This window comes from Serratia sp. Ae19-1, assembly GCF_059801225.1.
On sequence record NZ_JBCHWD010000014.1, the window covers coordinates 1 to 43,281 of the forward strand.

Here is a 43,281-nt window from a genome sequence, read left to right on the forward strand (position 1 = left end):
CCAAAAACGGCGCCTGAAGGCGCCGTTTTTTTTAGGGTATTGCTGTCAAATTCAGAGATAACCCCATTTCAGGTATGTGTGAGGAAATAAACGAGCACGATCAGCGCTCCAGCCACGGCAAACAGACGAACCATTTTCATTGTTATGCTCTCGAACTTGCGGGAGAGCGGCCAAATTACCCAACTTATCGCTTAAAAAGAAGCATCCTGGCTCGATTACGCGCGTAATTTACATAACATTAAACTTCTGTGATACCGGCAGGCAAAAACAGGCGATGTCGGCGCAATCCTCTCGGCTTTCAGGCGACAATAAATTACCGTTATTTATGAACGACTGCGCCTTTGTCACATTCAGAGCACAATATTTTGGTGAACTTTGCCCATAAAATCCTTATAGTATCGGCAAAGTGAGTACTACCGATTTCCCTGGTGTTGTTGTGTGTCTTGCCCCTCATCTATGTAGGGGCTTTTTTCCCCCTTCCCCCTGACTTGCAAAAATTCTCCCTTATCCCGCAATGCTGATAGCGCGCATCGAGTCTCGACTCACCGTTCGCGCACTAATGATTAAAATCGTTCCTGATTCTTTACCTATGCTGATGACGTTTGGATTTCCACACTTTTTCTCTAGTAAGCCGGGCCCAGTCTTTGGCTGACTACAGCAAATGATATCAAGGACACGATCTATGCCGGATACCGCATTGCCTCCCTCGTCTCAGCGCCCGTTCCTGCGTCGCCTGCTGCTTAAAGCAGGGAAAAGATTCCTGCGCTGGAACGGCGAGTTTCAGACTCGCCATTCGCTAATCTCCACCACGCCGCAGATCGGTAATCATGAATTTAATTGGGTGACGTCGCTGGAAGCCCGTTGGCCCGCCATTCGGGAGGAGTTGGATCGCCTGTTGGAGCATCCTGAAGATATTCCCGCATTCCACCAAATATCACCGGATCAGAAACGCATCTCCAAAGGGGATAACTGGAAAACCTTCGGGCTGTTTGTCTATGGGCAACGCGTTGATGAAAACTGCGCCATTTGCCCGCGTACCGCGCAAGCGGTCAGCGAGATCCCCGGCATGCGCACCGCCATGTTCTCTATCCTTAAGCCGCACTATCATATCGTGCCGCACAAAGGCCCGACGCGTGCCGTGGTACGCGCTCATCTGGGATTAATCGTGCCAAAGGATCGGGAAAAGCTGTGGATCCGCGTTGACGATCAAATCCTGCACTGGGATGAAGGCAAAGTGATTTTGTTTGACGACTCTTATGAGCACGAAGTGCGTAATGATACCGACGAGCTGCGCGCGGTGTTGTTTCTCGATATCGACCGGCCGATGGACAAGGTGGGTACGGCGGTGAATAAGCTGCTGTTCAGCCTGATCAAAGCCAGCCCTTATGTGAAACAACCGCTAAAAAACCTGGCGAACTGGCACCGGCGCGATAAAAAAGAGTGAAATGACGGCTTATGCCATGAGCCTCACGCCAGCGGGTTAGCTCAACAACGCAAAGGGGGAGTGCCCAACCACTCCGCCCTCTTGCATCGCGCCCCGCCTTGATCCGCAAGGGTTCCGATTTTACCTGGCCCAGTCCGGCTTGTTGAGGATATGGTCCTGCCAGTCCACCACTTCGCTCTCACGCACCGCGATATGCCGCACCGTGATGCGCTCACCGTGCATCGCCGCCTTGGAGCCGCTCAGCAACGGGTGCCAGGGGAACAGCGGTTTACCTTCGCCAATCAGACGGTAGGCGCAGGTAGGTGGCAGCCAATCGAAGGTGGTGAGGTTCTCGCGCGTCAGTTTGATGCAGTCTTCTTCCAGCTCGAAGCGCCGCTCGTAGTTGCGGCATTGGCAGGATTTGATGTTGAGCTGGTTGCAGGCTACGTTGGTAAAATAAATCTCGTCGGTATCTTCGTCGATCAGCTTATTCAAACAGCATTGCCCGCACCCGTCGCACAACGACTCCCACTCTTGTTCTGACATTTCCGCCAGCGTTTTCTGTTGCCAAAAAGCGAGTTGTGACATGTTAGCGTCCGGTTTAGGTAAAGGGAAAAGTCACCTGCGCACAGGTTCGAGGGGGGACTATATAGACATTTTAGCCGCGAGATGCAAGTTTTGCCGCCGACGATGCCGGCGGCGAGGAGAAATCAGATCACCCGGGTGCTGAGGGTTTTGCCGTTCAGGCTGATTTTCAGCATGTCGCCGGAAGCCATCGGGCCCACGCCCTGCGGCGTGCCGGTCAGAATGATGTCGCCGGCGCGCAGCGTGAAGAAACGGCTCATGTAGCTGATAAGCGGCAGGATCGGCGTGATCATGTCACGCGTATTGCCCTGCTGGCGCAGCTGGTCGTTAACGGTCAACGACAGCTCGGCGTTTTGCGGATCGCCGAACTCGGCTACCGGGATAAATCCCGACATCGGGCAGGAACCGTCGAAGGCCTTGGCCTTTTCCCACGGCTGACCGGCTTTTTTAAAGCCCGCCTGCAGATCGCGCAGCGTCAGATCGAGCGCCACGCCGTAACCGGCGATCGCCCGCGCCACGCGGTCTTCGTTGGCCTGTTTCAGCGGCGTGCCGATCAGCACCGCCAGCTCGACCTCATGGTGCACTGAACCGAACTCTTTAGGGATGGCCACCGGCTGGCGGATATCGCACAGCGCCGTTTCCGGTTTGATAAACACCACCGGCTCGACGGAAACCGCGCTGCCCATTTCCTTGATGTGATCGGCGTAGTTGCTGCCGACGCAAACCACCTTGTTCACCGGGAAATCGAGCAACGAACCCTGCCAGTCTCTATGTTGATACATACCGCTTCTCCCAAACTGTAGAGGCTTGGCGCGCCAAGCCGATTATTGGTGTGTCGAATCAATGTCCGATCGCGTCCGCCATCATACCCACGGCGATAGCGAAATAGTAAGAGCGATTCCAGTGCATCAGGGTGCGGAAATTATCATAGACCAGGAACGTCCGCCCCTGCAGATCGTCCGGCGCAATGATCCAGCCGCGCTGAACGGCGTGCGGCAACGCACTGCCATCCGCACGCCGCACGCCGCGTTGTTGCCAGGCGTTGACGCTGCGCGCCTGCGCGTCCTTCAGCCCCAGTTCGGCCCGGTTGAAACCGGCGGGCAGCTTGACCTCGCGCCCCCAACCGATGCCGGGCTGCCAGCCCTCTTTGGATAAATAGCTGGCGGTAGAGGCAAATACGTCATCGATGTTATTCCAGATATCGATGCGCCCGTCACCATCGCCATCCGCCGCATAGCGCGGGAAGGAACTCGGCATAAACTGGCATTGCCCCATCGCGCCGGCCCAGGACCCTTTCAGCGACGCATCGCCAACGTGTCCCTGCTCGATTATCTGCAGCGCCGCCAGCAGCTCCTGACTGAAAAAGGCCTCGCGGCGCCCTTCGAACGCCAGCGTCGCCAGCGCAGACACCACGTCTTCCCGCCCCTGAATCTTGCCATAGGCACTCTCCATGCCCCACAGCGCGATGATATAGCGCCCCGGCACCCGATAGCGCTCGCTGGCCCGCGACAATTGCGCATGGCGCTGCCGGTACAGTTCGCGCCCCTGGCGCACCTTGACGGGCGACATCACCCGCCGCAGGTAGTCGTCCAGGGTTACCTTCTGCTCCGGCTGATTGCGATCGGCCTTGATCACCCGATCGACGAAATGGATTTGCGCAAAAGCGCGGTCGAGCGTGCCCTGACTGATGCCCTGCTCCCTCGCCCGCCGCTTAAGCTGCTCGACATATGCCGGAAACTGCGCCGGATCGCGGCCGCTCGCCGCCAGCGTCGTCTCCTGCGCCGCGTGTGACGAGCCCGGTATCAGCGCACCGCCCAGCGCCAGCCAAACGGCCAGCGCGGTTGTTCTCACTGAACGTGTCATCGGGCCTCCCCTGGCCGCAGCGCCTGCCTCAGGACTTGTCGCCCGCCAGATGCTGGTTGAGCAGATTTTCAACCGGCGGCGGGAACTGCAGGTAATAGCCTTCGTCTTTCAGCGCCTGCTTCACCTTTTCGATATCCGCCGAAGCCAATTTCTTGCGTTCATCGAGCGAAAGCATCATGGCGAATTGCGGCACGCCGAAACTTTTCATCAGCTCTTCCGGCACACGAGAGAAATCGTCTTTTTTTTCGACATAAAGATAAGTTTGATCGCGTTTCGGGCTTCTATAGATCACACAAAGCATTTTTTTAACTCTATTTAATTGAGGGAGCGTCTTGCCTGGATATAACTCTGACTATAACATGCTTATAGTACATCGGAATATCGCACCCCGAGTGGTATTCCGGGGATTTAAAGTTGCTGAGACTGAGTCAGGATAGATGTCACAATCGCCAATTGAGCTAAAAGGCAGCAGTTTTACCCTATCGGTTGTTCATTTGCATAATTCGCAGCCCGAGGTAATACGTCAGGCGTTACAAGAAAAAGTTGAGCAAGCGCCCGCTTTTCTGAAAAACGCCCCTGTTGTTATCAACGTCGCAACGCTGGATGGCGATGCGAACTGGAAAGAACTTCAACAGGCTGTCGCGGCGGCAGGTCTGCGCGTTGTGGGTATCAGCGGTTGCAGAGATGAGCGACAAAAGCGCGCGATAGCCCGCGCCGGGCTACCGCTGCTGAGCGAAGGCAAAGGCCAGAAAATGGCGGCGCCGGAGCCTACCCCTGCGCCAGTGGCGGCGGATAACGCCCCCGCCAAAACGCGCATCATCAGCACGCCTGTCCGTTCCGGCCAACAGATTTACGCCCGCAACTGCGATCTTATCGTGACCAGCAGCGTCAGCGCCGGCGCCGAATTGATTGCCGACGGCAATATTCACGTCTATGGCATGATGCGCGGCCGCGCACTGGCAGGCGCGTCAGGCGACACGCAATGTCAGATTTTTTGCACCCACCTGGCGGCTGAGCTAGTCTCTATCGCAGGGCAGTACTGGTTGAGCGATCAAATCCCGTCCGATTACGTCGGGCAGGCCGTACGACTCAGCCTGTTGGATAACGCTTTAACCATACAACCTTTAAACTAAGCCCTTTTGACAAGGAATCCATTTCATGGCACGCATTATTGTTGTTACATCGGGTAAAGGGGGCGTTGGCAAGACCACTTCGAGCGCGGCCATCGCTACCGGCCTGGCCCAGAAAGGCAAGAAAACCGTGGTGATCGATTTCGATATCGGTCTGCGTAATCTTGACCTGATTATGGGCTGCGAACGTCGGGTAGTTTATGATTTCGTGAACGTGATTCAGGGCGACGCCACGCTGAATCAGGCGTTGATCAAAGACAAACGCACTGAAAACCTCTATATCCTGCCTGCTTCGCAGACGCGCGACAAAGACGCGCTGACCCGAGAAGGCGTTGAAAAGGTCCTCAACGATCTCGGTGAGATGGATTTTGACTTCGTAGTGTGCGACTCGCCGGCCGGTATCGAAACCGGTGCGCTGATGGCGCTGTACTTCGCCGACGAAGCTATCATCACCACCAACCCGGAAGTCTCGTCGGTACGTGACTCCGACCGTATTCTGGGGATCCTTTCTTCCAAGTCACGCCGTGCCGAGAAAGGCGAATCGCCTATCAAGGAACACCTGCTGCTGACCCGTTACAACCCGGGCCGCGTCAGCCGTGGCGACATGCTGAGCATGGAAGACGTGCTGGAGATCCTGCGCATTCCGCTGGTGGGTGTGATTCCGGAAGACCAGTCAGTGCTGCGCGCTTCCAACCAGGGTGAGCCTGTCATTCTGGATGCCGAGTCAGACGCCGGTAAGGCGTATGACGATACCGTTTGCCGCTTGTTGGGGGAAGAACGCCCATTCCGCTTCATTGAAGAAGAGAAGAAGGGTTTCCTGAAACGCCTTTTTGGGGGATAAACCATGGCCTTATTAGACTTCTTTCTGTCCCGCAAAAAACAGACAGCCAATATAGCCAAGGAACGGCTGCAGATTATCGTCGCAGAGCGTCGTCGCGGGGACAGTGAGCCCCCGTATCTGCCTGATCTGAAACGCGATATTCTGGCGGTTATTTGCAAATACATTCAGATCGATCCTGAAATGCTGCATGTGCAGTTCGAGCAGAAAGGGGACGATATTTCGGTACTTGAACTTAACGTGACATTACCGGAATCGGAAGAAGCAGCTAAATGATTGCGACGCATTAATTACCCCCTGTATATTTTATGCAGGGGGTAACTGTATGTGCATCCAGTTAATAAGCATCATCGGCAGCAAAAAAGCGATTTTTCCCTTTGGGACAATTCCCAATTAACTTTGCCGCCACCTCGTTTAAAGTAAATTCTGGCCAGATTTACCTTCAACGCATTATTTCCTGCCTATATTCACCCGAGCAGAGTTTCCTTACCCTGCCCTGGTGAGTGCCAGCGATTAATATTCTTTCAGGATCTCCTGCAACGGCGCCATTAATAAATCGCCACGCCAGCCACTGATTAATTCAGGGCGACTCTCGCCGTCCTTCAGTTTCCAATGCCAGTTCAGCAGTTGGTTAATTTGGCGACGGGACGCCAGCAGCTCGCTGCTCAACCCGCTTTGCTCGCTGACGGTGGCGATCGCCGCCTTGATGTCTTTAAACACCTTCTTGTAGCCCGGCTGATCGATAAGGTTGGCCAACGGCGCCGGCAGCTCGCCTTCGTCCAAGGCTTCGGCCTCGGCCACCAGCGCCAGCAGCGTTTTACCGTGATAACGGATCTCCGGCCCGCTCAGACCCAGCGAATCCAGTTCTCCCAGCGAAGAAGGCATATAGCGCGCCACCTGCCACAGGTTTTCCTCCCGCACCACGAAGTTCACCGCCAAATCGCGCTCGCGCGCCTGGCGCAACCGCCACTCCGCCAGCTTCTGCAGACAACCCAGCTGGCGCGGACGCAGCTGCCAGGCATTGCTGATTTCACGATAGGCCAATTCCGGCGCCAGCGTCTCGCTGCGGCGTTGGCACAACAGCAGGCACTCGTTATTGGCCGCCGCGGTCCAACCGGCCTCTTCGGTCTCCTGCACCAGCTGTTTGGCCATCGGCAGCAGATAGAACACGTCGGCCGCCGCGTATACGCACTGTCTTTCGGTCAGCGGGCGCGCCAGCCAGTCGGTGCGCGACTCGCTTTTGTCCAGCTCAACCTTCATGTACTCCGCCACCAGCGTCGCGAAACCGCAGGAGAGCGGCCGACCGGTAAAGGCCGCCAGGATCTGGGTATCGACCATCGGCGTCGGCAGCGTTTTAAAGGCGTTGAGAAACACTTCGAGATCTTCGCTGCCGGCATGCAGGAATTTCACCACGGCGGTATCGGCCAACAGGTCGACAAACGGCTGCCACTGCTTGATCGGCAAAGGATCGATAAGGGAGAGTTGTTCACCGTCGTAGAGCTGGATCAGGCCCAGCTGCGGATAGTAGGTGCGCGTTCTGACAAACTCGGTGTCCAGCGCTATCTGGGCATGCTTTCTCGCCTGCTCGCAGACCTGCTGCAATCCGGCATCGGTAGTGATCAACTGATAATTCAAAACATCATTCTCTTGTAGGATTCAAACACAACAACGCCGGCATTCACCGGCGTTGTCGATAGTCAGGCGCAAAGGCAAAACCTAGGCGGCATCGGCCGGCTTCGGCGTTTTTTGCTCCTCGCGCAGTTCTCGCCGCAATATCTTGCCGACGTTCGACTTCGGCAGCTCATCGCGGAACTCAACAATTTTAGGCACTTTATACCCGGTCAGGTGACGGCGGCAATGGGTCAACAGCTCTTCCTTGGTCAGCGAGGCGTCTTTCTTCACCACGCAGATCTTCACCGTTTCACCGGAAACCTCACTGGGCACGCCGATCGCCGCACATTCCAGCACTTTCGGGTGCTGGCTCACCACATCCTCGATCTCGTTCGGATAGACGTTGAAACCAGAGACCAGGATCATGTCTTTCTTGCGGTCGACGATGCGCACAAACCCCTGCTCGTCTACGGTAACCACATCGCCGGTCGCCAGCCAGCCGTCTTTCAGCACTTCGTCGGTGGCTTCCGGGCGCTGCCAATAGCCTAACATAACTTGCGGCCCTTTGACCCACAGTTCGCCCGGTTCACCCGGCGGCACATCCTGACCGTTGTCATCCACCAGTCGAATATCCGTCGACGGCACCGGCAGACCGATGCTGCCGCTGTAGTGTTTCAGATCGTAAGGGTTGCCGGCCACCAGCGGCGCGCACTCCGTCAGGCCGTAACCTTCCAGCAAATGCTTGCCGGTGGTTTTCTCCCATTTCTCGGCCACCGCCTTTTGCACCGACATACCGCCGCCAACCGAGAAGCGCAGCGTGGAGAAATCGAGCTTGTGGAAATCTTCGTTGTTCAGCAACGCATTGAACAGCGTATTCACCCCGCTCATGGCGGTGAACGGATATTTGCCCAGTTCTTTCACCAGCCCTGGAATGTCGCGTGGGTTGGTGATCAGCAAATTGCGCCCGCCCAGGTCGATAAACAGCAGGCAGTTCACCGTCAGCGCAAAAATGTGATACAGCGGCAACGCCGTCACCACCAGTTCCTGCCCTTCACGGAACAGCGGCGAATAGGCGGCTTTGGCCTGCTCGAGGTTGGCCTGCATGTTGCGGTGCGTCAGCATCGCGCCCTTCGCCACGCCGGTCGTGCCGCCGGTGTATTGCAGGAAGGCCAGATCGGCATTAATGATGTCCGGTTTTACATACTGCAGGCGGCGGCCGCGCTGCAGCGCGCTGCGGAATGAAATGGCATCCGGCAGGTTGTATTTCGGCACCAGACGCTTGACGTATTTGACCACGAAGTTGACCAGCGTGCCTTTGGCGGCCGAAAGCTGATCGCCCATGCGCGTCAGAATCACGTGCTTGACCTGGGTGTTGAACACCACTTTTTCCAGCGTATGGGCGAAGTTGGACACGATGACAATGGCGCTGGCGCCGCTGTCGTTTAGCTGGTGCTCCAGCTCGCGCGGGGTATACAGCGGGTTGACGTTGACCACCACCATACCGGCGCGCAGAATGCCAAACAAGGCGATGGGATATTGCAGCAGGTTAGGCATCATCAGCGCGACGCGGTCGCCCTTCTTGAGGCCCAGTTCATTTTGCAGGTAAGCCGCGAAAGCCCGGCTGCGTTCTTCCAGTTTGCGGAAGGTCATCACCTCACCCATATTGATAAAGGCGGGCTGATCGGCATAGCGCTGCACGGCATGCTCAAACATTTCGATCAACGACGAATAGCGATCGGCATCAATCTCTGCGGGCACATCTGCCGGATACCGTTTTAACCAGACCTTATCCAAGGTATTACTCCTGAAATCATTACTAATTATCATCGCAGCCCTCAAACTCGCAGCCTAACCATAACAATATTTTAACTCAGCAGACCAGTTCGGGTTTTAAACATTATTCAGGTTGCGATGTACGTCACTAATTGTCGGATATTCCTTATCCCAAAAAGCAAAAGGGCGGCCTGAGCCGCCCTGTCAAATTTGTTCACATCAAGCGTATGCTACTCGGTTACGATGGTTTGCACCTGTGCCGGGCCAGGGTTGTACCAGCCATAGCCAGCCCCCCAACCGGGTCCCCACGGACCACCGCGCCAGCCCCAGGGCCCCATCGGTGCCGGCGGCATCACCACCTGCTGCACCAGATGCCAGCGTTTGAAACCGGTGACGTTCATCGTCACGAAGCGATACGGCGTCATGCCGATCCGCCCCTCTTTCAGGCCGGTAATGGGGCCGACAACGGTCACCAGTTGGCCTTTGAAATCAACCGGCTCGAGGAAGCCGTTTACCGTGGCCAGCAAGCGGCCGCGCGAGGGTTCACCCAATATCGGCCGCGCACCGCTGTCGAGCGGCACTGCCGCGATCTCCAGCACCGTACGCCCCTGTTCGTTGGCGACGTTCACCACGGTGCCGCCGAAGCGGGCTTCCGCGCCGGTAAACAGGTTCGGTGCATTTTGTACCGAGGAAAGCTGAGTCACCGGCGAAGGGCTGGAGCCTTTGATCGCATCCGGTACGGTGACGCACCCGGTCAGAACCGGCGCGCCGCAGGCGATGGCCAGCAGCGACAGCTTTTTACTTGCAGTGCGGATTAACATGGTCGCAATCTCCTGAAATGCCTGTAACTTTGACCGCGTTTCATCGTTCAAGTTGCAGGCCTTCATCGCCCGGCATCAACAACAGCACAATACGCCGCGACTACTCACGGCCCGGCAGTTTTTTCCAGGTCACTTCATTGCGCAGGTAGGTCGGCTCGGCATTTTCCACCGCCACCGCCAGCCCCTGTTGCCAGGCGTGCAGCGCCAGCGGCAGCATGTCTTGCGCCTGCGGCAACAGCATCTGGCCGTCACGCACGCTCAGGGCGGAACCCTTGACCAGATCGGGATAGGTTTGCCAGCCGGTGCCGACGTGGGCCCATTCCCCCTGCAGGCGCTGCGCTCGCTCCAACGCCTGAACCGGCGACAGCACCGCCTCGCCTTCGCTTTCCAGCCAGCGGCCGTCAGCCTGACGCTCGAACTGCCCCCAGTAGACCTCGCCCATGCGCGCATCGATCGCCGCCAGCACGCGTTCAGCACCGCTGACGCGCCAGGCGCCCTGCGCCATGGTTTGCAGCGTGGAAACGCCAATCATCGGCAGCTCGGCGCCCAGCGCCAGGCCCTGAGCGATGCCGATGCCGATGCGCACCCCGGTAAAACTGCCGGGGCCGCGACCGAAGGCCAGCGCATCGAGCTGGTTGAGCGCCAGACCGGATTCCGCCAGCACCTGCTGCACCATAGGTAAAATACGTTGCGTATGCTCGCGTGGGCACAGCTCAAACAGGGCGTGGATTTCGCCTTGATTCCAGACGGCGACGGAACAGGCTTCCGTCGCGGTATCGATCGCTAAAATTCGCGTGGACATGCCAACCTCTGGCGGGAATAAAACTGGGTTTTTCATACAGGGCGCGCATTGTAGCACAGCCCCGTAAGCCCTTCATCTTTCACGTAGCCGACGTCTCGGCGGCCTGCAGGAAGGCGATGGCCTGCTTCAGATCGCGGGTGCGCGGCGTGGGCGGCAGGCTGTTGAGGAACACCTCGCCATAAGGACGCATCACCAGACGATTATCGCAAATCACCAGCACGCCGCGATCGTCGGTATCGCGGATCAAACGCCCAACGCCCTGCTTCAGGGTGATGACCGCATCCGGCAACTGCACGTCATTGAACGGATCGCCGCCGCGCAGGCGGCAATCTTCAATGCGTGCCTTCAGCAGCGGATCGTCCGGTGACGTGAACGGCAGCTTATCGATGATGACGCAAGACAGCGCATCACCGCGCACGTCCACCCCTTCCCAAAAACTGCTGGTCGCCACCAACAACGCGTTACCGGCGGCAACGAACTGCGCCAGCAACTGCCCTTTGCTGGTTTCCCCTTGCAATAATACCGGCAGCGTCATCGTGGCGCGGAACTCTTCCGCCAGCTCGCGCATCATCTGATGCGAGGTGCATAAGAAGAAGCAGCGGCCGTTGTTGGCTTCGATTAACGGCCGCAGCATGCGCGCCAGCTGGCGCGCTCCGCCCGGTTGATTCGGCGAAGGCAAAAAGCGTGGCACGCACAGCAACGCCTGTTTGGCATAGTCGAATGGGCTCGGCAGCAGCAACGTTTTAGCCTTGGTCAGCCCCAACCGTTCGGTGAAATGGCCCAACCGATCGTTGACCGACAGCGTGGCCGAGGTAAAGATCCAGCTGCCCGGCTTCTCGTCCAGCATTTCGCGGAACCGATCGGCCACCGTCAGCGGCGTCAGCGCCAACACGAAGTGGCGTGAATTGCATTCATACCAATAGCTGTAGCCCGGCTCCGTCACCGCCTTCAGCCGTTTGAGGCGCGCGCGATACAGCGTGGCGCGCTCAAAAGCGGCATCCAGCAGCGCCGAACGCCCCAGCGACAGTTTCATGACGTCATAACACAGCTCCAGCGCGTCATCGAGCAACAACAGAGCGCGCTGCACGTTCGGTTCGCCCAGCACGTCGCGCAGATTGCCGCGAAAGCCCGGCTCCCCCAGATTCAGGCGGAAATCTTGCGTACTCAGGCTGAGACGGTCGGCGCTTTTTTGCAGTTGGGCGGCGTCGCGCACCTCGGTGCGGTAGGCGATGGTGATGTCCTTCGCCAGATCCAGCAACTGGCGGCTGGTAAGCTGTTGGCCGAAATACTGGCTGGCGATGTCGGGAATTTGGTGCGCTTCATCGAAAATCATCACCTCGGCTTCCGGGATCAGCTCGGCGAAACCGCCCTCTTTCACCACCATATCCGCCAGGAACAGGTGATGGTTCACCACCACCACATCCGCATCCATCGCGCGGCGGCGCGCCTTGACCACGAAGCAATCCTGATACAGCGGGCAGTCGCTGCCCAGACAGTTGTCATTGGTGCTGGTTACCAACGGCCAGACGAAGCTGTCTTCCGCCACTTCGCTGCAGGTGCTGATATCGCCCTCTTTGGTCTGCGACGACCACTTGCGCAGCTGCACCAGGTCGATCAGCGTCTGGCCCGCCAGCTCGCCGCCAGCCATCGACTGCTGCTCCAGTCGCTCCAGGCACAGGTAGTTGGAACGCCCCTTGAGCAGCGCCAGCTTGCCTTTGTACTTCAGCGCCTTGGCGACGGTGGGCAGATCGCGCGCATACAGCTGATCCTGCAACGCTTTCGAACCGGTAGAGATGATCACTTTGCGATCGGCGCGCAATGCCGGCGCCAGATAAGCGAAAGTCTTGCCGGTGCCGGTGCCGGCTTCCACCACCAGTTCCTGCTTGAAATTGATCGCCTCGGTGACGGCTTGCGCCATCTGCCGCTGCGGCTCACGCGGTTTGAATCCCTTGATAGCCTGCGCCAATGCGCCGTCTGTTGCAAAATCGTCTGTCACGCTGTCTCTCTGCCGGTGTCATTCAGCGGTGATTATGCCAAGCCTGCCGCCCGGCTACCACCCACTTTATCGCCGCGCTTTTTCATCACCGGCTGTGCTACCCTTAGCGGGACGATGATATGGAGATAAGCAAATGAATATTGAAAGAATTGATCCCGATAAGCGCTGGTCCGAAGCCGTGGTGCACAACGAGACCGTTTACTACACCAGCGTGCCGGAGAACCTGGACGATGACGCGACCGCGCAGACCGCCAACGCCCTTGCCGCCATTGACGTGCTGCTGGCGCGCGTAGGTTCGGATAAGAGCCGTATTCTTGACGCCACCATTTTCTTGGCCAACACCGCCGACTTCGCTGCGATGAACGCCGCCTGGGACGCCTGGGTGGTCGCCGGCAGCGCGCCGGTGCGCTGCACCGTGCAGGCGCAGCTGATGAATCCGAAGTACAAGGTGGAAATCAAAATCATCGCCGCGCTGTAAGCCTGAGCACAGACGAAAAAAAACCGCAGGCGGCTATGCCTGCGGTTTTTTTATTGCCCGCTATCAGGACAGTTTGAGGATCACCATCCCCGCCAGCAACAGCGCCAGGCCGACCCAGCCTTTGGCGTTTAACCGCTGACCGAACATGATCCAGCCCGCAGCGATAGTGGCGGCGATACCGAAACCGCCCCACAGCGCATAAGCGATCGACAGATCGATGCCCTTTACCGCCTGCGCCAGCGCGCTGAACGCGCCGAGTACCGACAGCAGCGACAACAGCCCCAACCAAATTTTACGGAAGCCGTCCGACATCTTCAGGAAGATGTTGGCGACGATTTCCAACACGATCGCCAGACCCAGGAACCCGATGTGGTACAACTCAAACTGTTGCATGGTTGTCACCTCGCGGGCTGACCTGTTTTCGCTCTTTGCGGGTGCCGGATTTCACCAACATGATGCCGGCGATCAGCGTCGCCAGACCCAGCACCTTCAGCACAGAGATTGGCTCGTCGAACCACAGCACGCTGAACAGGGTGATGAACAGAATGCCGATCCCTTCCCACAGCGCATAGGCCACGCCCAGCGCTACGCGTTTTACCGCGACAGACAGCAACACGTAAGACGCGGTAATCATCACATACATCACGATATGCCCGCTCATGCCGCCATTGACGCTGGCGTATTTCATCGACAAGGTGCCGATGATTTCGGTCATGATGGCCAAACCTAAAAAGATCCAATAAATCATAATTTTTCTCCCAAACGGCGAATAACGCGCGCCAAGGCATATTTATCCCGATTTATCTCGTCAAACGGCCGCCGTGCGGCGCGCAAGACGCAGAGATCCCTGGGGATAAACTGACCCAAACGCAAAAAGAATGTTTGCCCGGCTGAACGATAGCGTGAAGGCGTAAGCCCGCTACCTGCACCGGTTAAGGGAGAAAGACGCTATAGCTCGCTGCACCAGTGATGCTCACTGGCAAGAATCGCAGACAGGAAGAGTTGGCAAGTAGAGGTTCTGAGGGTAGTTCCGTTAATAGTCATCATAATAGTTCTCTATTATCAGCCGCACACCGTGCGATTTGCCCAATATCCTCATAAAAGTAAAATTTTCAACTGAGATATTTTTACCACAGCCAAAATAAGAAAGCAAACTGCCGTTTTCATAAAAAAGCAGAAAAAAACGGGTTAAAAATAATAAAGTTAATTGCAATGAAAATTAAAAAAGGCCCAACGGAGCGTTGAGCCTTGTGATAATCCAGGATGTGCAAATAAGCGCCAACCTCAGGCGCGGCGCGGGTTACGACGCGGCGCCGCTGACGGCGTTGCGCGCCAGTTCGGTGATGCGCGCGTAGTCGCCGCTGTCGAGCGCGTCCGCCGGCACCAGCCAGGAGCCGCCGATGCAGAACACGCTTTTCAGCGCCAGATAATCGCGATAATTGTTCGGCGTAATGCCGCCGGTCGGGCAGAAACGCACCTGCGGGAACGGACCGCCGATCGCCTGCAGCGCCTTCACACCGCCGTTGGCTTCCGCCGGGAAGAATTTGAACTCGCGCAGGCCGTAATCCATCCCCTGCATCAGTTCAGAAACGGTGCTGATGCCCGGAATAAGCGGGATCGTCCCCGCCGTCGCCGCCTGCAGCAAGGCTTCGGTCAACCCCGGGCTGATGGCGAACTGCGCCCCCGCCTCGGTCACCTCCCGCAGCTGCTGCGGATTGATCACCGTACCGGCGCCGATAATCGCCTCCGGTACCTCTTTAGCGATAGCGCGAATCGCCTCCAGCGCACAGGCGGTGCGCAGCGTCACCTCCAGCACCCGCACGCCCCCGGCAACCAGCGCTTTCGCCAGCGGAACCGCCTGTTCCAGCTTGTTGATCACGATAACCGGCACCACCGGTCCCGCCGTCAGGATCTGTTCGGCGCTGGTTTTCCAGTTTTTCATCGTTATTTCTCCATTACTCGCGGTTAACAATGGCACGCCCCTGCCACAGGGTTCCGCGCAAACGCGCGGACGCCAGCCGTACCGTAAGTGATGTGGCCCACGCGCAGATCGCAGGCAAAAAAAAGCCGGCAGACAGGCTGCCGGCATTGCGCATTACTCGAACTCGTTCCAGGAACGGCCGTCGCGGGTGATCATCGCCACCGAGGCCACCGGCCCCCAGGTGCCCGCCTGATAAGGCTTAGGCGCTTCGTTGTCGGCTTTCCACGCGTCCATGATGGAGTCGACCCACTTCCAGGCCTCTTCCACTTCATCACGGCGCACGAACAGCGCCTGGATGCCGCGCATGGTCTCCAGCAACAGGCGCTCATAGGCGTCCGCCACGTGCTCCTGGTTGAAGGTTTCCGAGAAGCTCAGATCCAGCTTGGTGGTCTGCAAGCGGTGCTTGTGATCCAGCCCCGGCACCTTGTTCAGCACCTGAATTTCGATGCCTTCGTCCGGTTGCAGACGGATGGTCAGCTTGTTCTGCGGCAGCTGCTGATACGAGTCGCTGAACAGGTTAAGCGGCGGGTTTTTGAAGTACACCACCACTTCCGAACATTTGGTCGGCAGACGTTTACCGGTGCGCAGGTAGAACGGCACCCCGGCCCACTGCCAGTTGTCGATATCCACGCGGATGGAGACGAAGGTTTCGGTGCTACTGCTCTTGTTCGCCCCCTCTTCTTCCAGATAACCCGGCACTTTCTTGCCCTGGACGAAGCCGGCGGTGTACTGACCGCGCACGGTGGTTTCCCGGACATTGGTCTGATCGATGCGGCGCAGCGAACGCAGTACCTTGACCTTCTCGTCGCGGATGCGGTCGGTGGTCAGATCCGCCGGCGGCGACATGGCGATCATGGTCAGGATCTGCAGCAGGTGGTTCTGGATCATGTCGCGCATCTGGCCGGCCTGGTCGAAGTAACCCCAGCGCCCTTCGATGCCCACCTCTTCCGCTACGGTGATCTGCACCGAGTCGATGGTGCGGTTATCCCAGTTGGACGCGAACAGCGAGTTGGCGAAGCGCAGCGCCAACAGGTTCAACACCGTCTCTTTACCGAGATAGTGATCGATACGGTAAACCTGGGACTCATTGAAGTACTCAGCCACCTGATCGTTGATCACGCGGGAGGACGCCAGATCGGTGCCCAGCGGTTTCTCCATCACCACACGCGCCGGCTCGTGGTTCAGCTTGGCTTCGCCCAACCCTTTGCAGATGGCGCCGAAGGTGCTTGGCGGCATAGCGAAGTAGTTGATGGTGGTGCGGTGCTTCTGATCCAGCATTTTACCCAGTTTGGTAAAGTTCTTGCTGTCGTTGACGTCCAGGTTGCAGAAGTCCAGGCGCGCGCTCAGCGTGGCCCAGAGTTCGTCATCCAGTTTTTCCTTCATGAAGGTGCCAAGCGCTTCCTTGACCACTTCGGTATAAGCTTTTTTATCCCACTCCGCGCGGCCGACGCCGATGATCCGCGTATCCGGGTGGATGTGTCCGGCTTTCTCTAACTGGTACAGGGAAGGCAGCAGTTTACGGCGCGCCAAATCACCTTTCGCGCCGAAAATAACCAGGTCACACGCCTGGGCTGTAGAGGTTACCGCCATGTTCATCTCCTCGTTGCAGGATATTTGTAATTTTCTTACATTACTAATGTACTCTGTTTGACTACGGCCAGCAAACCCGGTGCAAAAGCAGAAAAAAAGCCCCAAAGATTCCAGTGGTGAACGCCACTGCGCGGCAGAGCCGTTGCAGGTGGACAAAACTGTAATTTTTCGTCTTTTTTGACGCTCTGTTACCATTATGAAAGTTAGACACAGGTCATATTCTGGTGAAAAAAGCCTGCATACGCCCTGTCGAGACTGCCAACGGTTACCAGCACGTAGTATATTTTCACTAAACCGGCATTGATTTCTCCTTTATTTGAAATCGACATACCCTATCGATTTCAGGTTACAGCCGCTCGTTTGGCGTCTGCTTGCACGGCGTACACGGACGAAATTCGACGCTGTCGCTTGAAAGCCACAGGGATAAAACCATGAGTGACTCTCGTTATATGAATACGCTGGACAAAATCCAGAGCCATCTGGAACTCCTGAGCAAATCTGAAAGGAAAGTCGCCGAGGTGATCCTGGCCTCCCCGCAGACCGCCATTCACTCCAGCATCGCTACGCTGGCGCGCATGGCCGACGTCAGCGAACCCACCGTCAACCGTTTTTGCCGCCGCCTTGATACTAAAGGCTTTCCCGACTTCAAACTGCATCTCGCCCAGAGCCTGGCCAACGGCACGCCTTACGTAAACCGTAACGTCGAGGAAGATGACAGCGTCGATGCCTATACCAGCAAGATCTTCGAGTCGGTGATGGCCAGCCTGGATACAGTAAAGGCAAATTTGGATATTGCCGCAATCAATCGTGCGGTTGACCTGCTCACCCAGGCAAAAAAGATCTCTTTCTTCGGCCTGGGCGCCTCTGCGGCGGTGGCGCACGACGCGATGAACAAATTTTTCCGCTTCAACATCCCGGTGGTCTACTTCGATGACATCGTCATGCAGCGCATGAGCTGCATGAACTCCGGCGAAGGCGACGTGGTGGTGTTGATCTCGCACACCGGTCGCACCAAGAATCTGGTGGAGATGGCCCAATTGGCGCGCGAAAACGACGCCACGGTGCTGGCCATCACCTCGCGCGATACCCCGCTCGCTCAGGCGGCGACCCTCGCTTTACTGCTCGACGTGCCCGAGGACACCGACGTTTATATGCCGATGGTGTCGCGGATCGCGCAATTAACGCTCATTGACGTGCTCGCCACCGGATTTACCTTGCGCAGAGGGGCTAAATTCAGAGATAACTTGAAGCGGGTCAAAGAAGCGCTCAAAGAATCGCGCTTTGATAAAGGCGTGGTCATTCCCAACAGTTTTGACTCGTAACCTTACGAAGAAAAAATCGCCGTTCAACAGACATTTGAATGGCGGCATCAGAGGCTGTACCCTGTTAACACGCTCATGCGGGTAACCCGGGTGAAATATCAGTGTTGTAAAATTACATTTCACGCCTGGTTTCGTTATCCGACGTTATCGCAACACCAATATTTGCTTCACCAGTCAACGGAGTAATACATGTCCAGACGGCTCAGAAGAACCAAAATCGTTACCACCCTGGGTCCGGCTACAGACCGCGACAATAATCTGGAAAAGATCATTGCCGCCGGCGCCAACGTAGTTCGGCTCAACTTCTCCCATGGCAGCCCGGAAGATCACCAGGCTCGCGCTGACAAAGTGCGCGAAATCGCTGCCAAACTGGGGCGTCACGTCGCTATCCTCGGCGACCTGCAAGGGCCAAAAATCCGCGTATCCACCTTTAAGGAAGGCAAGATTTTCCTCAACGTGGGCGATAAATTCCTGCTGGACGCCAACCTGTCCAAAGGCGAAGGCGACAAAGAAAAAGTCGGTATCGACTATAAAGGCCTGCCTGCCGACGTGGTGCCGGGCGACGTCCTGCTGCTCGACGACGGCCGCGTTCAGCTGAAAGTGCTCGAAGTTCAGGGCATGAAAGTATTTACCGAAGTGACCGTTGGCGGCCCGCTGTCCAACAACAAGGGCATCAATAAACTCGGCGGTGGCCTGTCGGCCGAAGCGCTGACCGAAAAAGACAAGGCGGACATCGTTACCGCCGCCAAGATCGGCGTCGACTACCTGGCGGTTTCCTTCCCGCGCACCGGCGAAGACCTGAACTACGCCCGCCGTCTGGCGCGCGACGCAGGCTGCAACGCCAAGATCGTATCCAAGGTTGAGCGCGCCGAAGCGGTGTGCAGCGACGAAGCGATGGACGACATCATTCTGGCCTCCGACGTGGTGATGGTCGCCCGTGGCGATCTGGGCGTCGAAATCGGCGATCCGGAACTGGTCGGCATTCAGAAGAAACTGATCCGCCGCGCCCGCACCCTGAACCGCGCGGTGATCACCGCGACCCAGATGATGGAGTCGATGATCACCAACCCGATGCCGACCCGCGCCGAGGTCATGGACGTGGCCAACGCCGTGCTGGACGGCACCGATGCCGTCATGCTGTCGGCGGAAACCGCTGCCGGCCAATACCCGGCGGAAACCGTCGCGGCAATGGCGCGCGTTTGTCTCGGCGCCGAGAAGATCCCGAGCATCAACGTTTCCAAACACCGTCTGGACGTGCAGTTCGACAACATCGAAGAGGCGATCGCCATGTCTTCGATGTATGCGGCCAACCACCTGAAAGGCGTCACCGCGCTGATCGCCATGACCGAATCCGGCCGCACCGCGCTGATGATGTCACGCATCAGCTCCGGCCTGCCGATCTTCGCCATGTCCCGTCATGAACACACGCTGAACCTGACTGCACTTTATCGCGGCGTAACGCCGGTGTACTTCGACAGCCACAAAGACGGCGTGATCGCCGCCAACGAAGCTGTCAATCGCCTGCGCGACAAAGGCTTCCTGGTTTCCGGCGACCTGGTGATCGTCACCCAGGGCGACGTGATGGAAACCGTCGGCACCACCAATACCAGCCGTATCCTGCGCGTCGAGTAATCCACGCCGCAGACGAAATGCCGGCCGTCCCACGATGGCCGGCATTTTTTTTGCCCTGACATCGCCATAAACGACGGAGAACGCCATGCTCCACCAACACAATCCCGCCTCGACCGGTGATGCGCTCGATCTCGATGGGCGCGGCCTGACGCAGCTCGACGAATCGCAGCTAACCGGCTATGCACTGCGCAAAATCAGCCTGTACGACAATCAGCTGACGGCCTTCCCCGCCTCTATCTTGCAACACCGCAACCTGCAGGTGCTGAACATCTCCTGCAATCAGATCGGCCACCTGCCGCCGGAGATTGGCCAGTTACAACAGCTCGAGATGTTCGACTTTGGCCACAATCGCGCCAGCGAGCTCCCCGAGGCGCTGGGCCAACTGCATCGATTGAAATACCTCTATTTGAGCGATAACGGCTTTTGCTGTCTACCGCACTCGCTGGCGCAGCTGCAACAGCTGGTCTATCTCAACGCGACCGACAACCATCTGACCGCGTTGCCACAGGCGATACCGAGGCTTGCGGCATTGCAGGAGCTGCGTTTATACAACAATCGCATCCGCAGCCTGCGAGCCGAAATCGGGCAACTGCGCGCGCTGCGCGAACTGCATATCATGAAAAATGCCCTGACCACGCTGCCGGCGGAGATCGCCCTGCTCAGCGAGCTGGAGGTTCTCGATGCGACGAACAACGCCATCGCCGCGCTGCCGGAAGCCTTCTGCCGCCTGCCGCGATTGAGCGAGCTGAGCCTGCGTTTCAATCAGCTGACGCAGCTGCCGGATAATATCGGTGAGCTGACGGCGCTGAGAAGCCTGGATCTGCGGGCCAATCGCCTGAGCGACCTGCCGGAAAGCCTTGGCGAACTGAGCCGGCTGCGCAAGCTGGACCTACGTTGGAACGATTTCACCCACACGCCGAAAGTCGTCGACATCCTGCGGGCGCGCGGCTGTATGGTGCACATTTGAAGAGACGCCGGTCGGGTGAGACCCGGCCGGCGTTAGCGACAGAAGGAATTAACGGTACAGATCATCGCGCGAGTAAGGTTCAATCTCCCCTTCCTTACGCGTTTTCAGCAGTTTGAGGATCCAGGTGTACTGCTCCGGGTTCGGGCCCACCAGATTTTCCACCTCTTCGTTCATGCGGCGAGCAATGCGCGGATCGTCGGCTTCGGCCAGGTCATCCATCGGCTCGCGAATATAGATATCCAGCATGCTGGTTTTGCCGTCGTACACCGGGAACAAAGGCACGATAGCCGCACGACACACCTTCATCAGCCGCCCCACCGCCGGCAGCGTCGCCTTATAGGTCGCGAAGAAATCGACGAACTCGCTGTGCTCCGCGCCATGATCCTGATCGGGCAGGTAATAGCCCCAATAACCCTGCCGCACCGAACTGATAAAGGGTTTGATGCCGTCGTTGCGCGCGTGCATACGGCCGCCGAATTTGCGGCGCACGGCGTTCCATAGGTAGTCGATCAGCTGATTACGCTGATTGTGGAACATCGCCGCCATCGGTTGGCCGCGCGCGGCCATCAACATCGCCGGCACATCCACCGCCCAGCCGTGCGGCACCAGGAAGATCACGTTGCGCCCTTCCGCCCGGATCCTGTCCAACACTTCTTCGCCGTGCCAGCGCACGCGCTTGAGCACTTTCTCCGGCTTGGTGCAGGCCAGTTCCGCCATCAGCACCATCGACTGCGGCGCGCAGGCGAACATCTGGTCGATGATGTGTTCGCGTTCGCTTTCCGGCAGCTCCGGCAAGCAATAAAGCAAGTTGATGCGGGCGCGGCGGCGCGCCCCCTTCGCCAGCTTACCGGCCAGTTTGCCGACCGCGCCCAGCACCGGATCGCGCAGGCGCGCAGGCACCAGCGAAATGCCGGCCATCAGACCGGTTCCCAACCACACGCCCCAGTAGCGTGGAGATAAAAAGGCTTTCTGAAACTGCGGGATGAACTCTACGTTCGATTTCTTCTCGTTTTGCATGCACATGCTCTTGGCTTAGCGATTCGGCTAATCATAATTGCCATCACCGATTTTGCAATTAACAACCGCGAACCACCCAGATAAAACAGCATCGGCCCGCAATCAGGCCGATGAAATTAGCGGCGCCGAAGCGCCGGAAAAGGGGGACGTTAATCCAGCTGCAGTTGAGGAACGACTTCCTTCACCTGCGCCAGATAATCGCTGCGGTCTTTGCCGCTCAGCCCTTCGGAACGAGGCAGCTTGGCCGTCAGCGGGTTCACCGCCTGCTGGCCGGTCCACAGTTCAAAGTGCAGGTGCGGCCCGGTGGAGCGCCCGGTGTTGCCGGAAAGCGCAATGCGATCGCCGCGTTTCACTTTCTGGCCGGGTTTCACCAGCAACTTTTTCAGATGCATATAGCGCGTAGTGTACTGGCGGCCGTGGCGGATCGCCACATAGTTGCCCGCCGCGCCGCTGCGCTTGGCGATCACCACTTCACCGTCGCCGACCGCCAGCACTGGCGTGCCGACCGGCATGGCGAAATCGACGCCCTTATGCGGCGCCACGCGCCCGGTCACCGGGTTCACGCGGCGCGGGTTGAAGTTGGAGGAGATGCGGAACTGTTTCATGGTCGGGAAACGCATGAAGCCGCGCGCCAGGCCAGAGCCCTGGCGATCGTAGAATTTGCCGTCTTCGGCGCGGATCGCATAGTAATCCTTGCCGCCGGTGCGCATACGCACGCCCAACAGCTGACTTTGCGATTTCTTGCCGTCGAAATGTTCACGCGACATCAGCACGGAGAATTGGTCGCCTTTGCGCAGCTTGCGGAAATCGAGCTGCCACTGCAGCGCCTTGATCACCGCATTGATTTCGTTACGATTCAACCCAGCATCACCGGCGCTACTGACGAAGCTGCCGTTGACCCGGCCGCTGATCACGTTGTTGCGCCATTCGCCCTGCTGCGCCTCTTTCGATTCTTTGAAGCTGTTGCCGACGCGGTCATAGGTGCGGGTTTCACGGCGAGAAACCTCCCAGGTCAGCTGTTGCAGGTCGCCCGCGTCGTTCACGGTCCACGACAGTTGCTGGCCGATCTTCAGGTTACGCAGATCGCGGTTTTGCGAAGCCAACAGAGTGACATCCGACATGTCGATGCCATATTGCGTCAGAATGCTACCGAGGGTGTCGCCGGTAGAAACCACATATTCATGCACGCCGTCATCGCCGGCATCCTTCTGATCCAGTTCATCCTGCGGGATTTCGTCATCGGGGGTGGGTTGGTCGGCATCGATCGGCTCACTGGCTTCGGGAAGCAATGACCGCAACTGGCTGGATTCTAACTCGACGTTCTTGGCGATGGGATTATGTTCTGGGTGATAAACAAAAGGCCGCCAAACAGCGACGGCCAATGTGACGACTGTCAGCGACCCCAGCATGACGCGGTGGGGCCGTGGCAGGTTGTTATACGCCAGAGCGATAGTTCGGACTATCTGCTGCACTCGATATTATCCTCATAAGCTTTACTTCAGGCAGCTCACGTACTGGTTTGACAGCGCTGTCAGGAATTTCCCGTAGCTGTCCTTCCCCAGCGCGATGCCGATGCCCAGCGGGTCCAGCGTTCCTGAACGCACTTTGGTACCCTTGGCGACGGCATTGATTACGGCCGGCCTGAATTGTGGCTCAGCAAAAACGCATACCGCTTTCTGCTCAACCAACTGTGTTCGAATTTGGTGTAGGCGCTGTGCTCCAGGCTGAATTTCGGGATTGACGGTGAAATGGCCCAGCGGACTCAAACCGTAGTGTTTCTCAAAGTAGCCGTAAGCATCATGAAAAACAAAATAACCCTTACCTTGCACAGGCGTAAGCATGTTACCAACATTTTTGTCAGTTTGCGTCAGTAGATTCTCGAACTGGCGCAGGTTTGCGTCTAATTTGTCCTTATTTTGCGGCATAAGTTCCAATAATCTGTCGTGAATCGCGATCGCCGTCACTTTTGCCACCTCCGGCGACAACCAAACGTGCATATTGTACTCGCCGTGATGATGCCCGTGATCGTCATCGGCATGATTATGCGCTTCACCTGCATGATCATGATCGTCGTCATCTTCGCCTTTCATCAGCAGCGGTTTCACCGCCGGCAGTTCGCTGATGGCCAGTTTGCGGTCTGCCGAAATCGGCACCAGCGCCTTGGTCAGGAACGCTTCCATATCCGGCCCGACCCACAGCACCAGGTCTGCGGAGCGCAGGCGCTGAATATCGGAGGGACGCAGCGCGAAATCGTGCGGCGAAGCGCCATCCGGCAGCAGCACCTCGGTCGGCGTCACGCCGTCGGCGATCGCCGATGCGATAAAGCCTAACGGACGAATCGAGGTCACCACCGCAGCGGAAGCGCTGCTCAGCGGGCAGGCCATCAACAGTGCGCTGGCCAGCAGCGTGCGCTGCAGCCATTTATTTTTCTGTGCCATCATCAGTAATCCCATCGTTTTCATCAACAAGGCGTGATATTATAACATCCGCTTCGTTCTGCAACCTGTAATCTCGAGATGTCCACACTGATAACGCTAAAAAATATCTCCGTCGCCTTCGGTAGCCGCAAGGTGCTGTCGAATATTTCCCTCAGCCTGCAGCCCGGCCGCATTCTCACGCTGCTTGGCCCTAACGGCGCGGGCAAATCCACGTTGGTGCGCGTGGTGCTCGGATTGGTCAAACCAACCGCCGGCACGCTAGAGCGGGAGCCCGATCTGCGCATCGGCTACGTGCCGCAAAAACTCCACCTCGACGCCACCCTGCCGCTGACCGTCAGCCGCTTTATGCGATTGAAGCCCGGCGTAAAGAAAGCCGACATTCTGCCGGCGCTCAAGCGCGTGCACGCCGCGCACCTGCTCGACCAGCCGATGCAAAAGCTCTCCGGCGGCGAGAACCAACGCGTACTGTTGGCGCGGGCGCTGCTGAATAAACCGCAACTGCTGGTGCTGGACGAACCCACGCAAGGGGTGGACGTCAACGGCCAGTTGGCGCTGTACGACCTGATCGATCAGCTGCGTAAAGAGCTGGGCTGCGCCGTGCTGATGGTCTCGCACGATCTGCATCTGGTGATGGCCAAAACCGACGAGGTGTTGTGCCTCAATCAGCATATCTGCTGTTCCGGCGCGCCGGAGGTGGTCTCAATGCATCCCGAATTCATCGCCATGTTCGGCAACCGCGGCGCAGAGCAGCTGGCGGTGTATCGCCACCATCACAATCACCGCCACGACCTGCAGGGAAAAATTGTCTTGAAGAAAACCGGGAGCCGCGAAGCATGATCGAATTGTTACTTCCCGGCTGGCTGGCCGGGGTTTTGCTGGCTAGCGCCGCCGGGCCGCTGGGCTCCTTCGTGGTCTGGCGCCGCATGTCCTACTTCGGCGATACCCTGGCGCACGCCTCGCTGCTCGGTGTCGCCTTTGGTCTGCTGCTGGACATCAATCCTTTCTATGCGGTGATCGCCATTACCCTGCTGCTGGCCCTGGCCCTGGTGTGGCTGGAACGCCGCCCGCAGCTTTCGGTGGATACCCTGCTCGGCATTCTGGCCCACAGCGCCCTGTCGCTGGGGCTGGTGGTGGTGGCGCTGATGTCCAACGTGCGGGTCGATCTGATGGCCTATCTGTTCGGCGATCTGCTGTCGGTCACGCTGAGCGACATTGCGATGATCGCCGGTGGCGTCGCCGTGGTGCTGCTGGTGCTGTGGTGGCAGTGGCGCGATCTGCTGTCGATGACCATCAGCCCGGAGCTGGCGCACGTCGACGGCGTCAATCTGGCGCGGGCTCGCACCGTGCTGATGCTGATTACCGCATTGACCATCGGTCTGGCGATGAAATTCGTCGGCGCCCTGATCATCACCTCGCTGCTGATCATTCCGGCGGCCACCGCTCGCCGCTTCGCGCGTACGCCGGAGCAAATGGCCGGCGTCGCCGTGTTGCTCGGCATGGTGGCGGTCACCGGCGGCCTGACCTTCTCGGCGTTTTACGATACGCCGGCCGGCCCTTCGGTGGTGCTCTGCGCCGCCGTGCTGTTCACGCTGAGCCTGTTCAAAAAACAGCAGGCCTGATTTAAAACCTGGATATGACAAGGGCCGCATTAGCGGCCCTTTTTCATTGAGGATGGAAAACTTACTCTTCGCGTTCGAGCCCGAAGTGCCGGTAAGCATGCTGCGTCGCCAAACGGCCGCGCGGCGTGCGCTGAATAAAGCCCTGTTGGATCAGGAACGGTTCGATCACGTCTTCGATGGTTTCGCGTTCTTCGCCGATCGCCGCCGCCAGGTTGTCCAACCCGACCGGGCCACCGGTAAACTTGTCGATAATCGCCAGCAGTAACTTGCGATCCATATAGTCGAAGCCCTCGGCATCGACGTTGAGCATATCGAGCGCCTGCGCCGCCACCCCGCCGCTGATCACGCCGTTGGCGCGCACCTCGGCGAAGTCGCGCACCCGGCGCAACAGGCGGTTGGCGATACGCGGCGTACCGCGCGCGCGACGGGCCACCTCATGGGCACCCTCATCGGACAGTTCCAGCCCCAGACAACTGGCGCTGCGAGATACGATGTGCTGTAAATCCGCCACCTGATAAAACTCCAGCCGCTGGACAATGCCGAAACGATCGCGCAGCGGTGAGGTCAGCGAGCCCGCGCGGGTGGTGGCGCCCACCAGGGTAAACGGCGGCAAATCGAGCTTAATCGAGCGCGCCGCCGGCCCTTCGCCGATCATGATATCCAGCTGGTAATCTTCCATCGCCGGATACAGCACCTCTTCCACCACCGGTGACAGGCGGTGGATTTCGTCGATGAACAAGACGTCGTGCGGTTCGAGGTTGGTCAGCATCGCCGCCAGATCGCCCGCCTTCTCCAGCACCGGGCCGGAGGTGGTGCGCAGATTCACCCCCATTTCGTTGGCCACGATGTTGGCCAGGGTAGTTTTCCCCAGCCCCGGCGGGCCGAAGATCAGCAGGTGGTCGAGCGCGTCACCGCGCTGTTTGGCCGCCTGGATGAAGATCTCCATCTGCTCGCGGACGTGCGGCTGGCCGACATATTCGGTCAACAGCTTGGGGCGAATGGCACGATCGAGGACGTCTTCCTCGTTGATCGGTTCGGCGGAGATCAGGCGATCGGCTTCAATCATTATCTACCTCTTAGCGGCCTTACAAAGCAGCGCGCAACGCGTCGCGGATCAGCGTCTCGCAGTCGGCACCCGGTTTGGCAATTTTGCTGACCATGCGGCTGGCTTCCTGCGGCTTGTAGCCCAACGCCACCAGCGCCGAGACGGCTTCGGCTTCCGCGTCCGCTTCCGGCGTTTTGTCGGCGGCGGCCGGCAGGCTGATCTCGCTGCTGTTGTTGAACAGATCGCCGTTGAGCCCCTTGAAGCGGTCTTTCATCTCTACCACCAGGCGCTCGGCGGTTTTCTTGCCCACGCCCGGCAGCTTGACCAGCGCAGTGATCTCTTCGCGCTCCACCGCACTGACGAACTGCTGTGCGGACATGCCCGACAGGATCGCCAGCGCCAGCTTCGGCCCGACGCCGTTAACCTTGATCAGCTCGCGGAACAGCGCACGCTCTTGCTTGTCGTTGAAACCGTACAGCAGCTGCGCGTCCTCACGCACCACGAAGTGGGTAAACACGATGGCCTCTTGCCCCAGTTCCGGCAGCTCGTAAAAGCAGGTCATCGGCATGTGCACTTCATAGCCCACGCCGTTTGCCTCCAGTAACACCAGCGGCGGCTGCTTTTCCAGAATATTTCCTCTGAGACGACCTATCATTTACCCTCCTGCAGAATTACCGGGCATGGCGCCCTGCCATGCCGTTGCTGGTAAAGCTTATAACATAAAAAAGGCTGGATGAATATCCAGCCTGAGTAATCACCGCTTTGCGTCAGCGCAAACGCCCGCGCGCCAGGTTCAGCCGCCCTTCGCTCATCCGCAGCACGTTCTGGCTAAGGTGGCAGTGGGTAATAGCGATGGCCAGGGCGTCGGCGGCATCCGCCTGCGGGTTGGCCGAGAGTTTGAGCAGCGAGCGCACCATGTGTTGCACCTGCGCCTTTTCGGCTGCACCGGTGCCGACCACGGTTTGTTTGACCTGCCGCGCCGCATACTCGAACACTTCCAGATTCTGATTCACCGCCGCCACGATCGCGACGCCGCGCGCCTGACCGAGCTTGAGCGCCGAATCCGGGTTCTTGGCCATGAACACCTGTTCGATGGCGAAGAAGTCGGGCTGGAACTGGGTGATGATCTCACTGACGCCGGCATAAATCAGCTTCAGCCGCGTCGGCATGTCGTCCACCACCGTGCGAATGCAACCGCTGGCGATATAGCTCAACTGACGCCCCTGCTGGCGAATAAGGCCATAGCCGGTGACGCGTGAGCCGGGATCGATACCGAGTATGATCGCCATATCTACATCCACCTTGCATGCACGGCGCCGCCGAGTGGCGGCGCCCGTTTTACCGGATTACAGCGTCGCCGCCACTTCGTCGGAGATCTCACCGTTATGGTAAACTTCCTGCACGTCGTCGCAGTCTTCCAGCATATCGATCAGGCGCAGCAGCTTAGGCGCGGTTTCCGCATCCATGTCGGCCTTGGTCGATGGGATCATCGACACTTCCGCCGCTTCGGCTTCGAAGCCCGCCGCGGTCAGCGCGTCTTTCACCGCGCCCAGGCTTTCCCAGGCGGTGAACACGTCGATGGCGCCATCGTCATAGGTCACGATGTCTTCCGCACCGGCTTCCAGCGCCGCTTCCATCACGCTGTCTTCATCCAGGCCCGGTGCGTAAGTGATCACGCCCTTCTTGGTGAACAGGTAGGCAACGGAACCGTCGGTGCCGAGGTTGCCGCCGCATTTGGTGAAGGCGTGACGCACTTCCGCCACGGTGCGGTTGCGGTTGTCGCTCAGGCATTCGATCATGACGGCGGTGCCGCCAGGGCCGTAGCCTTCATAGATGATGGTTTCCATGTTGGTATCATCATCACCGCCCACGCCGCGCGCGATTGCACGGTTCATGGTGTCGCGCGTCATGTTGTTCGACAGCGCCTTGTCCATCGCCGCGCGCAGACGCGGGTTGGAATCCGGATCGCCGCCGCCCAGCTTGGCGGCCGTGACCAGCTCACGAATAATCTTGGTGAAAATTTTACCGCGCTTGGCGTCCTGCGCCGCTTTACGGTGCTTTGTGTTGGCCCACTTACTATGACCTGCCATAAAAAAATCTCCGAAAAAAACTACTGGACTGAATTGATCACGAACTCTTCAATCGCCTGCTGATTGCTCCACGACTTGGTCAACTTCACGGCCTCTGCCGCCTCAAGCCATTGGTAAGCGTGATGCTCGGTAATCACCGGATCGCGCTCCTCGGGCAACGCCAGACAGAACCAGTGCTCTTTATTGCGCGTGGTTCCCGGCGCATAGCGATGTCGCAAATGGACAAAGAGTTCAAACTCCACGCAGCGCTGGCAATCGAACAACGGCAGGTGCTCTGCTTCGATATCGATGCCGACTTCTTCCATGACTTCACGCTGCGCGGCATGCGGCGGCGACTCATCCTGCTCCAGGCTGCCGGTGACCGACTGCCAGAACTCGGTATCGTCGCGCCGCTGTAACATCAGCACCCGACCACTGGATTTCGCGTAAATCACTACCAGGATAGATTCAGGGCGCTTATAACTCATCACTCGCTCTCTTGTTCCGCACCGGCTTTCTTTACCACGCTGATCGCCAGCTCCTGCAGCGACGCCGGGTTGGCGAAGCTCGGTGCGTCGGTCATCAGGCAGGCCGCCGCGGTGGTTTTCGGGAAGGCGATGACGTCGCGGATGTTGTCGGTGCCGGTCAGCAGCATCACCAGACGGTCCAGGCCGAAGGCCAGGCCGGCGTGCGGCGGCGTGCCGTACTTCAGCGCGTCCAGCAGGAAGCCGAACTTCTCGCGCTGTTCGTGTTCGTTAATGCCCAGAATGCTGAACACCGTCTGCTGCATTTCGCTGCGGTGAATACGCACCGAACCGCCGCCCACTTCGTAGCCGTTGATCACCATGTCATAGGCGTTGGCGATGGCGTTGACCGGCGCGGCGGCCAGCTCTTCCGGGCTCATGTCGCGCGGTGAAGTGAACGGGTGGTGCATAGCCGCCAGGCCGCCCTCTTCGTCTTCTTCGAACATCGGGAAGTCAACCACCCACAGCGGCGCCCAGCTGTCGAGCTGGGTCAGCGCCAAATCGCGACCCAGCTTCAGGCGCAGCGCGCCCATCGCATCGGTGACAATCTTGAAGCTGTCGGCGCCGAAGAACAGGATATCGCCGGTCTGCGCATCGGTGCGCGCCAGGACGGCTTCCAGCACGTCCGCGCTGAGGAATTTGGCGATCGGGCTCTGCACGCCTTCCATGCCGGCGGCGCGGTCGTTGACCTTCAGCCACGCCAGGCCTTTGGCGCCGTAGATATTGACGAAAGCGCCGTACTCGTCGATCTGCTTACGGGTCAGCTGTGCGCCGCCCGGTACGCGGATCGCCGCCACGCGGCCTTTGGCGTCGTTAGCCGGGCCGGAGAACACTTTAAACTCGACGTCCTTGACCAGGTCAGCCACGTCCACCAGCTCCAGCGGGTTACGCAGGTCCGGCTTGTCGGAGCCAAAGCGACGCATCGCTTCGGCGAAGGTCATGACCGGGAAATCGCCCAGATCCACGCCTTTCACGTCCAGCCACAGTTCACGCGCCAGTTTCTCCATCACTTCACGCACCTGATCCGCGGTCATGAAGGAGGTTTCGACGTCGATCTGGGTGAATTCAGGCTGACGGTCCGCACGCAGGTCTTCGTCACGGAAGCATTTGACGATCTGGTAGTAACGATCGAAGCCGGACATCATCAGCAGCTGTTTGAACAGCTGCGGGGACTGCGGCAGCGCGTAGAATTTGCCCTTGTGCACGCGGCTCGGCACCAGGTAATCGCGGGCGCCTTCCGGCGTCGCCTTGGTCAGCATCGGCGTTTCGATGTCGAGGAAGCCGTGGCTGTCCATGAAGCGGCGCACGAAGCTGGTGATCTTGGCGCGGGTCTTCAGACGCTCGGCCATTTCCGGGCGGCGCAGATCCAGGTAGCGATATTTCAGGCGCGCTTCTTCGCTGTTGACCTGGTTGGAGTCCAGCGGCAGCGGCTCGGAGCGGTTGATGATTTCCAGCGCGTGGGCGAACACTTCCACTTCGCCGGTGGCCATATCTTTATTGATCTGGCTGTCCGGACGCGCACGCACGGTGCCGACGATCTGGATGCAGAACTCATTGCGCAGGTCGTAAGCCTTGTCGAACGCCACTTTCTCGTCCGGATCGAAGAACACCTGCACGATGCCTTCGCGGTCGCGCATATCAATAAAGATCAGGCCGCCAAGATCGCGACGACGATTGACCCAACCACACAGAGTGACTTCCTGGCCCACGTGGGACAGATTCAACTGCCCGCAATATTCAGTACGCATACGCTATCCTTTTACACAGCCGATGCCGCGCCGGGCTACTGCGCCCCTGTCGCGCGGCTGTTATCTGATAAATTTTACTTGTTGCCCGGTTTAAAATCCGTCGCATACCAGCCGGTGCCCTTAAGCTGGAAACCGGAGGATGAGATCAACTTGGTCAACGCGGGCTGCCCACACGCCGGGCAGTCTGCCAGCGGCGCATCGGAAAATTTTTGCAATTTCTCTAACCGATGGTTGCAAGCACCACATGCATATTCATAAATCGGCATAGGTCGTTGGATTAAAGAGTGTTGAAAAAAGGGAGTCATTATAAAGGAAATTCATCCGCCCGATAAGTGCGAACACAGCATTGTTACTGCACTAAATGGCGCGTTTTTGTCCGAATCAACACATCGATTAACAAATTTCCCATTAACCTGCGACAGTTTTTTCACGTAGCCTGACTCTCCCCCGGTTTTGCGCCTTACGCCGCTCGGCTGGCGTACCGGACAGTTTTTATCCACTTCGCAACGAGATGAAATCCATGCTGAAACTTGACGCCCAAACCACCGCTCTGGTGCTGATCGATTTGCAAAACGGCATTCTCCCTTACGCCGGCGGCCCGCACAGCGCCGATCAGGTCGTGGCGAACGCCGCGTTGCTGGCCGCGCGTTTTCGTATACTGGGCGCGCCGGTACTGCTGGTGCGCGTCGGCTGGTCAGACTCCTTCGCCGAAGCGTTGAAGCAGCCGGTGGACAAACCGGCTCCCGCGCCCGCCGGCGGTTTACCGGCCAATTGGTGGGAGTTCCCCGCGCAGCTGGCGGTCAGCGACAGCGATATTCGGGTAACCAAACGCCAATGGGGCGCCTTCTATGGCACCGATCTGGATTTGCAGCTGCGGCGCCGCGGCGTCAAATCCGTGGTGCTGGGCGGCATTTCCACCAATATCGGCGTGGAGTCCACCGCCCGCGCCGCCTGGGAGCACGGCTATGAACTGCTGATCGCCGAAGATGCCTGCAGCGCGCAGAGTGCGGAAATGCACCGCTTCGCGTTCGAGCACATCTTCCCGCGGCTGGCACGGGTGCGCGACACCGGCGAAATTCTTGCCGCGCTCGAGCGGTAACGTTAAGTTGTAGCCTGATGAGCTAAGTAAAGGAAGACGACGCCGTGATCTACATCGGACTGCCGCAGTGGCAACATTCGGCCTGGAACCGTATCGGGCTGCGTGATTTGGCGGATTACAGCCGCTACTTCAACTGCGTGGAAGGCAACACCACCTTCTACGCGCTGCCGAAACTGGAGATCGTGCAGCGCTGGCGCGACATGACCGGCGACGATTTTCGCTTCTGCTTCAAATTCCCGTCGGACATCAGCCACAAGGCTGCCCTGCGCAACTGCACCGCCGAGCTGCAGGCGTTTTACCACTGCCTGAGTCCGGTGCACCAGCGCATCGGCCAGCTGTGGCTGCAGTTGCCCGCCGCCTTCGGCCCCGACGAGCTGCCGCGCATGTGGCAATTCTTCGAAAGCCTGCCGAAGGAATTCACCTACGGCGTTGAAGTGCGCCATCCGGCGTTTTTCGCCAAGGGCGAGGAAGAGCGTGCGCTGAATCAGGGGCTGCATCAGCGCGGCATCAATCGGGTGATCCTCGACAGCCGCCCGGTGCATCACGCCGCCCCCAATAGCGCCGCCGTGCGCGATGCGCAGCAGAAAAAGCCGAAGCTGCCGGTACACGCCCTGGTCACCGCCGACCAACCGCTGGTGCGCTTTATCGGTGGCGATCAACTGACTGACAACCTGCGTTGGTTCGAAGCCTGGCAGCAAAAACTGCCGCTGTGGCAGCAACAGCATCAGCCTTATCTGTTTATTCATACGCCGGACAACGGCGATTCCCCCCAGCAAGCGCAAAAAATTTGGCAACAGCTGCGCCTGGCGATCCCCGATTTGCCTGCGCCGCCGGACTGGCCGGAACAGGATGCACTGTTTTGACCTATTAATCTGACCAATAACATCAAATATTTCCCCGCGACAGTGAATACAATGACGGCTATGATGCTGGCTGCCAGTTTTGGTTAGGGAACGGAGTGAAAAATGGTAAGCGCGCTTTATGTGGTGCTCGGCGCATTGTTGTTGATCAAACTCTCTTATGACGTAGTCAGATTAAGGATGCAGTACCGCGTAGCCTACGGCGACGGCGGTTTTTACGAATTACAGACCGCCATCCGCGTACATGGCAACGCCGTTGAATACATTCCTATCGCTGCCGTATTGCTGGTGATTATGGAGATGAACGGCGCGGAAATCTGGATGATTCACCTCTGCGGCCTGATGCTGATGGCCGGGCGGCTGGTGCATTACTACGGTTTACGCAACCGCGAGGTGCGCTGGCGCCGTTCGGGCATGGCCGCGACCTATATCTCTTTGTTGTTGATGGTGCTGGCAAATATCTTCTATCTGCCGTGGGATCTGATTTTCAGCCTGCATTGATCCCGTTTTATCATCAGGCGGCCGCGCCGCCTGCTTCCGCTCCGCTTTTTTGCGCTTTTCTGTTAGACTACGCAGCTTCGAATTCTGAACTGATTTGCCGCTATGCCAAACCGCGATACCCTTTTCTCCGCCCCCATCGCCAAACTGGGCGACTGGACCTTCGACGAACGCGTCGCCGAAGTGTTCCCCGACATGATCCAACGCTCCGTGCCCGGCTATTCCAACATCATCTCGATGATCGGCATGCTGGCCGAACGCTTTGTGCAACCCGACAGCCGGGTATATGACCTCGGCTGCTCGCTGGGCGCGGCGACGCTGTCGATGCGGCGGAATATCAAGGTGCCCGGCTGCCATATCGTCGCCGTCGACAACTCGCCGGCGATGGTGGAACGCTGTCGCCGCCATATCGACGCCTTCCGTGCCGAGACACCGGTTGAGGTTATCGAAGCCGACATTCGCGATATCGATATCAAGAATGCCTCGATGGTGGTGCTGAACTTTACGCTGCAATTCCTCGAACCCGCCGACCGCCTGCGTCTGCTGGAGAAAATCTATCGCGGCCTGCGCCCGGGCGGCGCGCTGGTGCTGTCGGAGAAGTTCAGCTTTGAAGATGCCGAAGTCGGCGAACTGCTGTTCAACATGCACCACGATTTCAAACGCGCCAATGGATACAGCGAGCTGGAGATCAGCCAAAAACGTAGCATGCTGGAAAACGTGATGCTGACCGACTCGGTGGAAGCGCACAAGGCGCGTCTGCAACAGGCTGGGTTCGAGCATGCCGAAGTGTGGTTCCAGTGCTTCAACTTCGGTTCGCTGATCGCTCTGAAAGCGGGGGATGCGCAATGATCGAGTTTGGTGACTTCTATCAGCATATCGCCAAGAGCCCCCTCAGCCACTGGCTGGATACGCTGCCCGCGCAGCTCAGCGCCTGGCAGCGGGAATCGCTGCACGGCAAATTCAAACAGTGGTTCAACTCGGTCGAGCACTTGCCGACGCTGACCCCAACCCGCCTCGATCTACTGCACGGCGTGCGCGCCGAGATGGAGCCGGGGCTGTCGCCGGGCCAGCTCGAAGGTATCGAGAAAATGCTGCGCACCCTGATGCCATGGCGCAAAGGGCCCTTCTCTCTGTATGGCATCGATATCGATACCGAATGGCATTCTGACTGGAAATGGGATCGCGTGCTGCCGCACATCTCCCCGTTGGCCGGCCGTACTATTCTCGACGTCGGCTGCGGTAGCGGTTATCACCTGTGGCGCATGATCGGCGCCGGCGCACACTTTGCCGTAGGCATCGATCCGATGCAGCTGTTCCTGTGCCAATTTGAAACGGTGCGCAAACTGTTGGGCGGCGATCAGCGCGCCCACCTGCTGCCGCTCGGCATCGAGCAGTTGCCGGAACTGGCGGCGTTCGACACCGTGTTCTCGATGGGCGTGCTGTATCATCGCCGCTCGCCGCTCGATCACCTGTACCAACTGAAAAATCAGCTGGTCTCCGAGGGGGAACTGGTGCTGGAAACGCTGGTGGTGGAAGGCGATCGCCACCAGGTGCTGGTGCCGGGCGACCGTTATGCGCAGATGCGCAACGTGTATTTCATTCCTTCCGCCGAAGCGCTGAAATGCTGGCTGGAGAAATGCGGCTTCGTCGACGTGAAAATCGCCGATATGTGCGTCACCAGCCTCGAAGAACAGCGCCGTACAGACTGGATGACCAGCGAGTCGCTGGCTGAATTCCTCGACCCGAACGACCGCAGCAAAACGGTTGAAGGCTATCCGGCGCCGCTGCGCGCCGTGTTGACCGCCAAAAAGCCCTAGCGCTTGCTAATCGGGCCGGCCTGCGCCGGCCCGCATTTACCCGTTGCCGACATCAACAATCCGCAGCTCATAGACCATCGTCGCGTTCGGCGGGATCTGCGGCGCATAGCCCGTTTCACCGTACGCCAACTCCGGCGGCACCACCATCGTCAGCGAGCCGTGATTTTTCAGATGGCCTATCGCCTCGCGAAACAGCGGCGGATAGGCGGAGAGCGGCTGTGACATCACCTTCCCACTGCGATCCATATCCTGAATCACGCTGCCGTCGGTCAAGCTCTCTTTCACCACGATGTCCACCCGCGCATTTTCCGCAATGGCTTCATCACCGGCATAATCGATGCGATACCAGAAGCCGGCTGGCGACTTCTGCGTGCCCTTCTTCTTTTTAAACTCGGCGACGAACGCTTCGCCTTTGCTGGTTTGCGTCTTCGCCGCCTGGCTTCTGGCGTCGTTCACCGCTTTTTCCGACTCCGCCAATGCGCTGGCCAGCTGCGCATCGCTCAGTTGGTAATGGCCGTTGAAGGTATCAATTACGCCGGCCAGCAGCACGGTTTTATCGGGAATGATGCCCCAATTTTTACGCTCCGCCAGCATCGTTTGAATGTCGCGCCCCAGGGCGACACCGGCGGCATAGCTCTGTTGCTCCGGTTTTTTCTTGAGCGTCAGTGCATCCGGCAGCCATTTGGCCCGCGCTTTCAGCCCGTTTAGCTCCTCCTGCAAGGCTTGCTGCGCCTGATGGGCGGCTGCCAGCGCCGTCGCCGTTTTATCCGCCTGTTGCGCCGCGTTATCCCGCTGCTGCGCTACCTGCGCGCTTTCCGCTGCTGCCGCCGCCAAACGTTGTTCCAGCGTCTTAGCCTGCTCGGTTTGCGTTTGGTTTTTTTCCTGCAGCTGCGCCAGCTGCTGCTGCAGTTCGCCCGTCGTCTTGGCAGACTCAGCCTTTTGCTGCGCCAACGCCGCCTTCAGGCTTTTCTCTTGCTGCTCGCCCTGCTGGCGCTGGCTGTCCCGCTCTTTCTGCAGCGTTGCCAGCTGCTGCTGCAGTTCGCCCGCCGTCTTGGCGGCCTCGGCCTTCTGTTGTTCCAGTTCAGCGGCGGCCGCTTTTTTGTCCTGCTCATAACGCTGGCGCGCTTTATCGTTGGCGGTCTGCGCCGCCGTCAGTTTTTCCCGCCAGACCTGCTGCGGAACGTTATCAGACGATTCAGACAGCGTCGCCAACCGTTGTTCCAGCGATGCGATGCGTCGATCTCGCTCCTCGGTTTGTTGCTTTTGCTGCGCTAGCGCCGTTTGCGCCGCGGCTATTTGCGCCTGAGCCTGCCGCTCCTGCGGCGTCAGGTTCAACGCCTGCCGCACGCCGCTGGCAAAGTCGCTCAACGCGCTCAGATCGGGTGCCGCTGCCGGCTTATCGGCAGCCGCCAGAGAGGACGCGACGCGCAACGCGGTCAGTTCCTGCTGCAATGATTGAATAGCGGCTTGCTGTTGATCCAATCGCGCATCTTTCTCGCGCAGCGTCTTTTGCAACTGCGCCAGCTGCCTCTTCTGAGTGGCCGCCTCGCGGGGTTGAACCGGCCGGCTCGCCGATTTTTGGGGTTCCTGGGGCTGGACGGCCGTTGCAGCGGCGTCCGCCGCCGGGGCATCCTGCCGCTGGTAGCGCTCGGCAAATTGCAACAGCGCAGGCACATCGTCATCTGCCACAGCAACCGTTGGCGCAAACGCCAAGGGTATCATCAGGCTCAGCAATGCCTTTCTCGCACGCAGGATCATTTGGCGCGTTCTCCGCGCTCAGCCAGTCCGGTCATCATTGCAGAACTGATGTCCGCACAAAGGCGGTTGGTACGATAACGATATAGCGCGTCGACGGTTTCCTGCGTGTCCGTATTGACCCGTTGGCGTACCCCGGCATATTGCGCTGCACCGCCCATCAAGGTATCGAATTCGCGTTTGAATTTTTGGTACTTTTCGTTATCCATGCCGCGCATCGCATCCAGTTCGCGCTGACATTGCTGCATGCGTTCGGCCTCACGCTGCCGCTTGTCTTGCTCCGCAATTTCTTCTGCGCTGGGCGGCTTGCTTAAGGTAGAAACAGGCCGCTTGGCGGTCTGACAGCCGGTCAGGGTCAAGGTCAGCAAAAGCGCAGCGGTCAAACAGTGTGCCGTTCGGGTCATTATCGTTATCTCCTTGTTAAGTCCGCCATCAGCGCGTTCTGCGGCTGCGCCGACGGCTCTCCTCAATTGATGCTGTGATGTTCCGGCCATCAGCCAGGCTGTGTTCGGACATGAAAATGCAGACGCAGCAATGAGAGGCATGGCGCCAATAATTCACTGCATCAATACATATCAAAAAATCATTTAATATGATGATATTTAAAGGATTTTAACTCACAAACTTATCAGCAGGACATAACGATCGCAAGAGGAGTTAAGGCCTGTTCAGCCGCGAAACGGCGTTGGAATGGGCTGAGAGTCTTTACAAGGCATAAAAAAAGCCCCGGCAATACGCCGGGGCCTGGTACTTGCGCGACCGCCGAGGGCCCAGCGTCACGCAAAGGGGTCTTACGGCCCGGAAACCGGTTGTCAAACGCGGTTAGCTGCGTGTTTATGCGCTTTGCGCCAAGGGATCAACCAAGGCCAGCGCGTTTTTCATCGCCTCCACCATTTCGCCATCCACGCAATAATGGCTAAATTCGTCAAACTCGTTGTCGGAGCACATGGTGACCCCCGCCTTGCGGTAACGCATGGTCGACGGCACCAGATGGCCGGAGGAGCTGTGCAATTCGTGCAGGCCGATATCGACAAACTTGTGCAGATTACTGAGGCGCACGCCAGCGCCCGCCATGATCACCGGCCCCTGACTGGCCTGGCGCAAATCGCGCAGCAGCGGCAGACCCAGCTCGGCGCTCTGCTGTTGGCCGGAGGTCAGAATGCGCGCCACGCCCAAGTCGGTCAGCTGCTCGAGCGCCACCATCGGGTTCTGACACATGTCGAACGCGCGATGGAAGGTCACCGCCATGCCCTCACAGAGCTTCATCACTTCGCCCATGCGCGGCAGATCGATGTGCCCTTCTTCATCCAGCATACCGACCACCACGCCAGGGAACCCCATCTCGCGGATCTGGCAAATATCCTGCTTGATCACCGCGAAATCCACCGCGCCGTAGCAGAAATCGCCACCGCGCGGGCGTACGATCGGATGTACCGGGATCGAAACCCGCTCGCGCGCCAGACGCAGCGTGCCATAACTCGGCGTCAATCCCCCTTCGCTCTGGCTGGCGCACAACTCGATACGATCGGCGCCCGCCCGTTCGGCCGTCAGCGCACAGTCGACGCTAAAGCAACAAACTTCCAGTTTTATCATTGTCACCCCCAGATAACGGCCAACATACGGCGGCAATTGTTCATTTCTTTATTTCTCACGTAGGCTCATGCTTAAGCATAAACCGGCTCAGGGTTATCACTATGGCATTCAATTTTGATCAATGGGTAGACCGCAGTCACAGTGACAGCGTTAAGTGGGATAAATATCGCGATCGCGACATCATTCCGCTCTGGGTCGCCGACAGCGATTTCACCTCACCGCCGGCGGTGATCGAAGCCTTGCAGCGCCGCATAGCGCACGGCGTGTTCGGTTACACCCATCCATCCCATGATCTTATTGAGGTTTTTACCCGCCGCATGGTAGAGCGCTACGGTTGGCACATCAAGCCTGAGTGGATCATTTTCCTGCCGGGCCTGGTGTGCGGCCTGAACCTGTGCGTGCGCGCCTGCACCGAAGCCCACCAGAGCACGCTGGCCCCTACCCCTATTTATCCGCCGTTTCGCAGAGCGGCCAAATTCGCCGGACGCCAACACCTCTCGGTGCCGCTGGCGGCAGTGGAGCAACGTTGGGTGTTGGATTTTGCCGCGATGCGCGGACGGCTCAGCGGCAACGAAAAGCTCCTGCTGCTGTGCAACCCGCAAAATCCAGGCGGCACCGTTTATCGCCGAGAGGAGCTGTTGCAGCACCATCAGTTCGCGCGCGAGCACGATCTAATCGTCTGTTCGGACGAGATCCACTGCGAAGTGCTGCTTGAACCCGGCGTGCGTCATATCCCTTTCGCCACCCTGAACGAAGACGCGGCCCAACGCAGCGTAACCCTGATGTCGCCATCAAAAGCGTTTAATCTCGCCGGGTTGGGCGCCTCGATGGCGATCGTCCCTGATGACGCGCTGCGACAAAAGCTGAAACGCGCGCGCAGCGGCATCGTGCCGGAGGTCAATCTGCTGGCGCTGGTCGCCGCCCAAGCGGCCTATCAATGCGGGCAACCCTGGCTGGACGAGCAGTTGATTTATCTGCGCGCCAATCGCAATCGGCTGACAGAGCGCATCAACGCCATGCCGGGATTGAAGTTGTTGCCGATTGAAGCAACCTATTTGGCCTGGATCGACTGCGGCGCGTTGCCGGTGGACAATCCGCATCAGTTCTTCGAGCGCGCGGGCGTTGGATTAAGCGCCGGTTTGGATTTCGGCGATCGGCGCTTTGTACGACTGAACTTCGGTTGCCGGCGGGCTCTGCTCGATGAAGCGCTCGATCGCATGGCGCGGGCCTGCGCCACGCTGTTCGACTAGCCTTGCTCGCTGGCGACAATGTCCCGAATGGAGTAAGGATGAAACTTGATCGTGACCGTTCCGTCGGTGATGGCCAGGATTGGATTCGGCAATCTCTCGCCTTCGTTTTTTGGCGAGCTTTGCTTCAGCTTGATCCCCGGTGCCAGCAATGCTTCATCGGCAAGATAGCTCAACGCCCGGGCGTGTAGCGTCTGCGGATCGCCGCTCAGGACCAACTCGACATGTTCCCAGCCTTCATGCGGATAGCGTTTCTCCCCGGGATACGGCAGCTCGACACAGTCTATGTGCCACGGGCCCACAACCAGCGGCTGCGACAAATCGAACAGACAGATAGGCCGCCCGTTGATCACCGCCTCGGAAAACAGTGTTCCGCACTGCATCAATCCCTGACGCCAGCGTTCAGCAGTGGCGTTTTGGTGGCAACGCAGGGAAATGTGATCGGCGGTAAACGAGGACAGATCGAGCCGCAGTCTGGCTGCAAATTGTTGCAACGCCTGTTCGAAACGCGGTAGGTCAAGCGTCAGATCGTCAAGCTCGGCAATAGCCTGCAAGGGAGTGGTCATAGAAACCTCAAAACAACGAGCGCAAAGTTAAACGCCGTAATTTACACGGTGGTGGCCGTACTCGCCAGAGATACGCGACAGTTCCTCCGGTTTTCTGACATCGGCGAAGAACAAGAAACCGATATCCTATAAGGGGGGGATATAAAATTGGCAATAAAATAACAAATCAGATTTTTCGCACTTCATTATACTTTTTAATCATGACGCCCGGATTTAAGTTATTTTACACAAGTTAAACCCGCATTGAGTCGTTAAACCGATTGAATTACTTCATTTATCCGGACCCTGATGATGCTTCCAGATTATGCAAAACAAAAAACCCAACCCGTTGTATAAAAAGAAGATAAAATTATCAGATAAGCAAAATCCTAAGGATTATCTTAATTTCGATCTGGGCAATTGATTCACCGAAGCAACTCGGCTACCTTGGAGGGAAATTTAATTCGAGATGATCATTATGCTATTGCTGACGATATCCTTGGTGTTGATAATTATCGCCGTATACGCCATTTACCGTCATTTCAAATCGCGCAGCCCCAATACGTTTGGCAGCAAACGTCACAATAAAAAACGTTAGCCTCCAGGCTCTCTCCACCCTACCTGCTCTTTTCTCGGCCGTACCATTTCCCGCCTTCTGACAATCGACCTGACAATCGACGGCCGCATCCGACGAGGGTTTCATCGCGGCGGCCGTGCCAACTGCTGACGGGCTGTGTCAAATCGGTTACACTTGCAGGCTGTTTTGTGGCGGTCGCCGTCGGCGCCCACCACCGTTGAATCCCGCAGGGGCTGGCATCGGCCCCTCGTTCGTCATTAAGGTAACCCGGTGAATATTCAGGTTCTTCTTTCAGATAAAGTCAGCCAGGCGCTGATCGCCGCTGGCGCCCCAGCCGATTGCGAAGCGCAGGTCCGCCCATCCGCCAAGGCTCAGTTTGGTGATTACCAGGCCAACGGCGTGATGTCCGTCGCCAAAAAGCTCGGCATGCCCCCTCGCCAGCTGGCGGAAAAAGTGGTGCAACTGCTGGATCTCGGCGACATCGCCGGCAAAGTGGAGATCGCCGGCCCCGGCTTTATCAATATTTTCCTGAACAGCGAGTGGGTCGCCCGTCAGGCGGACCTGGTGCTGAGCGCGCCGAAACTGGGCATCGCGCCGGTTGAGCCGCAAACCATCGTTATCGACTATTCCGCGCCGAACGTGGCGAAAGAGATGCACGTCGGCCACCTGCGTTCCACCATCATCGGCGACGCCGCGGCGCGCACCCAAGAGTTTCTGGGCCATAAGGTGATCCGCGCCAACCACGTCGGCGACTGGGGCACTCAATTCGGCATGCTGATTGCCTACCTGGAAAAAATGCAGAATGAAAACGCCAGCGATATGGGGCTGTCCGATCTGGAACAGTTCTATCGCGAAGCCAAGAAGCATTACGACGAAGACGCCGAGTTCGCCGAGCGCGCACGCGCGTACGTCGTGAAGCTGCAGGGCGGCGATCAGTACTGCCTGAAAATGTGGCGCAAGCTGGTCGACATCACCATGGCGCAAAACCAGCTGACCTATAACCGCCTGAACGTCACGCTGACCGAAGACGACGTGATGGGCGAAAGCCTGTACAACTCGATGCTGCCGGGCATTGTCGCCGATCTGAAAGCCAAGGGGCTAGCGGTGGAAAGCGAAGGCGCCACCGTGGTGTTCCTTAACGAATACCAGAACAAGGACGGCGACCCAATGGGCGTCATCATCCAGAAAAAGGACGGCGGCTACCTCTACACCACCACCGACATCGCCTGCGCCAAGTATCGCTACGAAACGCTGGGCGCCAACCGCGTCCTGTATTACATCGACTCCCGTCAGCATCAGCACCTGATGCAGGCCTGGACCATCGTGCGCAAAGCCGGTTACGTGCCGGAGTCCGTCTCGCTGGAACACCACATGTTCGGCATGATGCTGGGCAAAGACGGCAAGCCGTTCAAGACCCGCTCGGGCGGTACGGTGAAGCTCTCCGATCTGCTGGATGAGGCCATCGAGCGCGCCGAACAGCTGATCGCCGGCAAAAACCCGGATATGCCGGAAGACGAAATGAAAAACGTCGCTCGCGTGGTCGGCATCGGCGCGGTGAAATACGCAGACCTGTCGAAAAGCCGCACCACCGACTATGTCTTCGACTGGGATAACATGCTGGCCTTCGAAGGCAATACCGCACCTTATATGCAGTACGCCTATACCCGTGTGGCATCGGTATTCAAACGCGCCGGCATCGACGAAACCAGCCTGACGCTGCCGCTGACGCTGACCGAAGAGCGTGAAATTGCGCTGGCCACCCGCCTGCTGCAGTTCGATGAGGTACTCACCACCGTCGCGCGTGAAGGTACGCCGCACGTCATGTGCAGCTACCTGTACGATCTGGCCGGCCTGTTCTCCAGCTTCTACGAGCACTGCCAGATCCTGAACGCCGACAGCGAAGAAACGCGTCAGAGCCGCCTGAAACTGGCGCTGCTGACCTCGAAAACGCTGAAAACCGGTCTGGATACGCTGGGTATCGAAACCGTCGAGCGCATGTAAATCGCGCGGCGCGGGAA

At 58.4% G+C, this 43,281-nt stretch carries 44 protein-coding genes; 17 read left to right on the top strand and 27 right to left on the bottom strand.

Annotated features, from left to right (window positions below; all coding sequences use genetic code 11):
* Nucleotides 1-682 precede the first annotated feature (682 nt).
* Nucleotides 683-1,444, top strand: a complete 762-nt coding sequence (locus AAIE04_RS24320) for an aspartyl/asparaginyl beta-hydroxylase domain-containing protein (protein ID WP_498056233.1) — start codon at nucleotides 683-685, stop codon at nucleotides 1,442-1,444.
* A 120-nt stretch (nucleotides 1,445-1,564) separates the two neighbouring features.
* Here AAIE04_RS24320 and ycgN read toward each other — a convergent pair whose 3' ends face one another.
* The 4 genes from ycgN to AAIE04_RS24340 form a co-directional block, all read right to left on the bottom strand.
* Nucleotides 1,565-2,011, bottom strand: coding sequence for a cysteine cluster protein YcgN (gene ycgN, locus AAIE04_RS24325; RefSeq protein WP_025159803.1), 447 nt, complete (start codon nucleotides 2,009-2,011; stop codon nucleotides 1,565-1,567).
* A gap of 122 nt (nucleotides 2,012-2,133) precedes the next feature.
* Nucleotides 2,134-2,790, bottom strand: coding sequence for a fumarylacetoacetate hydrolase family protein (locus tag AAIE04_RS24330; RefSeq protein WP_025159804.1), 657 nt, complete (start codon nucleotides 2,788-2,790; stop codon nucleotides 2,134-2,136).
* Between the two features lie 58 nt (nucleotides 2,791-2,848).
* Nucleotides 2,849-3,871, bottom strand: a complete 1,023-nt coding sequence (locus AAIE04_RS24335; protein ID WP_498577821.1) for a lytic murein transglycosylase — start codon at nucleotides 3,869-3,871, stop codon at nucleotides 2,849-2,851.
* Nucleotides 3,872-3,899: 28 nt separating this feature from the next.
* Nucleotides 3,900-4,172 carry a YcgL domain-containing protein gene (locus AAIE04_RS24340; protein ID WP_019452788.1) on the bottom strand — a complete coding sequence of 91 codons (273 nt, stop codon included), beginning with the start codon at nucleotides 4,170-4,172 and terminating at the stop codon, nucleotides 3,900-3,902.
* A gap of 136 nt (nucleotides 4,173-4,308) precedes the next feature.
* Between AAIE04_RS24340 and minC the strand changes: the two genes are divergently transcribed.
* From minC to minE, 3 genes are read left to right on the top strand one after another with little or no spacing between them, the layout of a single operon-like run.
* The gene (gene minC / locus AAIE04_RS24345; RefSeq protein WP_019452789.1) at nucleotides 4,309-5,004 is read left to right on the top strand and encodes a septum site-determining protein MinC; all 696 of its coding nucleotides are present in this window, start codon (nucleotides 4,309-4,311) and stop codon (nucleotides 5,002-5,004) included.
* 25 nt (nucleotides 5,005-5,029) lie between these two features.
* Complete coding sequence (gene minD / locus AAIE04_RS24350; protein WP_004932300.1) at nucleotides 5,030-5,842, top strand: septum site-determining protein MinD; 813 nt, start codon at nucleotides 5,030-5,032, stop codon at nucleotides 5,840-5,842.
* A gap of 3 nt (nucleotides 5,843-5,845) precedes the next feature.
* Nucleotides 5,846-6,115 carry a cell division topological specificity factor MinE gene (gene minE / locus AAIE04_RS24355; protein ID WP_004932303.1) on the top strand — a complete coding sequence of 90 codons (270 nt, stop codon included), beginning with the start codon at nucleotides 5,846-5,848 and terminating at the stop codon, nucleotides 6,113-6,115.
* A gap of 237 nt (nucleotides 6,116-6,352) precedes the next feature.
* On the opposite strand, the gene rnd is transcribed toward minE, so the two are convergent.
* The 5 genes from rnd to yoaA form a co-directional block, all read right to left on the bottom strand.
* Nucleotides 6,353-7,474 carry a ribonuclease D gene (gene rnd / locus AAIE04_RS24360; protein ID WP_154746331.1) on the bottom strand — a complete coding sequence of 374 codons (1,122 nt, stop codon included), beginning with the start codon at nucleotides 7,472-7,474 and terminating at the stop codon, nucleotides 6,353-6,355.
* A gap of 81 nt (nucleotides 7,475-7,555) precedes the next feature.
* Nucleotides 7,556-9,244 (bottom strand): long-chain-fatty-acid--CoA ligase FadD, encoded by a 1,689-nt coding sequence (fadD, locus tag AAIE04_RS24365; protein WP_019452791.1) that lies wholly within the window; start codon nucleotides 9,242-9,244, stop codon nucleotides 7,556-7,558.
* A 209-nt stretch (nucleotides 9,245-9,453) separates the two neighbouring features.
* A complete protein-coding gene (locus tag AAIE04_RS24370; protein ID WP_498577822.1) occupies nucleotides 9,454-10,044 on the bottom strand; it encodes a Slp family lipoprotein in 591 nt (196 codons plus the stop codon).
* A gap of 100 nt (nucleotides 10,045-10,144) precedes the next feature.
* Complete coding sequence (gene tsaB, locus AAIE04_RS24375) at nucleotides 10,145-10,846, bottom strand: tRNA (adenosine(37)-N6)-threonylcarbamoyltransferase complex dimerization subunit type 1 TsaB (RefSeq protein WP_154746332.1); 702 nt, start codon at nucleotides 10,844-10,846, stop codon at nucleotides 10,145-10,147.
* A gap of 79 nt (nucleotides 10,847-10,925) precedes the next feature.
* Nucleotides 10,926-12,842 (bottom strand): DNA repair helicase YoaA, encoded by a 1,917-nt coding sequence (gene yoaA / locus AAIE04_RS24380; protein WP_063918479.1) that lies wholly within the window; start codon nucleotides 12,840-12,842, stop codon nucleotides 10,926-10,928.
* A 133-nt stretch (nucleotides 12,843-12,975) separates the two neighbouring features.
* On the opposite strand from yoaA, the gene AAIE04_RS24385 reads away from it, so the two are divergent.
* Nucleotides 12,976-13,320 carry a RidA family protein gene (locus tag AAIE04_RS24385; RefSeq protein WP_019452795.1) on the top strand — a complete coding sequence of 115 codons (345 nt, stop codon included), beginning with the start codon at nucleotides 12,976-12,978 and terminating at the stop codon, nucleotides 13,318-13,320.
* A 63-nt stretch (nucleotides 13,321-13,383) separates the two neighbouring features.
* Here AAIE04_RS24385 and mdtI read toward each other — a convergent pair whose 3' ends face one another.
* The 4 genes from mdtI to zwf form a co-directional block, all read right to left on the bottom strand.
* On the bottom strand, nucleotides 13,384-13,713 hold the full coding sequence (mdtI, locus tag AAIE04_RS24390) for a multidrug/spermidine efflux SMR transporter subunit MdtI (RefSeq protein WP_019452796.1): 330 nt from the start codon (nucleotides 13,711-13,713) through the stop codon (nucleotides 13,384-13,386).
* On the bottom strand, nucleotides 13,700-14,068 hold the full coding sequence (mdtJ, locus tag AAIE04_RS24395) for a multidrug/spermidine efflux SMR transporter subunit MdtJ (RefSeq protein ID WP_019452797.1): 369 nt from the start codon (nucleotides 14,066-14,068) through the stop codon (nucleotides 13,700-13,702). The genes mdtI and mdtJ overlap by 14 nt, the downstream gene beginning before the upstream one ends.
* A gap of 552 nt (nucleotides 14,069-14,620) precedes the next feature.
* Nucleotides 14,621-15,262, bottom strand: a complete 642-nt coding sequence (locus AAIE04_RS24400; protein WP_498577823.1) for a bifunctional 4-hydroxy-2-oxoglutarate aldolase/2-dehydro-3-deoxy-phosphogluconate aldolase — start codon at nucleotides 15,260-15,262, stop codon at nucleotides 14,621-14,623.
* 153 nt (nucleotides 15,263-15,415) lie between these two features.
* A complete protein-coding gene (gene zwf / locus AAIE04_RS24405) occupies nucleotides 15,416-16,891 on the bottom strand; it encodes a glucose-6-phosphate dehydrogenase (protein ID WP_019452799.1) in 1,476 nt (491 codons plus the stop codon).
* Between the two features lie 449 nt (nucleotides 16,892-17,340).
* On the opposite strand from zwf, the gene AAIE04_RS24410 reads away from it, so the two are divergent.
* From AAIE04_RS24410 to AAIE04_RS24420, 3 genes are all read left to right on the top strand, one after another.
* Nucleotides 17,341-18,213 (top strand): MurR/RpiR family transcriptional regulator, encoded by an 873-nt coding sequence (locus tag AAIE04_RS24410; protein ID WP_019452800.1) that lies wholly within the window; start codon nucleotides 17,341-17,343, stop codon nucleotides 18,211-18,213.
* 189 nt (nucleotides 18,214-18,402) lie between these two features.
* Nucleotides 18,403-19,845, top strand: coding sequence for a pyruvate kinase (gene pyk, locus AAIE04_RS24415; RefSeq protein ID WP_019452801.1), 1,443 nt, complete (start codon nucleotides 18,403-18,405; stop codon nucleotides 19,843-19,845).
* Nucleotides 19,846-19,930: 85 nt separating this feature from the next.
* Nucleotides 19,931-20,812 carry a leucine-rich repeat domain-containing protein gene (locus AAIE04_RS24420; protein ID WP_498577824.1) on the top strand — a complete coding sequence of 294 codons (882 nt, stop codon included), beginning with the start codon at nucleotides 19,931-19,933 and terminating at the stop codon, nucleotides 20,810-20,812.
* A 48-nt stretch (nucleotides 20,813-20,860) separates the two neighbouring features.
* Here the strand turns inward: AAIE04_RS24420 and lpxM are convergent, their stop codons facing one another.
* The 3 genes from lpxM to znuA all read right to left on the bottom strand — a co-directional run bounded on the left by lpxM (nucleotide 20,861) and on the right by znuA (nucleotide 24,267).
* Nucleotides 20,861-21,829 carry a lauroyl-Kdo(2)-lipid IV(A) myristoyltransferase gene (lpxM, locus tag AAIE04_RS24425; RefSeq protein ID WP_019452803.1) on the bottom strand — a complete coding sequence of 323 codons (969 nt, stop codon included), beginning with the start codon at nucleotides 21,827-21,829 and terminating at the stop codon, nucleotides 20,861-20,863.
* A 149-nt stretch (nucleotides 21,830-21,978) separates the two neighbouring features.
* Nucleotides 21,979-23,301 (bottom strand): murein DD-endopeptidase MepM, encoded by a 1,323-nt coding sequence (gene mepM, locus AAIE04_RS24430; protein WP_063918482.1) that lies wholly within the window; start codon nucleotides 23,299-23,301, stop codon nucleotides 21,979-21,981.
* 21 nt (nucleotides 23,302-23,322) lie between these two features.
* Nucleotides 23,323-24,267, bottom strand: a complete 945-nt coding sequence (znuA, locus tag AAIE04_RS24435; protein ID WP_498577831.1) for a zinc ABC transporter substrate-binding protein ZnuA — start codon at nucleotides 24,265-24,267, stop codon at nucleotides 23,323-23,325.
* A gap of 78 nt (nucleotides 24,268-24,345) precedes the next feature.
* Here znuA and znuC point away from each other — a divergent pair, with 78 nt between their 5' ends.
* Together znuC and znuB are read left to right on the top strand one after the other, a co-directional pair.
* A complete protein-coding gene (gene znuC / locus AAIE04_RS24440) occupies nucleotides 24,346-25,104 on the top strand; it encodes a zinc ABC transporter ATP-binding protein ZnuC (protein WP_015378130.1) in 759 nt (252 codons plus the stop codon).
* Entirely contained in the window at nucleotides 25,101-25,886 is a 786-nt protein-coding gene (znuB, locus tag AAIE04_RS24445; RefSeq protein WP_019452806.1) for a zinc ABC transporter permease subunit ZnuB, read from the top strand. Before znuC ends, znuB begins: the two co-directional genes overlap by 4 nt.
* Nucleotides 25,887-25,947: 61 nt before the next feature.
* Here the strand turns inward: znuB and ruvB are convergent, their stop codons facing one another.
* The 7 genes from ruvB to AAIE04_RS24480 form a co-directional block, all read right to left on the bottom strand.
* A complete protein-coding gene (gene ruvB / locus AAIE04_RS24450) occupies nucleotides 25,948-26,952 on the bottom strand; it encodes a Holliday junction branch migration DNA helicase RuvB (protein ID WP_498577825.1) in 1,005 nt (334 codons plus the stop codon).
* A 19-nt stretch (nucleotides 26,953-26,971) separates the two neighbouring features.
* Nucleotides 26,972-27,586, bottom strand: coding sequence for a Holliday junction branch migration protein RuvA (gene ruvA, locus AAIE04_RS24455; protein ID WP_004932365.1), 615 nt, complete (start codon nucleotides 27,584-27,586; stop codon nucleotides 26,972-26,974).
* A 112-nt stretch (nucleotides 27,587-27,698) separates the two neighbouring features.
* Nucleotides 27,699-28,220, bottom strand: coding sequence for a crossover junction endodeoxyribonuclease RuvC (gene ruvC, locus AAIE04_RS24460; RefSeq protein ID WP_004932367.1), 522 nt, complete (start codon nucleotides 28,218-28,220; stop codon nucleotides 27,699-27,701).
* A gap of 57 nt (nucleotides 28,221-28,277) precedes the next feature.
* A complete protein-coding gene (locus tag AAIE04_RS24465) occupies nucleotides 28,278-29,021 on the bottom strand; it encodes a YebC/PmpR family DNA-binding transcriptional regulator (RefSeq protein WP_004932370.1) in 744 nt (247 codons plus the stop codon).
* 20 nt (nucleotides 29,022-29,041) lie between these two features.
* Nucleotides 29,042-29,488: a dihydroneopterin triphosphate diphosphatase gene (gene nudB, locus AAIE04_RS24470; RefSeq protein WP_019452808.1), complete on the bottom strand. Its 447-nt coding sequence runs from the start codon at nucleotides 29,486-29,488 to the stop codon at nucleotides 29,042-29,044.
* The gene (gene aspS, locus AAIE04_RS24475; protein ID WP_019452809.1) at nucleotides 29,488-31,272 is read right to left on the bottom strand and encodes an aspartate--tRNA ligase; all 1,785 of its coding nucleotides are present in this window, start codon (nucleotides 31,270-31,272) and stop codon (nucleotides 29,488-29,490) included. Before aspS ends, nudB begins: the two co-directional genes overlap by 1 nt.
* A 74-nt stretch (nucleotides 31,273-31,346) precedes the next feature.
* A complete protein-coding gene (locus tag AAIE04_RS24480; protein WP_320204121.1) occupies nucleotides 31,347-31,577 on the bottom strand; it encodes an FmdB family zinc ribbon protein in 231 nt (76 codons plus the stop codon).
* Between the two features lie 215 nt (nucleotides 31,578-31,792).
* On the opposite strand from AAIE04_RS24480, the gene AAIE04_RS24485 reads away from it, so the two are divergent.
* The 5 genes from AAIE04_RS24485 to cmoB all read left to right on the top strand — a co-directional run bounded on the left by AAIE04_RS24485 (nucleotide 31,793) and on the right by cmoB (nucleotide 35,546).
* Entirely contained in the window at nucleotides 31,793-32,371 is a 579-nt protein-coding gene (locus tag AAIE04_RS24485) for a hydrolase (protein ID WP_498577826.1), read from the top strand.
* A gap of 47 nt (nucleotides 32,372-32,418) precedes the next feature.
* Nucleotides 32,419-33,234, top strand: coding sequence for a DUF72 domain-containing protein (locus tag AAIE04_RS24490; RefSeq protein WP_440529005.1), 816 nt, complete (start codon nucleotides 32,419-32,421; stop codon nucleotides 33,232-33,234).
* 102 nt (nucleotides 33,235-33,336) lie between these two features.
* Complete coding sequence (locus tag AAIE04_RS24495; protein ID WP_004932387.1) at nucleotides 33,337-33,732, top strand: MAPEG family protein; 396 nt, start codon at nucleotides 33,337-33,339, stop codon at nucleotides 33,730-33,732.
* A gap of 102 nt (nucleotides 33,733-33,834) precedes the next feature.
* On the top strand, nucleotides 33,835-34,578 hold the full coding sequence (cmoA, locus tag AAIE04_RS24500; protein ID WP_063918483.1) for a carboxy-S-adenosyl-L-methionine synthase CmoA: 744 nt from the start codon (nucleotides 33,835-33,837) through the stop codon (nucleotides 34,576-34,578).
* The gene (gene cmoB, locus AAIE04_RS24505) at nucleotides 34,575-35,546 is read left to right on the top strand and encodes a tRNA 5-methoxyuridine(34)/uridine 5-oxyacetic acid(34) synthase CmoB (RefSeq protein ID WP_498577827.1); all 972 of its coding nucleotides are present in this window, start codon (nucleotides 34,575-34,577) and stop codon (nucleotides 35,544-35,546) included. Before cmoA ends, cmoB begins: the two co-directional genes overlap by 4 nt.
* 36 nt (nucleotides 35,547-35,582) lie before the next feature.
* Here cmoB and AAIE04_RS24510 read toward each other — a convergent pair whose 3' ends face one another.
* From AAIE04_RS24510 to cutC, 3 genes are all read right to left on the bottom strand, one after another.
* Nucleotides 35,583-37,304 carry an FKBP-type peptidyl-prolyl cis-trans isomerase N-terminal domain-containing protein gene (locus AAIE04_RS24510; protein ID WP_498577828.1) on the bottom strand — a complete coding sequence of 574 codons (1,722 nt, stop codon included), beginning with the start codon at nucleotides 37,302-37,304 and terminating at the stop codon, nucleotides 35,583-35,585.
* Complete coding sequence (locus AAIE04_RS24515) at nucleotides 37,301-37,705, bottom strand: YuaE family lipoprotein (protein WP_025159811.1); 405 nt, start codon at nucleotides 37,703-37,705, stop codon at nucleotides 37,301-37,303. Before AAIE04_RS24515 ends, AAIE04_RS24510 begins: the two co-directional genes overlap by 4 nt.
* Nucleotides 37,706-38,135: 430 nt before the next feature.
* A complete protein-coding gene (cutC, locus tag AAIE04_RS24520; RefSeq protein WP_063918640.1) occupies nucleotides 38,136-38,894 on the bottom strand; it encodes a copper homeostasis protein CutC in 759 nt (252 codons plus the stop codon).
* Between the two features lie 101 nt (nucleotides 38,895-38,995).
* Here cutC and AAIE04_RS24525 point away from each other — a divergent pair, with 101 nt between their 5' ends.
* A complete protein-coding gene (locus tag AAIE04_RS24525) occupies nucleotides 38,996-40,144 on the top strand; it encodes a MalY/PatB family protein (protein WP_498577829.1) in 1,149 nt (382 codons plus the stop codon).
* Here the strand turns inward: AAIE04_RS24525 and AAIE04_RS24530 are convergent.
* Nucleotides 40,141-40,707 carry a VOC family protein gene (locus tag AAIE04_RS24530; RefSeq protein ID WP_198636054.1) on the bottom strand — a complete coding sequence of 189 codons (567 nt, stop codon included), beginning with the start codon at nucleotides 40,705-40,707 and terminating at the stop codon, nucleotides 40,141-40,143. The two genes, AAIE04_RS24525 and AAIE04_RS24530, sit on opposite strands and share 4 nt — an antisense overlap.
* 826 nt (nucleotides 40,708-41,533) lie before the next feature.
* Here AAIE04_RS24530 and argS point away from each other — a divergent pair.
* Nucleotides 41,534-43,264 (top strand): arginine--tRNA ligase, encoded by a 1,731-nt coding sequence (argS, locus tag AAIE04_RS24535; protein WP_498577830.1) that lies wholly within the window; start codon nucleotides 41,534-41,536, stop codon nucleotides 43,262-43,264.
* The last annotated feature ends 17 nt before the right edge of the window (nucleotides 43,265-43,281 follow it).

Coding starts and splice junctions, on each gene's coding strand:
- AAIE04_RS24510 (WP_498577828.1), bottom strand. CDS start 37,304: ATGATCCTGCGTGCGAGAAAGGCATTGCTGAGCCTGATGATACCCTTG.
- AAIE04_RS24370 (WP_498577822.1), bottom strand. CDS start 10,044: ATGTTAATCCGCACTGCAAGTAAAAAGCTGTCGCTGCTGGCCATCGCC.
- mdtJ (WP_019452797.1), bottom strand. CDS start 14,068: ATGATTTATTGGATCTTTTTAGGTTTGGCCATCATGACCGAAATCATC.
- znuC (WP_015378130.1), top strand. CDS start 24,346: ATGTCCACACTGATAACGCTAAAAAATATCTCCGTCGCCTTCGGTAGC.
- minE (WP_004932303.1), top strand. CDS start 5,846: ATGGCCTTATTAGACTTCTTTCTGTCCCGCAAAAAACAGACAGCCAAT.
- AAIE04_RS24410 (WP_019452800.1), top strand. CDS start 17,341: ATGAATACGCTGGACAAAATCCAGAGCCATCTGGAACTCCTGAGCAAA.
- cmoB (WP_498577827.1), top strand. CDS start 34,575: ATGATCGAGTTTGGTGACTTCTATCAGCATATCGCCAAGAGCCCCCTC.
- AAIE04_RS24330 (WP_025159804.1), bottom strand. CDS start 2,790: ATGTATCAACATAGAGACTGGCAGGGTTCGTTGCTCGATTTCCCGGTG.
- minC (WP_019452789.1), top strand. CDS start 4,309: ATGTCACAATCGCCAATTGAGCTAAAAGGCAGCAGTTTTACCCTATCG.
- AAIE04_RS24385 (WP_019452795.1), top strand. CDS start 12,976: ATGAATATTGAAAGAATTGATCCCGATAAGCGCTGGTCCGAAGCCGTG.
- aspS (WP_019452809.1), bottom strand. CDS start 31,272: ATGCGTACTGAATATTGCGGGCAGTTGAATCTGTCCCACGTGGGCCAG.
- AAIE04_RS24515 (WP_025159811.1), bottom strand. CDS start 37,705: ATGACCCGAACGGCACACTGTTTGACCGCTGCGCTTTTGCTGACCTTG.
- znuA (WP_498577831.1), bottom strand. CDS start 24,267: ATGGCACAGAAAAATAAATGGCTGCAGCGCACGCTGCTGGCCAGCGCA.
- ruvB (WP_498577825.1), bottom strand. CDS start 26,952: ATGATTGAAGCCGATCGCCTGATCTCCGCCGAACCGATCAACGAGGAA.
- AAIE04_RS24420 (WP_498577824.1), top strand. CDS start 19,931: ATGCTCCACCAACACAATCCCGCCTCGACCGGTGATGCGCTCGATCTC.
- AAIE04_RS24480 (WP_320204121.1), bottom strand. CDS start 31,577: ATGACTCCCTTTTTTCAACACTCTTTAATCCAACGACCTATGCCGATT.
- AAIE04_RS24485 (WP_498577826.1), top strand. CDS start 31,793: ATGCTGAAACTTGACGCCCAAACCACCGCTCTGGTGCTGATCGATTTG.
- AAIE04_RS24530 (WP_198636054.1), bottom strand. CDS start 40,707: ATGACCACTCCCTTGCAGGCTATTGCCGAGCTTGACGATCTGACGCTT.
- AAIE04_RS24495 (WP_004932387.1), top strand. CDS start 33,337: ATGGTAAGCGCGCTTTATGTGGTGCTCGGCGCATTGTTGTTGATCAAA.
- AAIE04_RS24335 (WP_498577821.1), bottom strand. CDS start 3,871: ATGACACGTTCAGTGAGAACAACCGCGCTGGCCGTTTGGCTGGCGCTG.
- ruvA (WP_004932365.1), bottom strand. CDS start 27,586: ATGATAGGTCGTCTCAGAGGAAATATTCTGGAAAAGCAGCCGCCGCTG.
- ruvC (WP_004932367.1), bottom strand. CDS start 28,220: ATGGCGATCATACTCGGTATCGATCCCGGCTCACGCGTCACCGGCTAT.
- AAIE04_RS24320 (WP_498056233.1), top strand. CDS start 683: ATGCCGGATACCGCATTGCCTCCCTCGTCTCAGCGCCCGTTCCTGCGT.
- zwf (WP_019452799.1), bottom strand. CDS start 16,891: ATGGCGGTAACCTCTACAGCCCAGGCGTGTGACCTGGTTATTTTCGGC.
- AAIE04_RS24340 (WP_019452788.1), bottom strand. CDS start 4,172: ATGCTTTGTGTGATCTATAGAAGCCCGAAACGCGATCAAACTTATCTT.
- cmoA (WP_063918483.1), top strand. CDS start 33,835: ATGCCAAACCGCGATACCCTTTTCTCCGCCCCCATCGCCAAACTGGGC.
- ycgN (WP_025159803.1), bottom strand. CDS start 2,011: ATGTCACAACTCGCTTTTTGGCAACAGAAAACGCTGGCGGAAATGTCA.
- AAIE04_RS24400 (WP_498577823.1), bottom strand. CDS start 15,262: ATGAAAAACTGGAAAACCAGCGCCGAACAGATCCTGACGGCGGGACCG.
- mdtI (WP_019452796.1), bottom strand. CDS start 13,713: ATGCAACAGTTTGAGTTGTACCACATCGGGTTCCTGGGTCTGGCGATC.
- AAIE04_RS24525 (WP_498577829.1), top strand. CDS start 38,996: ATGGCATTCAATTTTGATCAATGGGTAGACCGCAGTCACAGTGACAGC.
- cutC (WP_063918640.1), bottom strand. CDS start 38,894: ATGATAAAACTGGAAGTTTGTTGCTTTAGCGTCGACTGTGCGCTGACG.
- pyk (WP_019452801.1), top strand. CDS start 18,403: ATGTCCAGACGGCTCAGAAGAACCAAAATCGTTACCACCCTGGGTCCG.
- AAIE04_RS24465 (WP_004932370.1), bottom strand. CDS start 29,021: ATGGCAGGTCATAGTAAGTGGGCCAACACAAAGCACCGTAAAGCGGCG.
- tsaB (WP_154746332.1), bottom strand. CDS start 10,846: ATGTCCACGCGAATTTTAGCGATCGATACCGCGACGGAAGCCTGTTCC.
- znuB (WP_019452806.1), top strand. CDS start 25,101: ATGATCGAATTGTTACTTCCCGGCTGGCTGGCCGGGGTTTTGCTGGCT.
- nudB (WP_019452808.1), bottom strand. CDS start 29,488: ATGAGTTATAAGCGCCCTGAATCTATCCTGGTAGTGATTTACGCGAAA.
- minD (WP_004932300.1), top strand. CDS start 5,030: ATGGCACGCATTATTGTTGTTACATCGGGTAAAGGGGGCGTTGGCAAG.
- lpxM (WP_019452803.1), bottom strand. CDS start 21,829: ATGCAAAACGAGAAGAAATCGAACGTAGAGTTCATCCCGCAGTTTCAG.